Annotated in this window: 36 protein-coding genes and 3 tRNA genes; 18 read left to right on the forward strand and 21 right to left on the reverse strand. The window is 74.5% G+C overall.

Annotated elements, in window-relative coordinates:
* Window positions 1–51: 51 nt before the first annotated feature.
* A complete protein-coding gene (locus DOO78_RS23935) occupies window positions 52–426 on the forward strand; it encodes a DUF188 domain-containing protein (protein ID WP_111472414.1) in 375 nt (124 codons plus the stop codon).
* 12 nt (window positions 427–438) lie between these two features.
* On the opposite strand, the gene DOO78_RS23940 is transcribed toward DOO78_RS23935, so the two are convergent.
* The 3 genes from DOO78_RS23940 to secA all read right to left on the reverse strand — a co-directional run bounded on the left by DOO78_RS23940 (window position 439) and on the right by secA (window position 4,321).
* Entirely contained in the window at window positions 439–825 is a 387-nt protein-coding gene (locus DOO78_RS23940) for a hypothetical protein (RefSeq protein WP_111472415.1), read from the reverse strand.
* A complete protein-coding gene (locus tag DOO78_RS23945; protein ID WP_408887584.1) occupies window positions 822–1,496 on the reverse strand; it encodes an RluA family pseudouridine synthase in 675 nt (224 codons plus the stop codon). Before DOO78_RS23945 ends, DOO78_RS23940 begins: the two co-directional genes overlap by 4 nt.
* A 92-nt stretch (window positions 1,497–1,588) precedes the next feature.
* Window positions 1,589–4,321 carry a preprotein translocase subunit SecA gene (gene secA, locus DOO78_RS23950; RefSeq protein WP_111472416.1) on the reverse strand — a complete coding sequence of 911 codons (2,733 nt, stop codon included), beginning with the start codon at window positions 4,319–4,321 and terminating at the stop codon, window positions 1,589–1,591.
* 266 nt (window positions 4,322–4,587) lie between these two features.
* Between secA and DOO78_RS23955 the strand changes: the two genes are divergently transcribed.
* The 4 genes from DOO78_RS23955 (at window position 4,588) to DOO78_RS23970 (ending at window position 9,052) form a co-directional block, all read left to right on the forward strand.
* On the forward strand, window positions 4,588–5,583 hold the full coding sequence (locus DOO78_RS23955; RefSeq protein WP_111472417.1) for a peptidylprolyl isomerase: 996 nt from the start codon (window positions 4,588–4,590) through the stop codon (window positions 5,581–5,583).
* A gap of 170 nt (window positions 5,584–5,753) precedes the next feature.
* On the forward strand, window positions 5,754–6,992 hold the full coding sequence (gene argJ, locus DOO78_RS23960; protein ID WP_111472418.1) for a bifunctional glutamate N-acetyltransferase/amino-acid acetyltransferase ArgJ: 1,239 nt from the start codon (window positions 5,754–5,756) through the stop codon (window positions 6,990–6,992).
* A gap of 110 nt (window positions 6,993–7,102) precedes the next feature.
* Entirely contained in the window at window positions 7,103–8,176 is a 1,074-nt protein-coding gene (locus DOO78_RS23965; RefSeq protein WP_111472419.1) for a bifunctional GNAT family N-acetyltransferase/(deoxy)nucleoside triphosphate pyrophosphohydrolase, read from the forward strand.
* Window positions 8,177–8,278: 102 nt separating this feature from the next.
* On the forward strand, window positions 8,279–9,052 hold the full coding sequence (locus tag DOO78_RS23970; protein WP_111472420.1) for a competence/damage-inducible protein A: 774 nt from the start codon (window positions 8,279–8,281) through the stop codon (window positions 9,050–9,052).
* Between the two features lie 45 nt (window positions 9,053–9,097).
* Here DOO78_RS23970 and DOO78_RS23975 read toward each other — a convergent pair whose 3' ends face one another.
* From DOO78_RS23975 to DOO78_RS23990, 4 genes are all read right to left on the reverse strand, one after another.
* Entirely contained in the window at window positions 9,098–10,153 is a 1,056-nt protein-coding gene (locus DOO78_RS23975; protein ID WP_111472421.1) for a M14 family metallopeptidase, read from the reverse strand.
* Window positions 10,150–11,307 carry an acetylornithine deacetylase gene (argE, locus tag DOO78_RS23980; protein ID WP_111472422.1) on the reverse strand — a complete coding sequence of 386 codons (1,158 nt, stop codon included), beginning with the start codon at window positions 11,305–11,307 and terminating at the stop codon, window positions 10,150–10,152. The genes DOO78_RS23975 and argE overlap by 4 nt, the downstream gene beginning before the upstream one ends.
* A gap of 158 nt (window positions 11,308–11,465) precedes the next feature.
* A complete protein-coding gene (locus DOO78_RS23985) occupies window positions 11,466–12,284 on the reverse strand; it encodes an MBL fold metallo-hydrolase (RefSeq protein WP_111472423.1) in 819 nt (272 codons plus the stop codon).
* A 40-nt stretch (window positions 12,285–12,324) separates the two neighbouring features.
* Window positions 12,325–13,089, reverse strand: coding sequence for a DsbA family protein (locus DOO78_RS23990; protein ID WP_111472424.1), 765 nt, complete (start codon window positions 13,087–13,089; stop codon window positions 12,325–12,327).
* A gap of 346 nt (window positions 13,090–13,435) precedes the next feature.
* On the opposite strand from DOO78_RS23990, the gene DOO78_RS23995 reads away from it, so the two are divergent.
* Together DOO78_RS23995 and DOO78_RS24000 are read left to right on the forward strand one after the other, a co-directional pair.
* Window positions 13,436–14,944 carry a gamma-glutamyltransferase gene (locus DOO78_RS23995; RefSeq protein WP_111472425.1) on the forward strand — a complete coding sequence of 503 codons (1,509 nt, stop codon included), beginning with the start codon at window positions 13,436–13,438 and terminating at the stop codon, window positions 14,942–14,944.
* Window positions 14,945–14,953: 9 nt separating this feature from the next.
* Window positions 14,954–16,141 (forward strand): pyridoxal phosphate-dependent aminotransferase, encoded by a 1,188-nt coding sequence (locus tag DOO78_RS24000; protein WP_111472426.1) that lies wholly within the window; start codon window positions 14,954–14,956, stop codon window positions 16,139–16,141.
* 3 nt (window positions 16,142–16,144) lie between these two features.
* Here DOO78_RS24000 and DOO78_RS24005 read toward each other — a convergent pair whose 3' ends face one another.
* Both DOO78_RS24005 and DOO78_RS24010 read right to left on the reverse strand, forming a co-directional pair.
* A complete protein-coding gene (locus DOO78_RS24005) occupies window positions 16,145–17,401 on the reverse strand; it encodes an MFS transporter (protein WP_111472427.1) in 1,257 nt (418 codons plus the stop codon).
* Complete coding sequence (locus tag DOO78_RS24010; protein ID WP_111472428.1) at window positions 17,401–18,102, reverse strand: ArsR/SmtB family transcription factor; 702 nt, start codon at window positions 18,100–18,102, stop codon at window positions 17,401–17,403. The genes DOO78_RS24005 and DOO78_RS24010 overlap by 1 nt, the downstream gene beginning before the upstream one ends.
* Before the next feature lie 108 nt (window positions 18,103–18,210).
* Here DOO78_RS24010 and DOO78_RS24015 point away from each other — a divergent pair, with 108 nt between their 5' ends.
* The 3 genes from DOO78_RS24015 to DOO78_RS24025 all read left to right on the forward strand — a co-directional run bounded on the left by DOO78_RS24015 (window position 18,211) and on the right by DOO78_RS24025 (window position 19,347).
* Window positions 18,211–18,570, forward strand: coding sequence for an antibiotic biosynthesis monooxygenase family protein (locus DOO78_RS24015; protein ID WP_111472429.1), 360 nt, complete (start codon window positions 18,211–18,213; stop codon window positions 18,568–18,570).
* 169 nt (window positions 18,571–18,739) lie between these two features.
* A complete protein-coding gene (locus DOO78_RS24020; protein WP_128080143.1) occupies window positions 18,740–18,973 on the forward strand; it encodes a hypothetical protein in 234 nt (77 codons plus the stop codon).
* Between the two features lie 38 nt (window positions 18,974–19,011).
* Window positions 19,012–19,347, forward strand: coding sequence for a hypothetical protein (locus tag DOO78_RS24025; protein WP_111472431.1), 336 nt, complete (start codon window positions 19,012–19,014; stop codon window positions 19,345–19,347).
* A gap of 296 nt (window positions 19,348–19,643) precedes the next feature.
* On the opposite strand, the gene DOO78_RS24030 is transcribed toward DOO78_RS24025, so the two are convergent.
* Window positions 19,644–22,730, reverse strand: a complete 3,087-nt coding sequence (locus DOO78_RS24030) for an Rne/Rng family ribonuclease (protein WP_111472432.1) — start codon at window positions 22,728–22,730, stop codon at window positions 19,644–19,646.
* Between the two features lie 786 nt (window positions 22,731–23,516).
* Between DOO78_RS24030 and DOO78_RS24035 the strand changes: the two genes are divergently transcribed.
* Window positions 23,517–24,629: an N-acetylmuramoyl-L-alanine amidase family protein gene (locus tag DOO78_RS24035; protein ID WP_111472433.1), complete on the forward strand. Its 1,113-nt coding sequence runs from the start codon at window positions 23,517–23,519 to the stop codon at window positions 24,627–24,629.
* Window positions 24,630–25,016: 387 nt separating this feature from the next.
* On the opposite strand, the gene DOO78_RS24040 is transcribed toward DOO78_RS24035, so the two are convergent.
* Complete coding sequence (locus DOO78_RS24040; RefSeq protein WP_111472434.1) at window positions 25,017–25,925, reverse strand: glycosyltransferase; 909 nt, start codon at window positions 25,923–25,925, stop codon at window positions 25,017–25,019.
* On the reverse strand, window positions 25,922–26,923 hold the full coding sequence (locus DOO78_RS24045) for an NAD-dependent epimerase/dehydratase family protein (protein ID WP_111472435.1): 1,002 nt from the start codon (window positions 26,921–26,923) through the stop codon (window positions 25,922–25,924). Before DOO78_RS24045 ends, DOO78_RS24040 begins: the two co-directional genes overlap by 4 nt.
* A 178-nt stretch (window positions 26,924–27,101) precedes the next feature.
* Here DOO78_RS24045 and DOO78_RS24050 point away from each other — a divergent pair, with 178 nt between their 5' ends.
* Window positions 27,102–29,636, forward strand: coding sequence for a penicillin-binding protein 1A (locus tag DOO78_RS24050; protein ID WP_111472436.1), 2,535 nt, complete (start codon window positions 27,102–27,104; stop codon window positions 29,634–29,636).
* A 342-nt stretch (window positions 29,637–29,978) separates the two neighbouring features.
* Here the strand turns inward: DOO78_RS24050 and DOO78_RS24055 are convergent, their stop codons facing one another.
* From DOO78_RS24055 to DOO78_RS24070, 4 genes are all read right to left on the reverse strand, one after another.
* On the reverse strand, window positions 29,979–30,875 hold the full coding sequence (locus DOO78_RS24055; RefSeq protein WP_111472437.1) for an MBL fold metallo-hydrolase: 897 nt from the start codon (window positions 30,873–30,875) through the stop codon (window positions 29,979–29,981).
* On the reverse strand, window positions 30,872–31,645 hold the full coding sequence (locus DOO78_RS24060; RefSeq protein ID WP_128080144.1) for an NAD(P)/FAD-dependent oxidoreductase: 774 nt from the start codon (window positions 31,643–31,645) through the stop codon (window positions 30,872–30,874). The genes DOO78_RS24055 and DOO78_RS24060 overlap by 4 nt, the downstream gene beginning before the upstream one ends.
* Before the next feature lie 123 nt (window positions 31,646–31,768).
* Window positions 31,769–33,181 (reverse strand): mannose-1-phosphate guanylyltransferase/mannose-6-phosphate isomerase, encoded by a 1,413-nt coding sequence (locus tag DOO78_RS24065; protein ID WP_243634770.1) that lies wholly within the window; start codon window positions 33,179–33,181, stop codon window positions 31,769–31,771.
* Window positions 33,182–33,308: 127 nt separating this feature from the next.
* Entirely contained in the window at window positions 33,309–34,565 is a 1,257-nt protein-coding gene (locus tag DOO78_RS24070; protein WP_111472439.1) for a glycosyltransferase family 4 protein, read from the reverse strand.
* A 147-nt stretch (window positions 34,566–34,712) separates the two neighbouring features.
* Here DOO78_RS24070 and DOO78_RS24075 point away from each other — a divergent pair, with 147 nt between their 5' ends.
* The gene (locus tag DOO78_RS24075) at window positions 34,713–35,000 is read left to right on the forward strand and encodes a hypothetical protein (protein WP_111472440.1); all 288 of its coding nucleotides are present in this window, start codon (window positions 34,713–34,715) and stop codon (window positions 34,998–35,000) included.
* 94 nt (window positions 35,001–35,094) lie between these two features.
* On the opposite strand, the gene prfB is transcribed toward DOO78_RS24075, so the two are convergent.
* A protein-coding gene (gene prfB / locus DOO78_RS24080; RefSeq protein ID WP_111472441.1) for a peptide chain release factor 2 occupies window positions 35,095–36,226 on the reverse strand; the annotation gives its coding sequence in 2 pieces (ribosomal slippage) (window positions 35,095–36,156 and window positions 36,158–36,226; 1,131 coding nt in all).
* Window positions 36,227–36,389: 163 nt separating this feature from the next.
* Here prfB and DOO78_RS24085 point away from each other — a divergent pair.
* Complete coding sequence (locus DOO78_RS24085) at window positions 36,390–37,958, forward strand: DUF1800 domain-containing protein (protein ID WP_111472442.1); 1,569 nt, start codon at window positions 36,390–36,392, stop codon at window positions 37,956–37,958.
* 46 nt (window positions 37,959–38,004) lie between these two features.
* Window positions 38,005–39,246, forward strand: coding sequence for a DUF1501 domain-containing protein (locus DOO78_RS24090; protein WP_111472443.1), 1,242 nt, complete (start codon window positions 38,005–38,007; stop codon window positions 39,244–39,246).
* Between the two features lie 277 nt (window positions 39,247–39,523).
* On the opposite strand, the gene DOO78_RS24095 is transcribed toward DOO78_RS24090, so the two are convergent.
* The 4 genes from DOO78_RS24095 to DOO78_RS24110 form a co-directional block, all read right to left on the reverse strand.
* Window positions 39,524–39,595: transfer RNA gene (locus DOO78_RS24095), tRNA-Thr, on the reverse strand.
* 62 nt (window positions 39,596–39,657) lie between these two features.
* Window positions 39,658–39,885: a hypothetical protein gene (locus DOO78_RS24100; RefSeq protein ID WP_111472444.1), complete on the reverse strand. Its 228-nt coding sequence runs from the start codon at window positions 39,883–39,885 to the stop codon at window positions 39,658–39,660.
* Window positions 39,886–39,992: 107 nt separating this feature from the next.
* On the reverse strand, window positions 39,993–40,757 hold the full coding sequence (locus tag DOO78_RS24105) for a 2-keto-4-pentenoate hydratase (protein ID WP_111472445.1): 765 nt from the start codon (window positions 40,755–40,757) through the stop codon (window positions 39,993–39,995).
* A gap of 134 nt (window positions 40,758–40,891) precedes the next feature.
* Window positions 40,892–41,722: a TrmH family RNA methyltransferase gene (locus DOO78_RS24110; RefSeq protein ID WP_111472446.1), complete on the reverse strand. Its 831-nt coding sequence runs from the start codon at window positions 41,720–41,722 to the stop codon at window positions 40,892–40,894.
* A 306-nt stretch (window positions 41,723–42,028) separates the two neighbouring features.
* Between DOO78_RS24110 and DOO78_RS24115 the strand changes: the two genes are divergently transcribed.
* The 3 genes from DOO78_RS24115 to DOO78_RS24125 form a co-directional block, all read left to right on the forward strand.
* Window positions 42,029–42,111, forward strand: a tRNA-Tyr gene (locus DOO78_RS24115).
* Between the two features lie 37 nt (window positions 42,112–42,148).
* Window positions 42,149–42,222 (forward strand) — tRNA-Gly (locus tag DOO78_RS24120).
* A gap of 204 nt (window positions 42,223–42,426) precedes the next feature.
* Window positions 42,427–42,525 (forward strand): GTP-binding protein (locus tag DOO78_RS24125; protein ID WP_133258032.1); only part of this gene is annotated, 99 nt, incomplete at its 3' end.

The raw sequence follows: 42,525 nt of genomic DNA on the forward strand, positions 1-42,525 counted from the left end.
CACTCCAGGTCCCCCGGGTCACCCGGGAGACCGTAGGTTGAGGGACGGCAGGTGGGCCAAAATTCGCCAGCACGCCTGGGCCAACATTCAGTAGCAAAGCCAGCGGATGACTGGATCGCCGAGCGGATCGTCCGCGGCGATGTCTGCGTCACCGCCGACATCCCGCTCGCCGCCCGCTGCCTGGAGCGCGGGGCGCGGGCGCTCGGCTTCAAGGGGCGGGCCTGGACGCCGGACAATATCGGCAACGCCCTGGCCGGCCGGGCCGTGTCGAGCGAGATGCGCGAGCGCGGCCTGCCGACCGGCGGCCCGGCGCCGCTGACGCCGGCCGACCGCTCCCGCTTCCTCTCGGCGCTCGATGCCACGATCGCCGCCGCGCAGCGCGACGCCGCGGCGCCGCCGCCCCGGCCCTGGGTGAGCTTCGAGTAAAAGGGGGGCCGATCAGCCGCAGCCCTCGCGGCCGAGCCGGTCGCGGGCGAGGCCGAGCGAGAGCCGGGCGCGATCCAGCACCCGGGCCAGGCGGTCCTGCGCCGATTCGAAGCCGGCCTGCTCGGCGAGGCGCAGCGCCTCGGCGGTGAGCTCCGCGGCCCGGGCGCAGCCGCAGCCCTGCAGCCGGCCGGCCGCCTCGGCGAGGGCCGTCCGGGCCGCCTCGGCCGCCGCGCGGGCGGGCAGCAGCCCCGCGGCGGCCTGGCCGGCGCGAAGCTGGCCATCGGCCTGCCGCATCGCCTCCAGCCCGAGGCCGAAGCCGCAGCGCGGCTGCTGCGCCAGGGCGGGGGTGGGGGCGGCGGCGAGCAGCGCCGGCAGCAGCAGGGCAGGGCGCGGGATCATGCATCCTCCTCCCAGCCGCAGGCGCGGAGCGCCGCCCGTATATGCGGCGGCGGCGGCGCGGTGGCGGCGACGGGCGGCGCCAGCGGCAGGGCGATGGCGCGGGCCAGCAGGTGCAGCGGCCCCTCGGCATCCTCCGGCGGGCCGTAGCGCGGATCGCCGAGGATCGGGCAGCCGAGATGCGCGCAATGCACGCGGAGCTGGTGGGTGCGGCCGGTGCGCGGCCGCAATTCCAGCCAGCTCCAGTCCGCGGTGCCGCCGAGGCGGCGCCAGGCGGTGAGCGCCGGCTGGCCTGCCGGGTCCACCACCATGCGCCAGCCCTCTCGCGCCGTGCTGCGCTTGAGGAGCGGCGCCGCCACCTCGCCCGTCTCGGCCGGCGGGGCGCCGCGGACCACGGCCCAATAGGTCTTCTCCGCCCGGCCGGCGGCGAAGAGGGCGCCGAGCGCGGCCAGGGCCGGCTTGGTGCGGCCGAGCACGAGGCAGCCGGCGGTGTCGGCATCGAGCCGGTGCGCCGGCTGCGGCAGGCGGCGCTTGCCGAGGGCGAGCGCCGGCAGCCAGTCCTCGAGCGAGGCGCCGCCGCGCGGGCCGGCATGCACGGCGAGGCCGGCGGGCTTGTCGAGGATCAGCAGCCGGTCGTCGCGGTGGAGCAGGCGGGCGAGGGGATCGCCAGCCAGGGCCGCGGGGGCGAGGCCAGGGCCAGGGGGGACGGCACGGCCCGCCGGCGGCCCGGCCGCGCGGCCGGGGCGGCGCGCGCGGGCGCCGGCGCTCAGGCCCGTCCGTGGCAGTGCTTGTACTTCTTCCCGCTGCCGCAGGGGCAGGGCGCGTTGCGCGCGGTGCGCGACCAGGTCGTGGGATCGGCGGGATCGACCGCCTCGGCGCGGCGCGGCGCCTCGCCGGTGGCCATCGGCACCGGCGCATAGCCGGGATCGCCCTCGCCGGCCATCTCGAGCTCGGCCATGGCCGGCTCGGGGTGCCGCATGTCCATCACCCGCACCGGCTCGGGCATCGGCGGCGGCGCGTCGGGTTGCAGCTCGATGCGCAGCAGCACGCTCGTCACCCGCTCCCGCAGCTCGGCCAGCATGCCGTTGAACAGGCCGAAGGCCTCGGACTTGTACTCGTTCAGCGGGTCGCGCTGGCCATAGGCGCGCAGCCCGATGCCCTGGCGCAGGTGGTCGAGCGCCAGCAGGTGCTCCTTCCAGACCGCGTCGAAGATCTGCAGCAGCAGCGACTTCTCGACCATGCGCATCAGGTCGGCGCCGAAATTCGCCACCTTGGCGGCATAGTGCCGCTCGGCCGCGGTCTCGATGCGCTCGCGCACCTGGGTCTCGTCGATGCCCTCCTCCTTGGCCCAGTCCTGCACCGGCAGGTCGAGGCCGAGGCCCTCCCGCACCTTCTGCGCCAGGCCCTCGAGGTCCCATTGCTCGGGATAGGCATTCTCCGGGATCGCCCGGTCGACCATGTCGGCGATGCTCTCGCGCCGCATCTCGGCGATGGTCTCGGAGACGTCCTCGGACTTCATGAACGCCTTGCGCTGGGCGTAGACCTCGCGCCGCTGGTCGTTCATGACGTCGTCGTATTTCAGCAGGTTCTTGCGCGTGTCGAAATTGCGCGCCTCGACCTTCTTCTGCGCCTTCTCGAGCGCCCGGTTGATCCAGGGATGGACGATCGCCTCGCCCTCCTTCAGCCCGAGCTTCTGCAGCATCCCGCCCATGCGGTCGCTGCCGAAGATGCGCATCAGGTCGTCCTCGAGCGAGAGGAAGAAGCGGCTGTTGCCCGGGTCGCCCTGGCGGCCGGAGCGGCCGCGCAGCTGGTTGTCGATGCGCCGGCTCTCATGCCGCTCGGTGCCGATGACGAAGAGGCCGCCGGCCTGCTTCACCCGCTCCTGCGCCGCCTCGACCGCGACCTTGTGGCGGGCGAGCGCCGCCTCGTAGTCCGGCCCGTCGGACTGGCCGGTCTCCTGCCGCGCCAGCGCCTCGGCATTGCCGCCGAGCTTGATGTCGGTGCCGCGCCCGGCCATGTTGGTGGCGATGGTCACCGCGCCCGGGCCGCCGGCCTGGGCGATGATCTCCGCCTCCTGCTCGTGGTAGCGGGCGTTCAGCACGTTGTGCGGGATCTTGCGCTGCTTCAGCAGCTCCGAGATCAGCTCGGATTTCTCGATCGAGGTGGTGCCGACCAGCAGCGGCTGGCCGCGGGTGCGGGCCTCCTCGATCAGGGTGATCACCGAATCGTACTTCTCGCGCGCCGAGCGGTAGACCTCGTCGTCGTCGTCCTTGCGGGCGACCGGCACGTTGGTCGGGATCTCGACCACGTCGAGCCTGTAGATCTCGGCGAACTCGTCCGCCTCGGTCGAGGCGGTGCCGGTCATGCCGGCGAGCTTCGGGTAGAGGCGGAAGTAGTTCTGGAAGGTGATGGAGGCGAGGGTCTGGTTCTCCGGCTGGACGGTGACGTGCTCCTTCGCCTCGAGCGCCTGGTGCAGCCCGTCCGAGTAGCGCCGGCCCTCCATCATGCGGCCGGTGAACTCGTCGATGATCACCACCTTGTCGTCGCGCACGATGTAGTCCACGTCGCGGGCGAAGAGGACATGCGCGCGCAGCGACTGGTTGACGTGGTGGACCAGCGTGACGTTGTGGAAGTCGTAGAGGTTGCCTTCCTCGAGCAGCCCGGCCTGGCGCAGGGCCTCCTCCACCCGCTCCGAGCCCTCCTCGGTCAGGTTGGCGGTGCGCTGCTTCTCGTCCTTGTCGTAGGTCGCCTTGTCGGCGACCAGCACCTTCACCACCTCGTCCACCCGGCGGTAGAGGTCGGAGCTGTCCTCGGACGGGCCGCTGATGATCAGCGGCGTGCGCGCCTCGTCGATGAGGATGCTGTCCACCTCGTCGACGATGGCGAAGTTGAAGTCCCGCTGGACCATCTCCTCCAGCCGGTACTTCATGTTGTCGCGGAGGTAGTCGAAGCCGAACTCGTTGTTGGTGCCGTAGGTGACGTCCGCGGCATAGGCGGCGCGGCGTTCCTCGTCCGTCAGGCCGTGCACGATGATGCCGGTGGAGAGGCCGAGGAAGCGGTAGATGCGCCCCATCCACTCGGCGTCGCGCCGCGCCAGGTAGTCGTTCACCGTGACCACGTGCACGCCGCGGCCGGTGAGGGCGTTGAGGTAGACCGGCAGCGTCGCCACCAGGGTCTTGCCCTCGCCGGTCTTCATCTCGGCGATCTTGCCGGCGTGCAGGACCATGCCGCCGACCATCTGCACGTCGAAATGCCGCAGGCCGAGGACGCGCTTCGCCGCCTCGCGCACCGTGGCGAAGGCGTCCGGCAGCAGGTCGTCGAGGGTGGCGCCCTTGGCCAGGCGGTCGCGGAACTCGGCGGTGCGGGCCTGCAACGCCTCGTCCGACAGGGCGGCGAGGGTCGGCTCCAGCGCGTTGATCTCCGGCACGCGGCCCTGCAGCCCCTTCAGGGCCCGGTCGTTGGCGGTGCCGAAAATGGCGCGGGCGATGCGTCCGAACATGCGGGCCTTGCTACTCCGGGATGGCGCCGGCCCCCGCGCGTGCCGCGGTCCTGCCGGCGCCGCAGGCGAGACGGGGCGGTAACGGAAGGGGGCGGGGTGCCGAATGGGGCCCCGGGCCCTACCGGGCGGGGGTGCTGCGCGACCCCGGCGCGATGCGACAGATAGGCAAGCGCGGCGTCCAGGTCAACGCTGGCGGCGATCTCGGCTGTTGCGGGCGGGGGAGGCTTCGGCCATTGTCCCGCGCCGTTCGAAGGGTGCCGTTCCGTATGCGTCTCCATTCCCCCCTGCTGGCGGCCACGCTGCTGCTGGCGCCCTTCGCTGCGCCGGCGCAGGCCCAGGCTCCCCAGGGGCAGGCCCCAGGGCAAGCCCAGGGGAAGCCGCCCGCGGCGGCGGGCGCCGCGGCCACTTCCGACCCGGCCGCCGACCCCGTGGTCGCCCGGGTCGATGGCCGGGATGTCCGCCTGTCCGACGTGCTGGCGACGGCGCAGGACGTGCTGCCGGCCGAGATGCGGGAGACCCCGCCCGCCACCCTGCTGCAGATGATCCCGCCCGAGGCGCGGCGGCAGCTCATCGAGCGCACCGTCACCGAGCGCGCCCTGACCGATGCGGCCCGCGCCGCCGGGCTCGACAAGGAGGCGGAGGTGCGGCGGCGCATGCAGCGCGCCTCCGACCAGGAGCTGCAGCAGAGCTTCCTCGCCCGCGAGGTGGCGGCGAGCGTCACCGACAGCGCCCTCCGCGCCCGCTACGAGCAGGAGAGCGGCAAGCACCAGGGCGAGGAGGAGGTGCATGCGCGCCACATCCTCCTCAAGACCGAGAGCGACGCGAAGGCGGCGCTCGCCGCGGTGAAGGGCGGCGAGGATTTCGCCGCGGTGGCGCAGCGGCTTTCGACCGATCCCGGCTCGCGCGACGGCGGCGATCTCGGCTTCTTCAAGCGCGCGGACATGGTGCCCGAATTCGCCGAGGCCGCCTTCGCCATGAAGCCCGGCGAGGTCAGCGCCGCGCCGGTGAAGAGCCCCTTCGGCTGGCACGTCATCAAGGTCGAGGAGCGCCGCACGGCGCCGATGCCGAGCTTCGAGGAGAGCCGGCAGCAGCTTCGCCAGCAGATGCTGCAGCAGCAGGTGGATGCGGTGGTGCAGCGGGTGCGGGCGAATGCCAAGGTCGAGATCCCGGGCCAGGCGGCGCCGGGGGCCGGCGGCTCGCTGCTCGACCAGGCGGCGCCGCCCGCCTCGGGCGGTGCCAAGCCGGCGCCGCAACGGCGCTGAGGCCCGGCGGGGCGGCGACCCGCCGCCCCCGGATTGGATCCAGCGTCGCCAGGCCATGATCCGCTCACTTAGGTTCACGGACCATGGTCTGGCGTGGTGTTGTGTCGCGTGAGTCACGCCTTCGGTGAGTCCACCTCAGGCGGTCACGCTCTAGCCTCGAGGAGCCCGCCATGGCCGGCACCGATCTGCCCGTCTCCCCCCTCGCCCTGCCCCTGCCGGCGCTGCCGGCCATCGCCGGGCTTCGCCTCGGCACGATCGAGGCCGGCATCCGCTACAAGGGGCGGGCCGACCTGACGATGCTGGAATTCGCCCCCGGCACCACCGTCGCGGGCGTCTTCACCCAGAACAAGTGCCCCGGCGCGCCGGTCGAGTGGTGCCGGGCGGTGCTGCCGGGCGGCACGGCGCGGGCGCTGGTGGTCAATGCCGGCAACGCCAATGTCTTCACCGGCCGCGCCGGGCGCGAGGCGACCCGGGCCACCGCCGAGGCGGCGGCGGCGCTGGTCGGCTGCCGGGCGGAGGAGGTCTTCCTCGCCTCCACCGGTGTCATCGGCGAGACCCTGCCGCATGCGAAGCTCACCGCCGCCCTGCCGGCGCTGCATGCCGGCCTGGCGCCGGATCGCTGGCCCGAGGCGGCGCGCGGCATCATGACCACCGACACCTTCCCCAAGGCGGCGGTCCGCACCGCCCGGATCGGCGAGACGGCGGTGACGATCGCCGGCATCGCCAAGGGCAGCGGCATGATCGCGCCCGACATGGCGACGATGCTGAGCTTCGTCGCCACCGATGCGGCGATCCCGGCGCCGGCGCTGCAGGCGCTGCTGGCCGCCGGCACGGCGCGGAGTTTCAACTGCGTCACCGTCGATTCCGACACCTCGACCAGCGACACGCTGCTGCTCTTCGCCACCGGCCAGGCGCGGCACCCGGCGGTGCCGGCCGAGGGCGGCGAGATCCTCGCCGATGTCGCCCGGGCGCTGGATGCGGTGCTGATGGACCTCGCCCTGATGGTCGCCCGCGACGGCGAGGGGGCGCAGAAGCTGATCGAGATCACCGTCACCGGGGCGGTGAGCGACGCCTCGGCGCATCGCATCGCCATGGCGATCGCCAACTCGCCGCTGGTCAAGACGGCGATCGCCGGCGAGGACGCCAATTGGGGCCGCATCGTCATGGCGGTCGGCAAGGCCGGCGAGCCGGCGGACCGCGACCGGCTGAGCGTCGCGGTCGGCGGCACCTGGATGGCGCGCGAGGGCGGCGTGGTGCCGGGCTATGACGAGACGCCGGTGGTCGCGCACATGAAGGGGCGGGAGGTCGAGATCACCGTCGATATCGGCCTCGGCGAGGGGCGGGCCAGGGTTTGGACCTGCGACCTGACGCATGGGTACATCGACATCAACGGGTCGTACCGGTCGTAGGGGGTGGGGCCTGGGCCTCGGCCAGGCCTGCATCGCATCGGGCTCCGTTGACAGGCGCGGGCGGCTGGCCATTCCTGGCTTCCCCCCCCCGCTGCGAGCGCCTCCATCCCGTGACCGTGCCGTTCCCCGACTTCCCGCCACTCCGGACCGAGCGGCTGACCCTCCGCCCCCTGCGGCTCGAGGATGCGCCGGCGCTGCACCGGCTGGTCAATGACTGGGAGGTGGCCAAGACCCTGGCCCGCGTGCCCTTCCCCTATCCGCGGGAGCTGGCCGAGACCTGGATCGAATCCACCTGGGCGCAGATCGCCGCCCGGCAAGCCTGGCACTTGGCGATCATCGGCGAGGAGAACGGGGCGGAGCACCTGATCGGCTGCGTCGGGCTGAGCCGCTCGCGGGATGGCCGCGCGGCCGAACTGGGCTATTGGGTCGGCCGCCGCTTCTGGGGGCATGGCGTGGCACGGGAGGCGGTGACCCGGCTCTGCGCCTGGGCACGAGCCGAGCTCGGCATCGCCACCATCCGCGCCAGCGCGCTGAAGGACAACCAGCGCTCCCAGGCCGTGCTGCGCCGGCTGGGCCTGGCGCCGGCGGGCGAGGGGGTGCAGACCTTCCTCTCGCGCGGCGGCCCCATGCCGGTGCTGCTGTTCGAGGGCCGGCCGGCAGGGGAGGCGGCGGACCCTCCCGCGATGCCTGCCGCGCCGCCCCCGGTCGCGCCGCCCCTGGCCGCGCCGCCGCCCGCACCCGCCGCCGCACCCCTCGCCATGCCCCCTACGGCACCCTCCGGCGCGAAGCCGGTGCTGCTGGTCGCCGCCGTCGCCCTGATCGACGCCGATGGCCGCGTCCTGCTTGCGCGCCGGCCGGAGGGCAAGCCGCTGGCCGGGCTGTGGGAGTTCCCCGGCGGCAAGGTCCAGCCGGGCGAGACGCCGGAGCAGGCGCTGATCCGCGAGCTGAAGGAGGAGCTCGACATCGACGTCGCCGAGGCCTGCCTCGGCCCCTTCACCTTCGCCTCGCATGGCTACGAGGCCTTCCACCTGCTGATGCCGCTCTATCTATGCCGGCGCTGGCAGGGCGAGGTGCGGCCGGTGGAGGGCCAGGCGCTCGCCTGGGTGCGGCCGCAGAAGCTCGGCGGCTATGCCATGCCGCCCGCCGACAAGCCGCTGGTCGCCATGCTGCGGGACTTCCTGTGAGGAATGCCCGCGCCGCCCGGCCCGTGCGGGCGTAGTATCGGCGCCCGGCAAGGGCCCGCCCCGCGGCGGCCGCGCCGCGCCCCGAGACGTCCAGGAACCCCCATGACCGCCAATCCCACCGCCTGCCTGCTGATCATCGGCAACGAGGTGCTCTCCGGCCGCACCCGCGACGCCAACCTGCAATTCCTGGCGACCCGCCTCGGCGAGATCGGCATCCCGCTGCGCGAGGCGCGCGTCATCCCCGATGTCGAGGACACCATCATCGCCACGGTGAACGAATGCCGGGCGCGCTTCACGCATGTCTTCACCACCGGCGGCATCGGCCCGACGCATGACGACATCACCAGCGAATGCGTCGCCAAGGCCTTCGGCGTGCCCTGGGAGGTGCATGCGGAGACGCGCGCCATCATGGCCGCCGACTATGCGCGGCGCGACCCGCCGGTGGAGTTCAACGCCGCCCGGCTGCGCATGGCGACGCTGCCGCGCGGCGCCGTGCCGATCCGCTGCAGCGAGACCACCGCCCCCGGCTTCTCGATGGAGAACGTGCATGTGATGGCGGGCGTGCCCCGCATCATGCGGTCGATGTTCGAGGCGCTGGCGCCGCAGCTCGCGGGCGGCCAGCCCATCCGCTCGCACACGGTGCATGCGGACTACGTCTATGAGGGCCAGATCGCCGAGGGCCTCGCCGCCATCCAGGCGCGGCATCCGGCGCTCGATCTCGGCAGCTACCCCTATTACCGCGGCAAGGGCGGCGGCGTGGCGCTGGTGGCGAAGGGCACGGACGGCGCCGCCGTCGAGGCGGCGGCGGCGGAGTGCCTGGCGCTGCTCGCCCGCTTCGGCGCGGCGCGGGAGGGCGAGCCGGCGCCGGAAGGGTGACCCGCACCCGGCGTCCAGGGCGGCCGCGGCCGGGCCGCGGCGCGGTCACGCATCGGGGGCGCCGGCGGCGGGCGGCGCCTCGACCGGCGGGGCGGCGAGGAAGCGCGCCAGGCGCACCGCCGTCTGGCCGGGCATGACGCGCAGGCTCGGCATCACCAGCAGGCAGTCGTCATGCGGCGTGCGGATCTCCTCCTCGCCGTCGAGGGCGATGAGGGTGTTGCGCTTCGCCACCACATGGCCGCCGCGATAGGGCTGCAGGAAGGCGAAGCCCGGGCTGCGGGCGGTCACGGTCCGCGTCACCCGGGCGATGCGCGGCGGCGGCGCGGCGGGCGGCGGATGCGGCAGCGGCGCCTCCGCCGCCACGAGGCCGGTCAGGCGCAGCAGCCGCGCCGCGACGGCCTCCATGGTGGCGACGGTCTCCCGCTCCCAATGCGAGCCCGCCTCCAGCAGCAGGGCGGTGCAGCCGCCCGCCGGATCGGAGAAGCGGGCATAGTCGATGATGCGCGGCCCGGCATCGTGCCCTTCGTCGGCCACCACCAGCGCCGGCAGGCCAAGGCTGTGCGCCAGCTGCGCCGCCCGCGGCGGCGTGCCGGTCAGGAAGAGCGGGTCGGACGGCCAGAGCATGGAATGCAGGTCGAGCAGCAGGTCGACCGTGTCCAGCAGCGGCCGCAGGGCGCGGGCGCGCCGCAGCTCGTTCGAGCGCCGGCCGCCGGCCAGCGTCTCCTCGTCCCAGAGCCGGTTGAGGTCCTCGTCGATGAAGCGGCTCGCCGTCGGGTCCTCGGCGTCGAAGCGGGCGAGGGCCTCGAGGTTGCCGAGGATGAGCGAGAGCCGGCCGCGCCGCGGCCGCAGCCCGCTGCGCAGCCAGCGGTCGAGCATCACGGCGCCGCCGATCTCGTTGCCATGGGTGGCGGCCAGCACGGCGACATGCGGGCCCGGGGCCTCGGCGGCGAAGCTCCAGACGCCGGGCAGCGCGTTGCCGCCGCGCCAGGGCTGCAGGTCGGGCAGCGTGAGCCGCACCTCGAGCCGCGGCCGCAGGGGCAGCGGGCCGGCCTGCAGCAGTGCCGCCAGCGCGGGGGAGAGGGGCTCCCGCTCCTCGTTCATCCGGCCACCAGCGTGCCGCCGAGGCGGTCGAGGACATCGAGGCAGGCGGCGATCTGCTCCTCCGCCACCCATTCCTCCGGCTGGTGCGCCTGGGCGATGTGCCCGGGGCCGCAGACGAGGGTGGCGATGCCGGCCTCGTGGAAAAAGCCGGCCTCGGTGCCGTAGCTGACGCGCGCGACGCTGTTGCGGCCGGTCAGCCGCTGCACCTCGAGGGCGAGGGGCGAATCCTCCGGCAGGTCGAAGGCGGGCAGCAGCGAGCGTGGCGCGATCGTGACGCCGGCGGCCGGCGCGACCGCGCGCAGCGGCGGCAGCACCTGCTCCTCGAGGAAGCGGCGCAGCCCCTCCAGCACTAGGGCGGGATCGTCGCCCGGCACGCTGCGCACCTCGAAGGCGAAGTGGGCCTGGTCGGGCACGATGTTGAGGCCGGTGCCGGCCTGGAAGAGGCCGACATGCACCGTCGTCCAGGGCGGCTCGAAGCCCTCGGCGCGGTGGCCGGTGGCGGCGAATTCGCGGGCGCGGCCGCTCAGCCAGGCGACGCCTTCCGCCGCCGCCTGCAGGGCGTTCGCCGTCTCGGTGGTGCGCGAGGAATGGCCGGAGAGCCCGGTCACCGTCACGTCCCAGCTCGCATAGCCCTTCTGCGCGATGACCGGCGCCATGCCGGTCGGCTCGCCGACGATGCAGGTGGCGGGCGGCGGCATGTCCTCGCCGAGTCGCGGCACCAGCGCCCGCGCCCCGGCCGCGGTCGTCTCCTCGTCATGCGTCAGGCAGAGATGCACCGGGCGCCGCAGCGGCAGGGCGGCGAAGCGCGGCATCATGGCGATCGCGCAGGCGGCGAAGCCCTTCATGTCGGCGGTGCCGCGGCCGATCAGCCGGCCCGCCTCGCGCCGCAGCACGAAGGGATCGGCACGCCAGTCCTGCCCCTCCACCGGCACGCAATCGACATGCGCCGAGAGCGCGACGCCGCCCGCCAGGCGGGGCCCGACCACCGCGTGGAGATTCGCCTTCTCCCCCGTGCCGTCGAGCATCACGCGGCTTTCGACGCCGCGCGCCGCGAGCCAGGCTTCCACCCATCGGATGAGGGGCAGGTTGCTGTTGCGGCTCGTCGTGTCGAAGGACACGAGCCGCTGCAGCAGCGTGACTGCCTCTTCATGCATCCCTTGTCTCCCTCGGGCAGTCTATACGCGGCGGAAGCAGGGGCAATCCGGCGGCGCCACCGGAAACGCGGGACGGGCGCCAGATGCCGCGGCGGTGAAGTCGCGCGGCCTGGTCCCGTCGGCGGGGCCTCGATGCCCGTGCCGTGGCGGGAGACCGGTCAGGGCGCGACCATCCGCTCCACCCAGGCGCGATAGCGCGCGGCGCTGCGCGCCAGGGCCGCCTTGCCCCCCACCGTGATCTCCCGCTCGTGGAAGGCGCCGTAGATCGCCTCCCATGGCAGGCCCAGGCACTGCGCCGCCATGCGCTCGACCTCGGCCGGCGGCAGCGGGATCAGGCAGGGATAGCTGCGCATGAAGCCGAGATGCCGGCGGTCGGGCAGGACCTGCAGGATGTCGCCCGAGAGCAGCGCGCCCCTGCCGCCGGCGCCGCCCCGCCAATGCGCGACGGTGCCGCCGGCGAAATGCCCGCCGAGCCGGTGCAGCGTCACCTCGGGCAGCACCGCCGCCGTCTCGCCCTCCCAGAAGCGCAGACAGGGGTCGGGCCGCGCGACATGCGCGCGGTCGGCGGCATGCAGCCAGACCGGCGCGCCGAAGGCGTGGCCCCACTCCACCATGGTCGTGTAGTAGTGCGGATGGCTGATGGCGATGCCGGCGAGGCCGCCGAGCGCGCCGATGATCTCGATGGTCGCCGCATCGAGCAGCGCGATGCAGTCCCAGAGCAGGTTGCCCGCCGGCGTCCGCACCAGCAGCGCCCGCTGGTCGATGCCGAAGGCCGGCTGGCTGCGGATGGCGAGCAGCCCCGGCTCGAGCTGCCGCCAGCCATTCGCATGGCCGCCGCGCAGCGCCTCGAGCGTGGTCCAGCGCTGCCCCTGCGCCGGCACGAATTGCCGCTCGTCCTCGCAGATCGGGCATTGCGCGGGCGGCGCCGCGCCGGCGGCGAACTGGGTGCCGCAGGTGGCGCAGAGGACATGCGGCATGCGGCTGCCTCCCGCCCCGTATGCCGGCGACCGGCCCGGCTCAGCCGCCCTGGCGCCGCGCCTCGCCGACCAGCTTCTCGAGCGTCGCCAGGTCCACGGCGCCGGGGACCAGCGTGCCGCCGATCACCAGGGCCGGCGTGCCCTGGATCTTCAGCGCGCCGGCGAGGCGGGTGTTCGCCTCCAGCCGGCGGGCGATCGCGGGGTCGTCCATGTCGCGCCGCAGCCGCGCCCAGTCCAGCCCGGCCTTCTCCGCCTCGCGCTGCAGCACCGGCTCGGTCGGCTCCTCGCGCAGCCGGAGCAGCGCCTCGTGCAGCGCCGCGTAGCGGCCCTGGCGCTGCGCCGCCAGCAGGGCGCGGCTCGCCAGCAGGCTGTTCGGGCCGAGGATCGGCAGGTCCTTCAGCACCAGCCGCACATCCTTCTGCCGCTGCAGCAGCGCGTCCATCGCCGGCTGCATCTGCTTGCAGTAGCCGCAGCGGGCATCGAAGAACTCGACCAGCGTCACCGCGCCCTGCGGGTTGCCCTTCACCGGGTCCTCGGCATCGCGGAACAGCGCCGCCGCGTGCTCGGCGATGGCGGCGCGCTGGGCGCCCGCGCGCTCCTGGTTCTCCGCCTGCTCGAGCGCCACCAGCGCGTCGCGGAGGATGCTCGGATCCTGCTTCAGCGCCTCGCGCAGCAGGGCGACGATCTCCTGCCGCTGCGCCGGGGTGAAGCCCGCCCCCGCCGTCTGCGCGCGCGTCGGCGCCGCATGGGCCGCCAGGGTCAGGAGGAGGCCGGTTGCCAGGCTCAGCCGGGATAGGCGCGTCATCGCGGTCGTCTCCGGTGCATGGCGCGTGCTGCCCGCCCCGCGCCCGGCCAGGGTGTCGCGCTTTGCCGGCCGAGGCAATTCCTGCTTTCCCGCCCTGGCCCGGCCAGGGCCGCCCTGTCGGAAGGGCGGGTTCCGGGCGATCATGCGGTTGCCGGTGGTGGCGAAGGCGTTTATGGGCCGCGCCTGCATCCGCGCGCCCGGCGCCGGCGCGGCGGCCCGGCTCGGGCCTGGCCGCCGGCGCCTGGGCGACGGGCACTCGGGGGCACCTGCCGGCCGGGGGCGGGCGGCGGGACGCGTGACGCGGGATCGCCGCAGCGGCGCGTGAGAGGGGACCAGGGACGCCAGCATGACCAGCAGCGCCGAGACGAGGGCCCGGGCCATCCACCGGCCGGGCACCGAAGCCCCCGTGCCGCGGGCGGCACGCCGCCTGCGCGCCACGCTGCTCGGGCTCTGCGCCCTGGCCCTGCCGGGCTGCCAGACCCTGTCGGGGCTGAACCCCTTCGGCCCGGGCGGGCCGGGCGAGGGCCAGCCCGGCTTCGTGCGCGGCTTCCTCGGCGGCATCGCCACGGAGGACCCCGCGGCGGCCCTGGCCGGGCGGCAGGTGCTCTCGGCCGGCGGCACCGCGGTGGATGCCGCCGTCGCCGCCGGCTTCGTGATGAGCGTGACCCTGCCGTCCCGCGTCGGCATCGGCGGCGGCGGCGCCTGCCTGGTCTTCGACCCGGCGAAGGGCGCGACCGAGGCGGTGCTCTTCCTGCCCGGCCCGCGCCAGGGCGCGCCGGCCGGCGCCGACCGTCCGGCGGCGGTGCCGCTCCTCGCCCGCGGCCTCTTCGCGCTGCACACCCGCAAGCCCGGCCGGCCCTTCGAGGAGCTGATGGCGCCGGCCGAGCAGCGCGCCCGCTTCGGCACCGAGGTCAGCCGCGGCTTCGCCGCCGATCTCGCCGCGGTCGCCGGCCCGCTGCTGGCCGATCCCGGCGCCGCCGCGGTCTTCGGCCGGCCGGGCGGCGGCCCGAAGCAGGCGGGCGAGACCATGGTGCAGCCGGAGCTGGCGGGAACCCTCGGCCAGCTTCGCCTCGCCGGCGTCGGCGACCTGCATCAGGGCACGCTGGCGCGGCGGCTGGAGGAGGTCTCGGCCCAGGCCGGCGGCAGCCTCACCCTCGACGAGCTGCGCGCCGCGCTGCCGAGCCTGGCGCCGCCGATCGATCTCGCCAGCCGCGGCGGCGACCGCATCGCCTTCCTGCCGCCGCCGGCCGATGGCGGGCTGGCGGCAGCCGCCGCCTTCGAGGCGCTGCGCGGCGGCGCCGAGATCGGGGCCGGGGCGGAGCGCGGCCTCGCCGCGGTGGCCGCCTATCGCGGCCAGGGGGGCGATCCGCGCAGCTTCGTCACCGCGGTCAGCCTGCCGCCCGCCCGGCCCGGGCCCCTGCCGGCCTCGGCCGGCCTGGTCGCCTTCGACCGGCAGGGCAACGCGGTCTCCTGCGCCTTCACCCTGAACAACCTCTTCGGCACCGGCCGGATGGCGCCGGGGATGGGCTTCCTGCTCGCCGCCGCCCCAGGCCTCGGCGCCGTGCAGCCGCCGCTGCTCGCGGCCGCCATCGCCTACAACCCGAATTACAAGGCCTTCCGCCTCGCCGCCGCGGCCTCGGGGCAGGAGGCGGCGGCGATCGGCGTGGCCGGGCCGGCGGCGCTGCAGCTCTTCCGCAGCCTGTCGCCGGAGGCGGCGATCGAGGCCGGGGCGCCGGGCACGGCCCGCACCCAGCTCGCCTCCTGCCCGAACTACCTGCCCGGGCGGCCGGATCGCTGCCTGGCGGCGAGCGACCCGCGCGGCTTCGGCGTCGCGCTCGGCGCGGTGGACGAGTAGAAGGGCGCCATGCCGCTCAAGGTGGGCCGGGGGGCGGAGGCGCCGCCCTTCCTGGTGATGGACGTGATCAGCGCCGCCAACCGCCGCGCCGCGGCGCTGCCGCCGGGCGCGCCCGGCATCCTGCGCATGGAGGTCGGCCAGCCCGGCACCGGCGCGCCGCGCGGCGCCGCCGAGGCGGCGATCCGCGCCCTCTCGGCCGGGGCGCCCATGGGCTATACCGAGGCCTTCGGGCGGCCCAGCCTGCGCGCCCGCATCGCCCGGCACTATGCCGAGCGCTACGGCGCCGCGGTGCCGGAGGCGCGGGTGGCGGTGACGGTCGGCGCCTCGGGCGCCTTCCCGCTCGCCTTCCTCGCCGCCTTCGACCCGGGCGACGCGGTGGCTATGGCCGCGCCCTTCTACCCGCCCTATGCGAACATCCTGACCGCGCTCGGCATGCGGCCGCTGCTGCTGCCCTGCGGGCCGGAGACGCGCTGGCAGCCGACGGTCGCCATGCTGGAGGCGCTGGACCCCCGGCCGGCCGGCCTCATCCTCGCCAGCCCCTGCAACCCGGCCGGCACCATGCTGCCGCCGGCCGAGTTCGCCGCCATCGCCGCCTGGTGCGAGCGGGCCGGCATCCGCCTCGTCTCCGACGAGATCTATCACGGCCTGACCTATGGCACGGTGCCGGAGACGACGGCGGCCGCCGTCTCGGCCAGCGCCATCGTGGTCAACAGCTTCTCGAAATACTTCTCCATGACCGGCTGGCGGATCGGCTGGCTGGTGCTGCCCGAGGACCTGGTGCGGCCGGTGGAGTGCCTGGCGCAGAACCTGTTCATCTCGGCGCCGCATGTGGCGCAGGTGGCGGCCGAGGCGGCCTTCGACTGCGGCGAGGAGCTGGAGGCGAACATCGCCCGCTACCGCCGCGCCCGGGCCGGGCTGCTGCAGGCGCTGCCGCGGGCCGGCTTCGACCGGCTCTCCCCGGCCGATGGCGCCTTCTATCTCTGGGCCGATGTCGGGCACCTGACCAACGACTCGGTCGCCTTCTGCCAGCGCATGCTGGCCGAGGCCGGCATCGCCGCCACCCCCGGCGTCGATTTCGATCGCGAGCGCGGCCACCGCTTCCTGCGCTTCAGCTATTGCGGGCCGGAAGCCGACATGGCCGAGGCGCCGCGCCGGCTGGCCGCCTGGCTGGGGCGGCCGGGCCCGGAGGGCGCCTGACCCTCACGGCCGCGGCGGCGCATCCCGGCCGGTGAGGTAGCCGGCGAGGCCGAGGGCCAGCGCCCCCGCCAGCACCCCGAAGGCGATCGGCCAGGCGGCCCCGGGCGGCGCCAGGGCCACCGCCCAGCCGGTCAGCGCCGGCAGCGCCGCCGAGCCGAGCGTCTGCGCCAGGTTCACCGTGGTGGCGCCGCGCCCGACCAGATGGTCGGGGAAGAGCGAGCGGCCATGCGCCACCACCACCACCGGGTAGCAGGAGAGCAGGCAGAGCCCGACCAGCAGGGCGATCGCCGCCGGCAGGGGCGGCAGCGGCCGCAGGGCGGCGATGGCCGCAAGCGCCAGCAGCACCAGCACCGCCCCGCCCGCCATGCCGGCGACCAGCCATTTCCGCGTGTTCAGCCGCCGCTCCAGAGGCCCGATGCCGAGCAGCCCGACGACCATGGCGAGCCCCATGGCCAGCAGCACCGCCCCGCGCGGCCCCGGCGCCAGCCCATAGGCCTCGGCCAGCCAGGGCCCGGCCCAGACCGCCAGCACCGTCGCCATGGCGGCATAGCCGACGGCGTGCATCGCCAGCACCGGCAGCAGCCCGGGCGTGCGCCAGACGGTGAGCTGGCCGCGCAGCGCTTGGCCGAGCGTCTCGGCCGGGCGGTGCGGCGCCGGCCGGTCCGGCGGGTCGTCGCGCACCCAGGCCCACCAGAGCAGGGCGAGGCCGAGGGTGACGAGGCCCGAGAGCGCATAGGCGCCGCGCCAGCCGATCGCCCCGGCCAGCGCCGCGAAGGGCGCCCCGGCCAGCAGCACGCCGCCCTGGCTGAGGGCGAAGACCCGGGCGAGGGCGGTGGTCAGCCCCACCCCGGCATGCCAGCGGGCGCAGAGCACGACCGAGGCCATGAAGGAGGCGGCGCAGCCGAGCCCGAGCAGGAAGCGGGCGGCGAGGAACCAGCCGGCCTCCGGCGCCAGCGCCTGGCCGAGCGCCCCGAGCGCCGCCGGCGCCGCCAGCCAGGCGACGCTGCGGCGCGGCCCGATGCGGTCGAGCGCCAGCCCGACCGGCACCTGCAGCAGCAGCAGGGCGAGGAAGAAGGCGCCATTCGCCGCCCCCAGCAGGCCGGCGCCGGCCCCGAGCGCCTCGGTCAGCTCCGGCCCGACCACGCCGAGGGCGGCGCGGTGGAACTGGCTGGCACCGGTCATCAGCGCCAGGGCGACGAGCAGCTTGGTGGCGGGGGAGAGGCCGGTCGCGGGGCCTGCCAGGCTGGTCTCGCCCGGCATCAGGCCGCCACCCCGAGCGCCTCGTGCAGCCGCCGCGCCCCTTCGGGCGTGACGCCGAGCCGGCGGCGGGCCAGCGGGTCGCCCTCGCGCGTGCCGGGCAGGCGGGTCACCCAATGCCGGCGCAGGCAGCAGGCGGCGAGCTCGCGCCCCAGCCCGCCGGCGAGGTGCGGCCGGCGTTCCGACCAGTCCATGCAGTCGCAGGCGAAGCGGCGGGCGGTGCGGGCCGCCGGCAGATCGACGCCGAGGGCCGCGAGCCCGGCCTCGCCCGCCGCCGTCGCGGCCCAGCCGCCGGGGGCCGGGGCGAGCCAGCCGCGGGCCGTCAGCCCGGCCTGCAAGGCGACGCCGAGCCGCCCGGCGAGATGGTCGTAGCAGAGCCGGGCGGCGCGGAAGCCCTCGCCATGCGGCCAGCGGCGCGGGGGCGCGACCGCGGCGGCGAGGCCGCCCAGCGTCTCGATCGCCGCCGCCACCTCCTCCGAGGCGAGGCGGTGATAGCGGTGCCGACCCTGCGGATGCACCGCCACCAGCCCGCCCTCGACGAGCCTTGCCAGATGCGTGCTGGCCGCCGGCGCGCCGATGCCGGCGACCCGGGCGAGCTCGCCCGCGGTGAGCGCCTCGCCGGAGAGCAGCGCCTGCAGCATGGCGGCGCGCGGCGGTTCGGCGAGCAGGGCGGCGGTGGCGGCGAAGGCGGCGGGGCTGGTCATGGCGGGCAGCCTAGCCCGGTCGCGGCGGCGGCGCTTCGGGGCGGGGCGAAAGGACGGGCGGGGCCGCGCCATGGCAGGCTGGCGCGGCGAGGGAGAGGGGTGCGGACCATGATCGCGGTGATCTTCGAGGTGGAGCCGGCGGAGGGCCGGATGGAGGCCTATCTCGACCATGCGGCGCGGCTGCGGCCGGCGCTGGAGGCGATGCCGGGCTTCCTCTCGGTGGAGCGCTTCCGCAGCCTCAGCGACCCGCGGAAGCTGCTGAGCCTCTCCTTCTGGGAGGACGAGGCGGCGGTGGCCGGCTGGCGGACGCATCTCGCCCACCGCGAGGCGCAGGCGGCCGGGCGGGCCGGGGTCTTCGCCGGCTACCGGCTGCGCGTCGCGGCGGTGCTGCGGGATTACGGCATGGCCGAGCGGCGGGAGCAGGCGCCAGCGGATTCGCGCGCCCTGCATGGCCCGGCGGGCGGGTGAGGCGGCGCCGGGACGCGGGGGATGATGGGCCGGGCCTGCCGCGCCCATGCCCTGCGGGATGGGTGCAACTTTGACTGGCGAATAATCGCGAAATCTCGAGAATAGCGCTTGTAAGGAACTTCACGTTTTCGTATGCAATCTACGGATCGCGCATTCGTGAGGAACGTAGATGAGCAGTGCCCATCGCCCGTTGTCCCCGGCTGCCTCCGCCGCGCAAGCCCGCCGGACCACCCTTGCCGCCATTCTCGCCCATAAGGCGCGCTGTCAGGACCTGCCGAAGCCGGGCGAGGCCGAGGTCGCCGCCCTCATCGCTGCCTTCGAGGCGCGGGGCGGCCAGGTGAAGCAATGCCCGCCGGTCTGCGTCCTGCCGGTGCAGAACGGCGCCGGCCTGAAGAGCCCCTGATTTCCAGACCCCTCCAGCCTTCCATCGGAGTTGCATTCATGTCCCAGGTGATTCCCTTCCGGCCGCTCCCGATCCCGCCTGCCGCCGATATCCCGGCCTTGTCCGCCCGGCTGATCCAGGTCGAATCGGCGGAAACCGGGGATGAGGACCTGCTGGACCTGCTGCTGGAAGCCGAGACCCGCACCCTCGAGGCGCTGGCCGATGCCCGCGCCGCCACGATGGCCGAGGCGGTGCTGAAGCTGGCGACGGTGGTGCGCCGGGCCGGCGGCGAGCGCGACGGCCCGCTATCCGAGGAGGAGCTGGACCTGCTGCGCTCGACGCTGCGCGACCTGCAGCAGCTGACCGAGACGCCGGCCGTCGCCGCGCGGGCCTGATGCGCATGGCCGTTGCCGGTCGCCCGGCAACGGCCCCCGAAGGTTCGGTTCCCTTTGGCGCCGGGCGGCTCGCTCCGTCAGCCCCGGCCTCGCCGCGTCGCCCTGTCAGGCGCGACCGGCGGTGCCCCCTCGGGCGCCCGGCCTGACGAAGGCCGGGCGCAGGCAATTCCGCCGCCGCGCCTGACCACCGCCCGATTGATCACCACGCGGTCGCAGGCGTCACCGGCTCCGCTGCGGCGCCCCGGGCGACCGGGTGCGGACGCGGCGGGGGTGGCCCCGCCGGCCCGGTCGTCCCGCTACCGCTTCCACCAGCCGCGACGCCGGGGCGCCGCATCGTCGAGCGTGTCGATGCTGACCGGCTGAATGCTCTGGCCCTGCACCACCTCGGGCTCCGGCGCTGCCTCCGGCGCCGGTTCCGGCTGCGGCGCCGGCTCTGGCGCCGTTGCCGCCTCGGGCGCGGCGGCCGCGGGGGCGGTGGCTTCGGCATCGGAGGCCGCGACCTCGGGGGCCGGGGCCTCCGGGGCCGGCACGGGGGCCTCGACCGTATCGGCCGTCTCGGCCGGCAGCAGCATCGCCGCCTCGGTCAGGCCGGCCTCCGGCGCGGCGGTGATGGCCTCGACCTCGGGCGGCGCCGTCCCGGCCTGAGCATCGGGCGCGGCCGGCTCCGCTTCCCCGGCGGCCGGCGCCGCGGCGGCGCTGGCCCGCGCCCGGCGGCTGGCGGCCGCGGCGGCCTCGGCCGCGGCCTCGGCCGCCTCCATGGCCGCCAGGATGTCGTCGACATGGCCGGCGAAGGGATCGGCCGGGGTCGGCCCGGTGTAGCGGGAGGCCGCCGGCTGCGGCGGACGGGCGGGCGCCTCGCTGGCCGAGGCGCGGCCCTCCGGCGCGCCACGGCTGCGGCGGCGGCGGCTGCGGCGCCGCTGGCCCTGCTCGCCCTCGGCCTCGCCGCCGGGCTCGCTTCCTGCCTCGACGGCGTCGGCCGACATCTCGGCCCCGGCCGGCGCCTCGGTTGCGGCGGGCGACTCGAATTCGGGCTCGGCCTCCGTCTCCTCGGCCTCCTCGCCCTCCCGCTCGCCGCCGGCCTCCTGCGTGGCCTCGTCGGGCCGCGTGCCGTTGCGCCGGCGCCGGCGGCGACGACGGCGGCGGTTGTCGCCCTCGCCCTCGCTCTCGCCCTCCGCCGCGGCCTGGGCCTCGCCCTCCTCCTCGGCGGCCTCGGTCTCCTCCGCCTCGGTCTCCTCGGCCTCCTCCGGCTCGGGCTCCGGCGCGTAATCCATGCGCAGCGCCGCCGGCGGCGCCTCGATCTGGCGGCCCGGATCGGCGGCGCGCAGCCGCTCGATGCGGAGCGCGGGCGGCAGCAGCGTGTCGTCCGGCTCGAACACCACGGACATGCCGAAGCGCGCCTCGATCTGCGCCAGCTTGTCGCGCTTGCGGTTCAGCAGGTAGAGCGCGCAACTCGAATGGACATGCACCGCGATCTCCGCGGCGCGGCGCTTGGCGCCCTCCTCCTCGATGGCGCGCAGCACCTGCAGCGCGCTGCTCTCGATGGAGCGGACCTGGCCGCGGCCCTGGCAATGCGGGCAGGCGACGAAGGTGGTCTCCGTCAGGCTCGGCCGCAGCCGCTGGCGCGACATCTCGAGCAGGCCGAAATGGCTGATGCGCCCGACCTGGATGCGGGCGCGGTCGTGGCGCAGCGCCTCCTTCAGCCGGCGCTCCACCATGCCGTCATGCTTGCTCGACTCCATGTCGATGAAGTCGATGACGATGAGGCCGGCGAGGTCGCGCAGGCGAAGCTGGCGGGCGATCTCGTCCGCCGCCTCCAGGTTGGTCCGCAGCGCCGTGTCCTCGATGTGCCGCTCGCGCGTCGAGCGGCCGGAGTTCACGTCGATGGCGACCAGCGCCTCGGTCTGGTTGATGACGATGTAGCCGCCGGAGCGGAGCTGCACGGTCGGCGAATGCATGGCGTCGAGCTGCTGCTCGACCTGGTGCCGGGCGAAGAGGCCGCCGTCGCGGAAGAGCTGGATCTTGCGCGTCTGCTGCGGCATCAGCATGCGCATGAACTCGCGCGCCTCGCGGAAGGCGTCCTCGCCATCCACCAGCACCTCCTCGACGTCGCGCGAGAAGACGTCGCGGATGCTGCGCTTGATGAGGTCGGCTTCCTCGTAGATCAGTGCCGGCGCGGTGGATTGCAGCGTGCGCTCGCGGATGCTGTCCCAGAGGCGGAGCAGGTACTCGCAGTCGCGCCGGATCTCGGGCTTCGGCCGCTGCGCCCCGGCGGTGCGCACGATCAGGCTCATCCCCTGCGGCAGGCCGAGCTCGTCGATCACCTCGCGCAGGCGCTTGCGGTCGGTGGCCGAGGTGATCTTGCGCGAGACGCCGCCGCCGCGCGGACTGTTCGGCATCAGCACGGAGAAGCGGCCGGCGAGCGAGATGTAGGTGGTGAGCGCCGCGCCCTTGGTGCCGCGCTCCTCCTTCACCACCTGCACCAGCATGATCTGCCGGCGGCGGATCACCTCCTGGATCTTGTAGTGGCGGAGGAAGCGGGGCGGGATGCGGCGCTCGCGCGAGACATCCTCGGTGCCCTCGCCGCCGATCGTCTCGGGCGGCGGCGCCTCCTCCTCCTCGGCCTCCTCGCCGGCGTGGCGGCGGCGGGCCTGGTGGTCATGGCCGTTGCGCAGCGGCGCGCTGAGCTCGGGCTGCTCGCCGAGGCCGCGGGCCTGCGGCATCGCCGCGGCCACCTCCGGCGGGATCTCGGCCGGGGGCTCGGCCGCCTCGGCGGGGGCCGCCGGCGCCGCGGCCTCGGCCGGCGGGGCCTCCTGCGCTCCTGCCTCGGTGCCGGGGGCCGCCGGCTCCGCCGCCGTGGCCGCCTCCGGCGCCGGCGTCATCGCTGGCGCGTCGGGGCCGACCGCGGCCAGCTCGGCGCTCTCCAGGCTCGCATCGGTCGCGGCCGGCGCCGGCGCCTCCTGGGCCTCCTCATGCCCGGCCTCGAGGGTGAGCGGCGCGTCCTCCGCCTCGGGCTCCTCGGTCCGCTCCCGCTCGCCCTCGGCCCGGTCCATGGCGGATTCCGGGGCCGCGTCCTCGTCCTCCTCCTCCTCGCGCGCCTCGGCGGCCTGCATCTCGAGCAGGCGCTGCCGGTCGGCGACGGGGATCTGGTAGTAGTCGGGATGGATCTCGCTGAAGGCGAGGAAGCCATGGCGGTTGCCGCCATACTCGACGAAGGCGGCCTGCAGGCTGGGCTCCACCCGGACCACCTTGGCCAGGTAGATATTGCCCTTGAGGGGCCGCTTGGTGGCGGCCTCGAGGTCGAATTCCTCGAGCCGGTTGCCGTCCAGCACCACCACGCGGGTCTCTTCCGCGTGGGATGCGTCGATCAGCATGCGCTTGGTCATTGAAGCGGTGGCTCCGCGCCGGCCGGCGCGGAGGCGCGGCACGGCGGATCGGGGTGGCGTGGCCCGATCGAGGACGACTGCGCAGCGCCGACACCCGTCATGCTGACTCGCGTCATGCAGGTGTTCCCATGCGCCGGCGTCCCGTCCTCTCTCGGCGGGGCGGCCAGGGGGAGACCGGCGCGCCGGGTGCGGCAGGCAGCGGTCCCCCGGGACGCCCCAGGTTCGTGCCCACGCGCCAGGCGCGACGCCCGCAATCAGGCGGGCGAAGCGGCGTCGGTCACGCTGGCACCGGGGGCAGTCCCGCAAGATCCAGGGCTGCCGTGGGTCATGGCGCGACAGGTCCCGCAGGAGCGGAGAGGGCGAGCCGGATGGCCCCGAACGGGGCGGACCCGACCTGGCGGCCCGGCGAAACGCGGGTAAGGCGGTGAACCGCCACCCCAAGCCAGGCCTGTGCCGCGCGCCGCATCCTGGCCCCCCGAACGCCGGGGTTACGGCCTGCCGGCGCGGCTGCGCCCAGATCTCCGCCGGCAGCGGGCGCCGCCGGGGCGAATCACCATAGGCGAGGGGACGCCTGTTTCACAAGGCTGCTGGCAAGCGAAGCCGCTTGCGGGCCCCGGCAGGCCTCCCGCCGGGCGGGCCGCCGCGGCCAGGCGTGGCATTGCCCCGCCCCGGAATGGTAGACCGCGCCCTGCATCTTCGGGGGATGATGCAGCGATGGGACAGGATTCAACCGGACCGGGGGACGGGTCCGGGCCGCCGGAGCCAGGCTCCGGCGAGGCGCCCTGCATGGGACGGCGCGGGCTGCTCGCGGCCATGGCCGCCCTGCTGGCCGGCGCGGCGGGGGCCGGGCCGGTGCTGAGCGTGGCGCGCGGCCGCACCCGGCTGGTGCTGCCGCTGGCGCACCGGGCGCCGTGGCGGCTCTCGGCCGCGCTCGATCCGCCGCGCCTGCTGCTCGACCTGCCGGAGGCGCCGAAGGGCTGGCCGGCGCGGCAGCCCGGCCGGGGGCTGGTGGCGCGGCTGGAGCAGCGGCGCCACGACGGGGGGCACCGGCTGGCGATCCTGCTGGCGCGGCCGGTCGCGCTGCCGGTGACCCGGGTTTCCCGGCACGGCCTGACCATCGAGCTGGCACCCGGCCCGGCCTCCGGCTTCGCCCCTATCGCCGATGGCCGCAGCCTGGCCGCGGCGGCGGCCCAGCCGCGCCGCACCCTGCCCCTGGTGGTGCTCGACCCCGGCCATGGCGGCAAGGACCCCGGCGCGATCGGCGTGCGCGGCACGCAGGAGAAGCGCATCACCCTGGCGGCGGCGCTGGAGCTGAAGCGCCAGCTCGAGGCCAGGGGAGGGTGCCGCGTGCTGCTCACCCGCTCGCGCGACGTCTTCATCCCGCTCGGCCAGCGGATCGAGCTGGCGCGGCAGCGGGAGGCGGCGCTGTTCCTCTCGCTGCATGCCGACAGCGCCCCCGGGGCGCGCGGGGCGAGCGTCTACACCCTGTCCGAGACGGCGACCGACCGCTTCTCGGCGGCGCTGGCGCGGCGGGAGAACGCGGCCGACCAGCGCGGCGGGCTGCGCCTGCCCTCGGTGCCGCCCGAGGTGCAGCGCATCCTGCTCAGCCTCATGCGGCAGGAGACGCGCTCGGGCTCGGAGCAGCTGGCGCGGCTGGCGGTGGCGGCGCTCGGCGGCGAGGTGCCGCTGCTGCCCCACACCCACCGCCGCGCCGGCTTCGTGGTGCTGAAGGCGCCGGACGTGCCCTCGGCGCTGGTCGAGATGGGCTTCCTCTCCCACCCGGGCGACGAGGCGGCGCTGAACCGGCCGGAGCACCGCCGCAAGCTCGCCACGGCGCTGGCGGAGACCGTGACCGCCTATCTCGCCACCCGCCGCACGACCCTGGCGATGCTCGGCTGATTCCCCTTGCGTTCCGCAATGCTGCGGTGCAACATGGCGGGGAGCGATGGGAGGAACGGCAACACGGAGTTGTCACCCATGGTCGCGTTCCTCATCGGTACCGCCTTCCTCGTCGGGGTCAATCTCGTGGTCGACCACGAGGCTCGCCGCGAGGGGTTCGACGAGCAGAAGGGCGGTCTTCACCTCGGCACCTGATGCGGCGGCGCGGGGAGGGGCAGCGCCTCTCCCCGCGGCCCGCGCCGGCTGTCTCCCCGCCGCGGAGCGGCATGGCCGCCCGCCAGCCGCGCAGCGGCATACCAGCCCTCCGGCCGCGGAGCGGCCCAGCAATCTCTTCAGCCGCGGAGTGGCCCGTCGGTCGCTCCAGCCGCGGAGCGGCCTGCCGGCAATTCAGCGCCGCAGCGCCTCGGCCTCCGCGATCAGGCGCCGCAGCCGCGCCTCCAGGCTGTGGGCGCGGAGGATCTCGGCGCGGCCCGCCGCGGCAATCGCCCCGGCCTCCTCCGGCCGGGCGAGGAAGTGCGCGATCAGCGCCCGCAGGCGCTCCGGCCGGTCCGGCGGGTAGTAGACCAGGTGCCGGCCATCCTCGAACTGCGCCATGTTGGCGAGGCCCGAGGGATGGTCCATGGCCGGCGTCAGCAGCAGCGTGCCGCAGGCCATCACCTCCGTCACCTTGGTCACCAGCAGCCGCGAGAGGGCCGGCAGGTTCACGAAGATCCGGGTGCTGCAATAGGCCTCGGCCAGGCGGGCGAAGCTGCGGATCGGGTCCGGGTCGGCGACCGGCGCCATCGGGGTGAGCGGGAGGCCGAGGCGCCGCAGGAACTCCTGCCGCTTCGGGTAGAGCGAACCGAGGAAGGCGGCGTCATGCCGCTTCGGCACCGGGCGCGGCGCGAAGAGCACCGCATCGGCGCCGAAGGGCAGCCAGGTTCCGCCGAATTCCTCGGCATCCTGCGCCGCCGGGAAATAGTGCCGGTCGGCCAGGGCGCGGTAGCGGGCGAAGGGAAAGTCGCGGTCGTCGCGATGCGCCGATTCGGCGTACCAGGCGAGCTTCGGCATGGGCAGCGCCGCCCAGTCGGCGCCATAGCGCCGCTCCAGCAGCTCGCCATACCATTCGACGGCGCCGAGCAGGATGAGATCGGCCCCGCGCAGCGCCTCGATCGGCGGCCCGCCGGCGCCGGGATGCCCGCAATCCATCACCTGGTAGCCCATGGCGGCGAGGGTGACGGAGAGCCCCTCGGCGCAGCACCAGGCCGAGCCGACCCGGGCGGTGCAGTGGAAGACCGCGACCTTGCGGATGCTCATGGTCCCGCCTGCGCCCCCTCCTGGCGCCCGAGATGCGCCAGCGCCCGGGCGATCCCCTCCTGCAGCGGGATGGCGGCGCGGAAGCCGAGCGCCGCCTGCCGCCGGGTGTCGCCGCCGCGGGCGAAGACCCCCTCCGGCTGGTCGGACAGGCCACGGATCGCCGGCCGCCAGCCGGCCAGCTCGGCCGCCAGGCCGGCGAGGGCGATGAAGCTGGTGAGGGTGCCGGTCGAGAGGTTGACCGCGCTGCCGTCCTCGATCCGCTCCAGCATGGTCAGCACGCCGCGGATGCAGTCGTCGACATGGATGAAGTCGCGCATCTGCCGGCCGCTGCCCCAGACGGCGAGCTCCGGCGCGCCGCGCTCCGCCAGCACCCGGCGGCAGATGGCGGGGAAGGGATAGGCCGCGTCCTGGTCCTCGCCATAGCCGGAGAAGGGGCGGAAGCAGATGCAGCGCAGCCCGTGCCGCTGATGCGCCAGCCGGGCCAGGTATTCGGCGGTGAGCTTGGCCCAGCCATAGGACATGTCGGGCATGCCGATGGCGCCGTCGAAGCGGATCATGTCCTCGGCCAGCAGCACATGCCCCGCCGGTCCCTGCAGCGCCACCGGATAGGCGGCGGAGGAGGAGAAGACGGCGCAGCGCCCCGGCCGGGCCCGGGCCGCCCATTGGAAGAAGGCGGCGTCGATGCCGAGATCCTCGGCCACCGCCAGCGGGTTCCGCTCGATCATCAGCCGGCCGCCGACCAGGGCGGCGAGGTGGAAGGCGGCATCGAAGCCGGCCTCCGGCGCGGTGGCGAACCAGTCCCGGCAGTCCATGCGGTGAAAGGTGAAGCCATGCCAGTCGCGCGGCTCGAAGAGCGGCCAGCCGCGGTCCGGGTCGATCGCCCCGGTCAGGGGGCGGAGGCTGTCCACCGCATGCACCTCGTGCCCCGCCTCCAGCAGCGCGCGGGTGAGGTGCCGGCCGACAAATCCGGCGGCGCCGGTCACGAGCATCTTGCCCATGCGGATCGGCTCTCCAACTTCGGGCGGGTGCCCGTGCCGCATGCTGGCCTGCCGGAGGTGAAGCCGGGCTTAAGACCTCCGCGCGAGGCCGCCGCCCGGCGGCTCCTCGCGAAACTCGGGGCCGGCCTCACCGGCGTGTGGTCGCCGCTGCTCCGGCGGCAGTGTAAGAGGTGCCGCCATGTCTCCCCCTGACACCCGCCTGGAGCCCGGCTTCGATCCGCCGGGCCCCGGCAGCGAGGCCCCGCCGCCGCGCCAGCCCAAGCCGAAGCCGGAACGGCGCCGCCGGCGGCGGCCGAGCCTGTTCGGCGGCATCCTCCGCTTCCTCGTCACGCTGACGGCGGTCGCCCTGCTCGCCGGCGGCGTGGCGGCCTTCGGCGTCTATCGCCACATCGCCGCCGACCTGCCGGACTACCGCTGGCTGGCCGACTACCAGCCGCCGCAGATGTCGCGGATCTACGCCGCCGACAGCCGGCTGATGGCCGAGCTGGCGGCCGAGCGGCGGATCTTCATGCCGATCGAGGCGATCCCGAAGCTGGTCCAGGCCGCCTTCGTCAGCGCCGAGGACCAGCGCTTCTGGGAGCATCACGGCATCGACCCGCGCGGCATCATGCGGGCCGTCATCACCAATCTCGAGCAGTACGGCACCGGCCGGCGCATGGGCGGCGCCTCGACCATCACCCAGCAGGTGGCGAAGAACATGCTGGTCGGCAACGACCGCACCCTGCTGCGCAAGGCGCGCGAGGCCATCCTGGCCATCCGCATCGAGGAGACGCTGCCGAAGGAGCGGATCCTCGAGCTCTACCTGAACGAGATCTTCCTCGGCTACCAGGCCTTCGGCGTCGCCGCCGCGTCGCAGGCCTATTTCAACAAGGGCCTCGACGAGCTGACGATCGGCGAGATCGCCTTCCTCGGCGCCCTGCCGAAGGCGCCGAACAACTACAACCCGGTGCGCTACCCCGAGGCGGCGCGGGCGCGGCGCGACTGGGTGCTCGACCGCATGGCCGAGGACGGCGCCATCACCGCCGAGCAGGCGGCGACGGCGAAGCGGGAGCCGATCGTGCCGCGGCTGCTGCGCCGGCCGGAGACGCTGCCGGTCGGGCAGTACTTCACCGAGGAGGTGCGGCGCGAGCTGCTGAACCGCTTCGGGCCGGAGCAGACCACCATGGGCGGCCTCGTGGTCCGCACCAGCATCGAGCCGGCGCTGCAGCAGGCGACGGAGCAGGTGCTGCGCAACGGCCTCGTCGCCTATGACCGCCGGCGCGGCGGCTGGCGCGGCGCCATCACCCGCATCTCGGCCGGCAGCGCCGACTGGATGCCGCAGCTCGAGGCGGTGCAGCGCCCGGGCGGGCTGCTGCCGGAGTGGAAGCTCGCGGTGGTGCTCGAGGTGCGGCCGGGCGAGGCGAAGCTCGGCTGGGTGGAGCGGCCCGATCCGCGCGGCCCGGCGCAGCCGCGCACCGGCCTGCTGCCCTTCGACGGCCTCGGCTGGGCCCGCAAGGCGCTCGGCGAGGGGCGGTTCGGGCCGCGGCCCTCGCGCATGCAGGAGGTGCTGAGCCCGGGCGATGTGGTGCCGGTCGAGGTCACCGGCGGCGCCGGCGGGCGGGCGGACCGGCTGGCCCTGCGCCAGGTGCCGCAGATCGAGGGGGCGATCGTCGCGCTCGACCCGCAGACCGGCCGCGTGCTGGCCATGGCCGGCGGCTGGTCCTTCGACAAGAGCCAGTTCAACCGCGCCACCCAGGCGCAGCGCCAGCCCGGCTCCTCCTTCAAGCCCTTCGTCTACCTGCCGGCGCTGGAGGCCGGGGTGCCGCCGACCCAGCGCTTCCTCGACGGCCCGATCGAGGTGATGACGCCGCAGGGGGTCTGGCGCCCCTCCAACTACACGGAGGGCAGCTTCAACGGCTATGTCAGCATCCGCACGGCGCTGCAGAAGTCGCTGAACCTCGTCACCATCCGGGTGGCGCAGGAGGTGGGCATGGCCAAGGTCTCGGAGACCGCCGCCCGCTTCGGCGTCATCGACAACATGCCGCGCTACCTGGCGATGTCGCTCGGCTCGGGCGAGACCACGGTGCTGCGCATGGCGGCGGGCTATGCCGGCTTCGCCAGCGGCGGGCGCAAGGTGACGCCGACCTTCGTCGACAGCGTGCAGGACCGCCGCGGCAAGGTGATCTGGCGTAGCGACGCGCGCGCCTGCGAGGGCTGCGACGCGCCGCGGCCGGGCGAGGAGCCGCCGGAGCTGGTCGATGCGCGGCCGCAGATCGCCGATCCGATCGCCGTCTACCAGATGACCAACATCCTGACCGGCGTGGTCCAGCGCGGCACCGGCCAGGCGGCGGGGAAGGGGCTGGACCGGCCGATCGCCGGCAAGACCGGCACGACGAACGACTACGTGGACAACTGGTTCGTCGGCTACACGCCGGACATCGTCATCGCCGTCTGGCTCGGCTTCGACGACCCGCGCAGCCTCGGCAAGGACGAGACCGGCGGGACCAACGCGGCCCCGGTCTTCCACGACGTGCTGCAGGCGGCGCTGGGCAACAGCCCGCCGGTGCCCTTCCGGGCGCCGCCGGGCGTGGCCCTCGTGCGCATGCAGGACGGCAACGCGACGATCCTCGAGGCCTTCCGCCCGGGCACCGAGAACAGCGCCCGGCCGGTGGGCGGCGAGACCGCCGCGGGCTCGGCGCGCGGCACCGAGCAGAATCTCGGCGGGCTGTACTGACGCGGCCCCTCTCGGACGGCGATGGCCGGACGGGAGGGCAGCGCGCCGGTCAGGGCAGCGGGTCGTAGGGCTTGATGGTGCCGGTGAGGCGCGGCGCGGCGGGCGTCTCGGCGATGGCGAGCCAGCCGAGCCAGCCGAGCAGGAGGGCGAACAGGCCGAGCAACGCCATTCTGCGTCCCAGGCAGCGCCTCACCATCATGCCCGACAAGGCTCGCCTCGCAGTCCGGAACACGGGGTGAAGCTAATGAAGCCGGCGTTAGATGTCCAGGTAAACTTCGCGTTTTAGTTGTAAGCGGGGTGGTCTCTACGCCTGCTCCGGCAGCGGGCGTGGCGGCCTGGCGATCATTCCCAGGCGACGTCGCCGAGGGCGTCGAGCGGAATCCTCAGGTAACGGCGGCCGTTGGCCTCCGGCTCCGGCAGCCGGCCGCCGGCGATGTTCACCTGCAAGGCGGGCAGGATCAGCTTCGGCATCGGCAGGGTCCGGTCCCGCGCCGTGCGGAGGCTGACGAAGCTCGCCTCGTCCTGCCCGCGGACATGCGCGTTCTCCGCCTTCTGCTGCGCGACGCTGCTCTCCCAGGCCGGGGCACGGCCGCCCGGTTGGTAGTCGTGCCCGGTGAAGAGCCGCGTCGCATCGGGCAGGGACAGGATGCGCTGGATGCTGTGCCAGAGGGCACGGGCATCGCCGCCGGGGAAATCGGCCCGGGCGCTGCCGCCATCCGGCATGAAGAGCGTATCGTGGATGCAGGCGGCGTCGCCGACGACGTAGGTGACCGAGGCCATGGTATGGCCGGGCGAGAACAGCACCGCCGCCTCCAGCCCGCCGATCCGCAGGCGCTCGCCATCGGCGAGCAGCCGGTCCCATTGCGAGCCATCGGTCGGGACGCTGTCCGGCAGGTTGTAGAGGTCCTTCCACAGGCGCTGGACCTTGGCGATGTGCTCGCCGATCGCGGTCGGCGCGCCGGTCCGGTCCTTGAGGTAGCCCGCGGCCGAGAAATGGTCGGCATGCGGGTGGGTGTCGAGGATCCAGGCGGGTGTGAGGCCGCGGGCGCCGAGGAAGGCGAGGATCGCATCGGCGGACCGCGTCGCGGTGGCGCCGGATTTCTCGTCGAAGTCGAGGACCGGGTCGATCACGGCGCAGGCGCGGCTGGCCGGATCGGCGACGACGTATTGCAGGCTGGCGGTGCGCGGCTCGAAGAAGGCCGTCACCTCGGGGCGGCCCAGGCCGGGATGCGCCGTCATGCTGCCTGCGGGCCCGCGACATGCCGCTCGCGGTGCGGCAGGTCGCGCTCGCTGCCGCGCAGCATCATCCGCCAGTACAGGAAGGGGAGGAAGCGGGTCTTGAGCAGCCAGGCGCTGCGGCGGGGCCGGCGGGGGTCGAGCGGGAAGCTCGGCATGACCCGGCCGCCATAGCCGAACTCGGCGAGCACCACCCGGCCATAGGCCGTGGTGAGCGGGCAGGAGCCGTAGCCGTCATAGGCGGCCTCGGGCGGCCTGCCGTCCAGCGCGGCCAGCAGGTTGCGCACGACCACCGGCGCCTGCAGCCGCACGGCGGCGGCCGTCTTGGCATTGCCGGTGCCGGCGGCGTCGCCGAGCGCGAAGCCATTGGCGTGCCGCGCATGCCGGAGCGTGACGGGATCGACCTCCACCCAGCCCTCGGCATTCGCCAGCGGGCTCCGCTTGATGAGGTCGGGGGCGCTCTGCGGCGGGGTGACGTGCAGGAGATCGAAGCGCCGCTCGATCTCCGTCACCCGGCCCCCGGCATCGGTCACGGCGAAGCAGGCCGTCCGGCTGGGGCCATGGACCGCCTTCAGCACGTGCCGGCGGCGCAGCGCGATGCCGTACTCCTCGACCGCGCGCTGCAGCGGCGGCAGGAAGAAGGGGACGCCGAAGAGCGCGTCGCCCGCCAGGCAGAAGGCGATCCTGGCCGGGCGCGGCAGGCGCTGCCGGCGCCAGCGATCGGCGGCCAGGTACATGATCTTCGGCGGCGCGCCGGCGCATTTGATGGGCATGGCCGGCTGGGTGAAGAGGGCCTCGCCGCCACGGAATTCCTGCAGGCAGCGCCAGGTGTATTCGACGCTGCCGGCGCTGTAGTTGCTGCAGACGCCATGGCTGCCGAGCGCCTGCCGCAGCTCTCAGCTGCGGCCGTAGGTGTCCTCGATGCGGACGATGTCGTCCTCGCCGAGATAGGCGCCGGACTGCACCTCGATGAGGGTCAGCGGGATCATGCCCGGATTCTCGAGCCGGTGGATGCAGCCGAGGGGCAGGTAGATGCTCTCGTTTTCCCGCAGAAGATGCGATTCCGCATCCCGCTGCACCACGGCGGTGCCGTTCACCACCACCCAGTGCTCGGCGCGATGGAAATGCTTCTGCAGGGAGAGCTTCTGGCCCGGGCGGACCTGGATCTTCTTCACCTGGAAGCGGTCGCCCTGGATCAGCCCCTCGTAATGGCCCCAGGGGCGGTAGATGCGGCGATGCTCGGTCGCCTCCTTGCGGCCGGCGGCGCGCAGCTTCTCGACCAGCAGCTTCACGTCCTGCGCCCGGCTGCGCGGCATGACCAGCACCGCATCCTCGGTGGTCACCACCACCGTGTCCTTCAGCCCGACGATGCCGGTGAGGATGCCCTCGGAGCGGACGTAGCAGCCCTCGCTGTCGACCATCTCGACCGGGCCCTGCGCCACGTTGCCGCCCGCATCCTTGGCCGAGGCGTCCCACATCGCCGCCCAGGAGCCAAGATCGGACCAGCCGATATCGGCCGGCACCACCGCCGCCAGGGTGGTCTTCTCCATCACCGCATAGTCGATGGAGATGGCCGGCGCCGCCTTGAAGGCCGCGGCGCCGAGGCGGACGAAGCCGAGGTCGCGCTGCGCCGCGGCGAGCGAGGCCTCGACGCTGCTGATCACCTCCGGCGCATGCCGCCGCAGCTCGGCGACCAGGGTGGCGGCCGTGGCGACGAACATGCCGCTGTTCCAGAGATGCCGGCGGCCGGCGAGGAAATCCGCGGCCCGCTGCGCGCTCGGCTTCTCGACGAAGCGGGCGACGGAATGCACCCCCGCCACGCCGGTCAGGGCGGGGCCGACCTCGATATAGCCATAGCCGGTCTCGGCCACCGTCGGCTTCATCCCGAAGGTGACGATCAGCCCGGCGCGCGCCGCCTCGACCGCCCGGTCGAGCGCCTCGTGCAGCGCCGGCAGGTCGGCGATCGCGGCGTCGGCCGCCATCAGCCAGAGCACCGCCTCCGGGTCCTCGGCCGCCTGCAGCAGGGCGGCGGCGGCGATCGCCGGGGCGCTGTTGCGGCCGGCCGGCTCGAGCAGGATGCGCGCATCGGCGATGTCGGCGGCGCGGAGCTGCTCGGCGACGAGGAAGCGGTGGGCCTCGTTGCAGACCACCATGGGCGGGGCGAAGCCGGGCCCGGCCGCGCGCGACGCCGTCTCCTGCAGCATGGTCCGGGCCGAGACCAGGGGCCAGAATTGCTTCGGGTAGCCCTCGCGCGAGAGGGGCCAAAGCCGGGTGCCCGTACCACCCGAAAGGATCACCGGAACGATCACTGCTGAGCCGCCCTTCGTGTCTTGAGCCTGCCCGTTCAAACGCCCGGAAGCAGGCGAGATTTGGGCCGTGCGACGCCGCGGTCGCGGCACCCGGGGATCTCCCTAATAACCTTGTGCGACCAGAATCCTACTCAACCAGAGCGTCAATTGCGGCGGGCCGGCGCCCGGCCGCGACGGTGTCGACCAGCCTAAGCAGATCGGGCAGGCAGCGGGAATGGAGATCGTAGCGCTCGACGATGCTGCGCCGTGCCGCGGCCCGCAGCGGGCGATAGGCCTCGGGCCGGGCCAGCGCCCGCACCACCGTCTCCGCCAGCTGCTCGGGGGCGTGGAAATCGACCAGGAGGCCGTTGCGGCCATCCTCGATCACCTCCTGCACCGGCGGGGTGGCCGAGCCGATGACCAGGCACTCGTTCGCCATGGCCTCCAGCATCGACCAGGAGAGCACGAAGGGATAGGTGAGGTAGACATGCGCCGAGGAGAGGCCGAGCAGGGCCTGCAACTCGGCATGCGGGATCTTGCCGGTGAAATGCACCCGCGAGAGGTCGAGCCGGTCGCCGAGCTCGGCGAGCAGCACCTCCCGCCAGGTGCCGCCCTCGCGCGGCCGGCTGCCGTAATGCGGCTCGTCGCCGCCGACCACGACCACCTGCGCCGCGCGCCGCCGCTCGAGGATCGCCGGCAGCGCCCGCATGAAGCTGGGGAAGCCGCGATAGGGCTCGAGGCCGCGGCCGATGAAGGTCACCACCTCGTCGCCCGGCCGCAGCACGGTGCCGTCCGGCAGGCGGAAGCGCGGGTCCGGCAGGCGCCGGATGGCCGCGGTGTCGATCCCCTCATGCACCACGGAGAGGCGCTGCCGCGCCCAATCGGGGAAGCGGCTCGCCTGCCAATGCGTCGCCGTATGTCCCCAGTCGGAGGCTTGCAGGCAGAGCAGGTGGTTGGCGTTCAGCATCCGGATGCGACAGGCATCGTCGGCTGGCAGCGGCTGGCCCGGCGGGTCGAAGCCGACATCGCCGCCGGCGGACGTGTAGTAGAACTCGTAGTAGAAGAGCATCCGGGCCTCGCCCCAGACATCGCGCAGGAACAGCCCCTCGCCCCAGCCGGGATGGCAGCAGACGAGGTCGGGCGTGAAGCCGTGCTCCTTCAGCGCCAGGCAGGCGCGGGCGACCTGCTGGCCGCGATAGGTGGCGTTCTCCAGGCGGCGCAGGTAGCGATGGGTGCTGTCGCTGCCCGTCGCCGGGGGTTTGTAGCGAACATGCTGGATGCCCGGCAGCGTTTCATGGGCCGTCTCCGACAGCGCCAGCACCTGGCTTCCCGGCCGGCGGGCGAGGGCCGGCGCGACATGGCGGTACTGGGCCGGGAAATTCTGGTGGACGAACAGGACCCGCATCCAGACGCGCCTCGTACTCGCAAATCCACCCTGGATTAAAAGCTAAAGGTTGATCGAAAACCTCCGCGGGCCGGGGTGGCGGCGCGGCCGCCGCACTTTTGCGCGGGGCCCGCAACGCCGGGCCCGGCCGGCCATTAGCCTCAGCGTATGCAGCCCGCCTTCGACAGGACCGACTGGTCCGTCCTCTCCACGCTTCTCCGCATGGCCCAGCGCGATGGCTGGCGTGTGGAGTTCGCCGCCGACCGCATCCTGGTCTCGAGCCGCCGAGCCCCGGAGGGGGTCATCAGCCTGCCGGCCAACCTGATGCGGCATGCCCGAAGCTGTGGCTGGCAGGCGGCGGTCCGCCAGGGCGAGATCGCGCTGCGCCACCCCTCGGTCCGCCAGGGCGTGACCCTGCGGCTGCAGACTGGCGGGGACCGGCACCCCAGCCCCTGAGGCGGCCTGCGGACTCCCCTCCTGCCCAGGGACATCACGGCCTGGCGCGGCGAAGCCGCGGCAGGGCAACCAGCGCCCAGCGGGCGCTTGCCGGTCAGCGCGCGTTCGCGCTCGCCTCCGACCGGGTGGCGCCGACGCGGGCGGCCAGGGCCGCCGCCATGAAGTCGTCCAGGTCGCCGTCGAGGACCGCGGCCGGGTTGCCCTTCTCCAGGTTGGTCCGGAGGTCCTTCACCAGCTGGTAGGGCTGCAGCACGTAATTCCGGATCTGGTGACCCCAGCCGATATCCGTCTTGCCGGCCTCGACGCCGGCCGCCACCGCCTCGCGCTTCGACAGCTCCAGCTCGTAGAGCCGCGCCTTCAGCATCTCCATGGCGATGGCGCGGTTGCGGTGCTGGCTGCGGTCCTGGGTCGAGGCCACCACGATCCCGGTCGGGATATGGGTGAAGCGGACGCCGGATTCCGTCTTGTTCACATGCTGGCCGCCGGCGCCGGAGGCGCGGAAGGTGTCGGTCCTCAGATCGGCCGGGTTGATCTCGATCTCGATCCGGTCATCGACCACCGGATAGACATAGACGCTGGCGAAGCTGGTCTGGCGCTTGTCGTTGCCGCCGAAGGGGCTGATGCGCACCAGCCGGTGCACGCCGCTCTCGGTCTTCAGCCAGCCATAGGCGTTCGGCCCGCTCACCTGCATGGTGGCCGACTTCACGCCCGCCTCCTCGCCATCGCTCCGCTCGGTCAGCGAGACCTTGTAGCCATGCTGCTCGGCCCAGCGCTGGTACATGCGCAGCAGCATCTCGGCCCAGTCCTGCGCCTCGGTGCCGCCGGCGCCGGCATTCACTTCCAGATAGGCGTCGTTGGCATCGGCCTCGCCGGAAAGCAGGCTCTCGATCTCGCGCCGCTTGGCCTCGGCGGCCAGGGCCTCGAGGTCGGCGACGGCGGCATCGGCGGTCGCGCTATCGGCCTCCGCCTCGGCCAGCTCGATCAGCTCCAGCGCGTCGCGCACCGCCTGTTCCAGCTTGCGCACGCCCTCCACCTGATCGGCGATCCGGCCGCGCTCGCGCATCAGCGCCTGCGCCGCGGCGGCGTCGTTCCAGAGGCTCGGGTCCTCGGCCCGGGCGTTCAGCTCATCGAGGCGGCGAAGGGCGGCATCCCAGTCAAAGATGCCTCCTCAGCAGGGACACCGAGGCGGTGATCTGCTCATTCAGGGATTCGGCGTCGGCGCGCATGCCGGCCGGATAGTCCAGCCCAGGGCCTGTGTCCAGCAGCGCCGGCCAGCCGGGCCGAGAGTCCGGTTAAGACATGTGACATTTCTTCACCCGACTTCATTCGACCATCGCGCCGATCGGGGACTAGCGTCCGGGAGGCTACCGGCTTCGCCAGGAGGTTGCCTTGGCCGCACCGGCCCTTGGTCTCGACGCCGCCCATCGCATCCTGGCCCGCGCTGCCTATGGCGCCCGCCCGGGCGAGGCGCAGGCGCTGGCGCGCGGCGGCCTCGCCGCCTGGCTCGACCGCCAGCTCGCCCTGCCGCCGGAGGAGCCGGCCGTCGCGGCGCAGCTTGCCGCGATCCGCCTGCCGATCCGCTACGCCGCCTCCGAGGGCCGCTGGCCGGCGGTGGAGGAGGAGCGGCCGCTGACCCGGCTGGCGATGAGCCAGACGGAGCTCTTCGGCTTCCTGCCGCGGCAGGAGCGGCCGGTGCCGCCGCCCGAGGTCGATCGCGCCCGCCTGGAGCTCTCGGTCGCCACCCTGGTCCGCAAGGTGACGGCGGAGGCGCAGCTGCGCGAGCGGCTGGTGGAGTTCTGGCACGACCACTTCTCGGTCGGCAGCGTCGCCGGCGGCCAGGTCAACGTCTCGCTCATCGATTACGACCGGCGCATCCGCGGCCAGGCGCTCGGCAATTTCCGCGCCCTGCTGGAGGCGGTCGCGACCGCACCGGCGATGCTCTACTACCTCAACAACCAGAGCTCGCGCGCCGGGGCGCCGAACGAGAACTACGCCCGCGAATTGCTGGAGCTGCACACGCTCGGCCGGCCCGCCTATTTCGGCGCGGCGCGCAGCAACCGCGAGGTGCCGCGCGACGCCGCGGGGCATCCGGTGGGCTATGTCGATGCCGATGTCTGGGAGGCGGCGCGCGCCTTCACCGGCTGGAGCGTGGCGGCGGGGCAGGGGCTCGGGCCGGGACGGCGGCTGCCCGAGACCGGCGAGTTCCTCTTCGTCGAGGCCTGGCACGATCCCTACCAGAAGCAGGTCCTCGGCCGGCAGCTCGACCCCTTCGCCGGCCCGATGGCGCATGGCCGCGCCGTGCTCGACCTGCTGGCCGGGCATCCGGCGACGGCGCGCTTCGTCTGCGCCAAGCTGGTGCGCTGGCTGATCGGCACCGATGCGCAGGGCCGGGTGCCGGAGCCGGCCCTGGCGCGGGCCGTCGGCGCCTTCCGGGCGCATGCCGCCGCGCCCGACCAGATCGCCCGGGTGGTGCGCGCCATCCTCGCCGGGCCCGAGATCGGCGATCCGGCGCTCGGCCGCATGCGCCGCCCGCTCGATGCCGTGGCCGCGGCCGCCCGCGCCTATGCCTTGCCGCCGCCCGGGCCGCCCATCCTCGGCCCGCTGGCGGCGGCGGGCCAGCCGCTCTTCGGCTGGCCCGCGCCGGACGGCCAGCCGCTGGAGGCGATGCACTATAACGGCGCCGGGGCGCTCCGGACCCGCTGGACCATGCTGCTTGCCCTGGCCCGCACCGGGCTTGGCGCCGGCACCGCGCCGCTCGCCCAGGCGCTGGCCGGGCAGCCGGCGGCTGCGGTCGCGGCGGAGCTGGCCGAGCGCGTCCTCGGCCCGGCCGGCGGGACGGTGTCGGAGACGGTGGCCGGGGTCTGGCTCGCCTCCGGCCGCAATGCCCGTCCCGCCCCGGGCGAGGTGGCGGAGCTGGCCGGCTGGGTGCTGACGGCGCCCGCCTTCCAATGGACGTGAGGACAATGGCCGGCGGCCGCCGCCGCAAGGGGAAGGAGGGCCTGCCATGACGCTGCTGCTCGGCCGTCGCGGCCTGCTCCGCGCGGGGCTCGCCACCGCCGCCCTGCCCGGGCTGCGCGGCATGGCCTTCGCCGACCCGGCCGCAGCGGCCGAGGTGCCGCTGCTGATCTTCATCTTCCTGCGCGGCGGGATGGACGGGCTGCATTTCCTCTCGCCCGCCGACGATGCCGATTTCGTCGCGCTGCGCATCCCGACGCTGCGCAACGCCGCCGAGGGCGAGCGGGCGGGGCAGCGGCTCGACGCCTCCCCGGCCACCGATTTCCGCCTGCATCCCGAGGCCGCGGAGCTGGCCGAGATTTGGCGGCAGGGCCGGATGGCCATCTGGCCGGCGGCCGGCGTGCCGCAGCCGACGCGCAGCCATTTCGAGGCGCAGGCGATGATGGGCCTCGGCCAGGGCCATGCCGGCGAGGCGTCCGGCCGCGGCGGCTGGCTGGCGGCCTGGGCGGAGCGGGTGAGCGGCCCGGCGCCGGTCGCGTCGCTGGCGGGGCAGGAGCGGCTGACCGCGGAGCTGGCCGGCGGGCATCGCGGCCTCGCCCTGCCGAGCCTCGCGCGTGGCCTCGACCTGCCGGGCGGCGCCTTCGGCGTGGCGATGCTGGAGGCGCTGCATGCGCGGGCCGCCGGCCCGATGGGCATCGCCGGGCGGGAGGCGCTGCTCCGGCTGCAGAGCCTCGACCGGGCGCTGCCGCGCGGCCCCGGCGGCCAGCTCCTGCCCTATCTGCCGGCGCATGGCGCGGATTACGGCCCGGCCGCCGAGTTCGGCCGCGGCCTTGCCACCATTGCCCAGGTGGCCCGGCTGCAGCCGGGCCTCGCCGCCGCCGCGCTCGATCTCGGCGGCTGGGATACGCATGACGGCCAGGCTGGCCGCTTCGAGGGGCGGGTGCGGCTGCTCAGCCGCGGCCTCGCCGCGCTCGATGCCGATCTACGCGACCTGCCGCGGCGCTGGACGGTGTTGGTGACCAGCGAGTTCGGGCGGCGGCTGCGGGCCAACCGCAGCGGCGGCACGGATCACGGCCGGGCGGGCACGGTCTTCGCTTTTGGCGGCGGCGGTGGCGGCGGCGGGCGGCGCAGCTTCGGCCTCGGGCGGCATTTCGGGCCCTGGCCGGGGCTTGCGGCCGATGCGCTGGAGGACGGCGTCGATCTCCGCGTCGCCACGGATTACCGCGAGGCTTTCCGCCAGGTGATGGCCGAGCTGGCGCCCACGGCACCGGCGCCCTTCGGCCGGGGCTGAGGGGCGCGCATCCGGGGAGGGCGGCCCGGCGTGCCCGTGGCCGGCCGTCTGCGCGGTGGATCTGCCCTTGCGACCATCCGCATCCCGGGCCGCGACGCATCCCATGGTCGGATCGGCGATCCGAGGCCGAAGCGCCCGGCTCCGGCCATGCTCACCGGCCAAGCCGGATGTCGAGAGGAGCAGCGCCGCGCTCCACGCCCTCCACGCCCGGCGGCGGTGGGGTCGGCGGCCGGCCGGGGCGCAGGCGATCAGGTTTCTGCCCGGGCGAGACGCGGCATGCCGGGTGAGGGGATCGAACCCCCGACCTTCGGTTTACAAAACCGCTGCACTACCGCTGTGCTAACCCGGCCCGCCCGCCTCATACCCCGACGCCACGGCAGGGTCCATCGCGCCGGCCTGGCTCACCCGGCATCAGGCCTGGCCGATCGGGCCGAAGGCGTCGCGGTTGGTGGCGCGGATCACGGCGGCGAAGAGGCGGAGCGAGTCCGGGCCGCCGCGATCGGCGAGCATGCCGCCATCCATCTCCGTCGCCAGGATCTCGGCATGCTCGGCCAGCGTCTCGGCGGCGCGGCGCAACGCTTCCCGCGCGAGGGCGAGCTGCTGGTCATCGGTCAGGGCAATCCAATCGGCGTGCGGCATGGGGTTTCCATTCCGGCGCGCCATCCTGGCGGGCAACATCTGCTGCGGCCGTCCCCGGTGGACGGCGCGGCCATCCTGCCCGCCCCGGGGTTAACATCCGGCTTCGATCAGACGAAGCGGAGCCGTGCCGTGCCCAGGAGGTCGAATTCGGCGATCACCTCGCCAGGAGCCTCCAGCCAGATCGGCGGCGTGACCGAGCCGAGCCAGACCACCTGCCCGGCCTTCAGCCCGCCGAAGACCCGGGCCGCGCCGGAGCCCGCCAGCCAGGCCAGCGCCTCCAGCGGATGCCCGAGCAGGTCGCGGCCATGGCCGGACCCGACCACCTTGCCGCCGACATGGAAGGTCCCCTTGGCCGCGCCGAGATCGAGCGCGCGCCACGCCGCCACCGGCCGGCCGAGCACGCCCGAGGCATGGAAGACCTGGTCGGCGATGAGCGTCGGCGTGCCGAGCGCGGCCAGGTCGCCATAGCGCTTCTCGACGATCTCGATCGCCGGGAAGACCTCGGCGACGGCGGCCGCCGCCTGGTCCCGCGTCGTCGGGCCGAAGGGCAGGTCGCGGCCGAGCCGCAGCCCGATCTCGCACTCGACGCCGGGGTTGAGGAAGTCGGCGAAGCGGAATTCGGCGCCGTCCGGGTTGAGGCTGCTGCGCGGGACGAAGCCGGCGGCGGGGCCGGAGAGGCCGAGATAGGCCTGCATCTGCTGCGTCGTCGCGCCGATCTTGAAGCCGGCCGGCGGCACCGCGCCCAGGCCGGCGGCGACCGCCTGCTGCACGGCATAGCCCTCCTCGGGCGTCGCCGGCGCCGCGGCGCCGAGCGGCGCGAGCACCCGGCGCGCCTTGCGGGCGGCGAGGATGGCGTCTGCGGCTGCGCTCATGGTCGTTCCTCCTGAATGCCTAGAGCATTGTTTTCAGAGCATCTTCACCCGTTCGAGTGCGTCCACTCGAATGGAATCGGCTCTAGCCTCTCATGCGCGGGCGGGGTGGCGGAGGCAAGCGCGCGGGCCGGCCCTCAGCCGCGGGCGAGCTCGTAGAGCGCGACCGCGGCGGCGGCCGAGACGTTCAGGCTCTCCATCTCCGGCGCGATCGGCAGGCGGCAGAGCTCGTCGCAATGCTCGCGCGTCAGCCGCCGCATGCCCTCGCCCTCGGCGCCGAGCACCAGCGCCACCCGCCGCCCGCCGAGCCCGGCCTGGGCCAGGGTCACCGGCGCCTCGCCGGCGAGGCCGACCACCCAGAGCCCGGCCTTCTTCAAGGCGTCGAGCGCGCGGGAGAGGTTCACCTCGCGCACCACCGGCACGAGCTCGAGCGCGCCGGAGGCGGCACGGGCCAGGGCGCCGGTCTCGGGCGGCGCGTGCCGGTCCTGCAGCACCAGCGCCGCGGCGCCGAAGGCCGCGGCGGAGCGGAGGATGGCGCCGACATTGCGCGGATCGGTCACCTGGTCGAGCACCAGCACCGGGCCATGCCCATGCTCCAGCGCCCGGTCGAGCGGCAGGGCGGGCAGCGGCTCGGCGAGCAGCGCCGCGCCCTGATGCACCGCGTCCTCGGCCAGGAAGGTGGCGAAGCGGCTGCGGTCCACCCGCTCGGGCGCGATGCGCCAGGGAGGCGGCAGGCGGGCGGCCAGCGCCTCCGCCGCCTCCGTCGTCAGCAGCAGCCGGCGGAGGCGGCGGGCGGGATTGGCGAGGGCCGCCGCGACGGGATGCAGCCCGTGCAGCCAGACCCCGCCCTCCCTGCTCGTCGCCTCGCCCCGGGGATGGGGGCTGTGCTGGGGGCGGCCGGCGCCGGCAGGCGCGGCGCGGTCCGGGGAGGATGGGCGCGCGGCGCGGCGGGACGGGGTGTGACGCATGGGCCGGAGATTGCCGCCCGGCGGCGCGGCGCGCCAGGGGGAGGGGCCTTGGGGGCAGGATCACAGGGGGCGGGAGGGGGGCGGGACGACCATGCGGGCATCGCCGGAGGCGATGACGTCGCCCACGGGCGCGCCCGGCCTGGCACCCGGATCGGAGGCATGGCAGGAGGGCCGAGACAGGAGGGTCGCCGCTCCCACCTTGCGAGCGGGCGGCCGCTCCGGCGCCTCGCCGCCCCTGCGCCAGATTGACATCGCCGCGCCGACCCGGTACGCGCCCCCCACTCGCCGGCCGCGAACCCGGCCTGTGGAGGGGTGCCCGAGTGGCTAAAGGGGACGGACTGTAAATCCGTTGGCTAGCGCCTACGTTGGTTCGAATCCAACCCCCTCCATATCTCCGGCTCAGGTGACGGCAGCGATGCGTTGGGCGCGGGTGTAGCTCAATGGTAGAGCCCCAGCCTTCCAAGCTGGTTGTGCGGGTTCGATTCCCGTCACCCGCTCCAGCGCACGGGCGAGGGGCCGGAGCGGACCGCCCCGGACTGGACCGGTCCCGTGGAGCGGCCCCGTTCCGCCACCGCAGGACTGGAACCGAAGGACTGGGGCAGGTCCCCGCGGCGGACGCCGCGAGGCCCTGCCCGCCTGTGCTGGACGATGCCCTGGCGCCGATGGTCGGCCGCATGGGCCAGATGGGGTAGCGGAGCCGGACGATGGCGAAGGCGAAGTTTGAGCGGACGAAGCCGCACTGCAACATTGGGACGATTGGTCACGTGGACCATGGGAAGACGTCGCTGACGGCGGCGATCACC

The organism is Roseicella frigidaeris (genome assembly GCF_003258945.1).
In the GTDB taxonomy this organism is placed as follows: Bacteria; Pseudomonadota; Alphaproteobacteria; order Acetobacterales; family Acetobacteraceae; genus Paracraurococcus; species Paracraurococcus frigidaeris.

Excerpts from the sequence above, each read along its gene's own strand:
- DOO78_RS24020 (WP_128080143.1), top strand. The coding sequence starts at position 18,740 with ATGAGCAGTGCCCATCGCCCGTTGTCCCCGGCTGCCTCCGCCGCGCAA.
- secA (WP_111472416.1), bottom strand. The coding sequence starts at position 4,321 with ATGTTCGGACGCATCGCCCGCGCCATTTTCGGCACCGCCAACGACCGG.
- DOO78_RS24055 (WP_111472437.1), bottom strand. The coding sequence starts at position 30,875 with ATGACGGCGCATCCCGGCCTGGGCCGCCCCGAGGTGACGGCCTTCTTC.
- DOO78_RS24090 (WP_111472443.1), top strand. The coding sequence starts at position 38,005 with ATGACGCTGCTGCTCGGCCGTCGCGGCCTGCTCCGCGCGGGGCTCGCC.
- DOO78_RS23985 (WP_111472423.1), bottom strand. The coding sequence starts at position 12,284 with ATGCCGCATGTCCTCTGCGCCACCTGCGGCACCCAGTTCGCCGCCGGC.
- DOO78_RS24005 (WP_111472427.1), bottom strand. The coding sequence starts at position 17,401 with ATGCCGGGCGAGACCAGCCTGGCAGGCCCCGCGACCGGCCTCTCCCCC.
- DOO78_RS24110 (WP_111472446.1), bottom strand. The coding sequence starts at position 41,722 with ATGCGTCACACCCCGTCCCGCCGCGCCGCGCGCCCATCCTCCCCGGAC.
- DOO78_RS24100 (WP_111472444.1), bottom strand. The coding sequence starts at position 39,885 with ATGCCGCACGCCGATTGGATTGCCCTGACCGATGACCAGCAGCTCGCC.
- DOO78_RS23990 (WP_111472424.1), bottom strand. The coding sequence starts at position 13,089 with ATGACGCGCCTATCCCGGCTGAGCCTGGCAACCGGCCTCCTCCTGACC.
- DOO78_RS24050 (WP_111472436.1), top strand. The coding sequence starts at position 27,102 with ATGTCTCCCCCTGACACCCGCCTGGAGCCCGGCTTCGATCCGCCGGGC.
- DOO78_RS24010 (WP_111472428.1), bottom strand. The coding sequence starts at position 18,102 with ATGACCAGCCCCGCCGCCTTCGCCGCCACCGCCGCCCTGCTCGCCGAA.
- DOO78_RS24015 (WP_111472429.1), top strand. The coding sequence starts at position 18,211 with ATGATCGCGGTGATCTTCGAGGTGGAGCCGGCGGAGGGCCGGATGGAG.
- DOO78_RS24070 (WP_111472439.1), bottom strand. The coding sequence starts at position 34,565 with ATGCGGGTCCTGTTCGTCCACCAGAATTTCCCGGCCCAGTACCGCCAT.
- DOO78_RS24075 (WP_111472440.1), top strand. The coding sequence starts at position 34,713 with ATGCAGCCCGCCTTCGACAGGACCGACTGGTCCGTCCTCTCCACGCTT.
- argE (WP_111472422.1), bottom strand. The coding sequence starts at position 11,307 with ATGCATGAAGAGGCAGTCACGCTGCTGCAGCGGCTCGTGTCCTTCGAC.
- DOO78_RS24060 (WP_128080144.1), bottom strand. The coding sequence starts at position 31,645 with ATGCCCATCAAATGCGCCGGCGCGCCGCCGAAGATCATGTACCTGGCC.
- DOO78_RS24030 (WP_111472432.1), bottom strand. The coding sequence starts at position 22,730 with ATGACCAAGCGCATGCTGATCGACGCATCCCACGCGGAAGAGACCCGC.
- DOO78_RS23995 (WP_111472425.1), top strand. The coding sequence starts at position 13,436 with ATGACCAGCAGCGCCGAGACGAGGGCCCGGGCCATCCACCGGCCGGGC.
- DOO78_RS24000 (WP_111472426.1), top strand. The coding sequence starts at position 14,954 with ATGCCGCTCAAGGTGGGCCGGGGGGCGGAGGCGCCGCCCTTCCTGGTG.
- DOO78_RS24105 (WP_111472445.1), bottom strand. The coding sequence starts at position 40,757 with ATGAGCGCAGCCGCAGACGCCATCCTCGCCGCCCGCAAGGCGCGCCGG.
- DOO78_RS23970 (WP_111472420.1), top strand. The coding sequence starts at position 8,279 with ATGACCGCCAATCCCACCGCCTGCCTGCTGATCATCGGCAACGAGGTG.
- DOO78_RS24035 (WP_111472433.1), top strand. The coding sequence starts at position 23,517 with ATGGGACGGCGCGGGCTGCTCGCGGCCATGGCCGCCCTGCTGGCCGGC.
- DOO78_RS23940 (WP_111472415.1), bottom strand. The coding sequence starts at position 825 with ATGATCCCGCGCCCTGCCCTGCTGCTGCCGGCGCTGCTCGCCGCCGCC.
- DOO78_RS24045 (WP_111472435.1), bottom strand. The coding sequence starts at position 26,923 with ATGGGCAAGATGCTCGTGACCGGCGCCGCCGGATTTGTCGGCCGGCAC.
- argJ (WP_111472418.1), top strand. The coding sequence starts at position 5,754 with ATGGCCGGCACCGATCTGCCCGTCTCCCCCCTCGCCCTGCCCCTGCCG.
- DOO78_RS23955 (WP_111472417.1), top strand. The coding sequence starts at position 4,588 with ATGCGTCTCCATTCCCCCCTGCTGGCGGCCACGCTGCTGCTGGCGCCC.
- DOO78_RS23975 (WP_111472421.1), bottom strand. The coding sequence starts at position 10,153 with ATGAACGAGGAGCGGGAGCCCCTCTCCCCCGCGCTGGCGGCACTGCTG.
- DOO78_RS24040 (WP_111472434.1), bottom strand. The coding sequence starts at position 25,925 with ATGAGCATCCGCAAGGTCGCGGTCTTCCACTGCACCGCCCGGGTCGGC.
- DOO78_RS24025 (WP_111472431.1), top strand. The coding sequence starts at position 19,012 with ATGTCCCAGGTGATTCCCTTCCGGCCGCTCCCGATCCCGCCTGCCGCC.